Source organism: Cellulophaga baltica (assembly GCF_900102165.1).
Taxonomy (GTDB): domain Bacteria; phylum Bacteroidota; class Bacteroidia; order Flavobacteriales; family Flavobacteriaceae; genus Cellulophaga; species Cellulophaga baltica.
In genome coordinates this window covers 57672-115342 of the sequence record NZ_FNBD01000010.1, presented here as the reverse complement: position 1 = coordinate 115342, position 57671 = coordinate 57672, and the positions used below count along the sequence as shown (strand labels likewise).

General features: G+C 34.5%; 56 protein-coding genes (2 of these 56 cut by a window edge). 21 read left to right on the top strand and 35 right to left on the bottom strand.

Annotated features, from left to right (window positions below; genetic code table 11):
* Nucleotides 1-1165, bottom strand: partial view of an IMP dehydrogenase gene (guaB, locus tag BLQ19_RS16370; RefSeq protein ID WP_024479654.1) — the 5' portion only. Its footprint begins 308 nt before the window's first position; 1165 of the gene's 1473 nt are visible here — the first part of the coding sequence; it begins with the start codon at nt 1163-1165; its stop codon lies beyond the left edge, outside the window.
* A gap of 315 nt (nt 1166-1480) precedes the next feature.
* On the opposite strand from guaB, the gene BLQ19_RS16365 reads away from it, so the two are divergent.
* From BLQ19_RS16365 to BLQ19_RS16355, 3 genes are all read left to right on the top strand, one after another.
* Complete coding sequence (locus tag BLQ19_RS16365) at nt 1481-2686, top strand: imelysin family protein (protein WP_025614277.1); 1206 nt, start codon at nt 1481-1483, stop codon at nt 2684-2686.
* 92 nt (nt 2687-2778) lie between these two features.
* Entirely contained in the window at nt 2779-4179 is a 1401-nt protein-coding gene (locus tag BLQ19_RS16360) for a di-heme oxidoreductase family protein (RefSeq protein ID WP_074539052.1), read from the top strand.
* Nucleotides 4180-4182: 3 nt separating this feature from the next.
* On the top strand, nt 4183-5268 hold the full coding sequence (locus tag BLQ19_RS16355) for an imelysin family protein (protein WP_074539051.1): 1086 nt from the start codon (nt 4183-4185) through the stop codon (nt 5266-5268).
* On the opposite strand, the gene BLQ19_RS16350 is transcribed toward BLQ19_RS16355, so the two are convergent.
* The 6 genes from BLQ19_RS16350 to BLQ19_RS16325 all read right to left on the bottom strand — a co-directional run bounded on the left by BLQ19_RS16350 (nt 5265) and on the right by BLQ19_RS16325 (nt 13127).
* Nucleotides 5265-7709, bottom strand: coding sequence for a TonB-dependent receptor domain-containing protein (locus BLQ19_RS16350; RefSeq protein ID WP_074539050.1), 2445 nt, complete (start codon nt 7707-7709; stop codon nt 5265-5267). The two genes, BLQ19_RS16355 and BLQ19_RS16350, sit on opposite strands and share 4 nt — an antisense overlap.
* The gene (locus BLQ19_RS16345) at nt 7690-9042 is read right to left on the bottom strand and encodes an HTTM domain-containing protein (protein ID WP_074539049.1); all 1353 of its coding nucleotides are present in this window, start codon (nt 9040-9042) and stop codon (nt 7690-7692) included. Before BLQ19_RS16345 ends, BLQ19_RS16350 begins: the two co-directional genes overlap by 20 nt.
* The gene (locus tag BLQ19_RS16340; protein ID WP_074539048.1) at nt 9042-10172 is read right to left on the bottom strand and encodes an imelysin family protein; all 1131 of its coding nucleotides are present in this window, start codon (nt 10170-10172) and stop codon (nt 9042-9044) included. The genes BLQ19_RS16345 and BLQ19_RS16340 overlap by 1 nt, the downstream gene beginning before the upstream one ends.
* Before the next feature lie 73 nt (nt 10173-10245).
* On the bottom strand, nt 10246-11472 hold the full coding sequence (locus tag BLQ19_RS16335) for a DUF4856 domain-containing protein (protein ID WP_034667588.1): 1227 nt from the start codon (nt 11470-11472) through the stop codon (nt 10246-10248).
* Between the two features lie 130 nt (nt 11473-11602).
* On the bottom strand, nt 11603-12469 hold the full coding sequence (locus BLQ19_RS16330) for a hydroxymethylglutaryl-CoA lyase (protein ID WP_074539047.1): 867 nt from the start codon (nt 12467-12469) through the stop codon (nt 11603-11605).
* 31 nt (nt 12470-12500) lie between these two features.
* Complete coding sequence (locus BLQ19_RS16325) at nt 12501-13127, bottom strand: LysE family translocator (protein ID WP_074539046.1); 627 nt, start codon at nt 13125-13127, stop codon at nt 12501-12503.
* Between the two features lie 85 nt (nt 13128-13212).
* Here BLQ19_RS16325 and BLQ19_RS16320 point away from each other — a divergent pair, with 85 nt between their 5' ends.
* Nucleotides 13213-13626, top strand: a complete 414-nt coding sequence (locus tag BLQ19_RS16320) for a Dabb family protein (RefSeq protein WP_024479644.1) — start codon at nt 13213-13215, stop codon at nt 13624-13626.
* Here the strand turns inward: BLQ19_RS16320 and BLQ19_RS16315 are convergent.
* Nucleotides 13623-14660 carry a quinone-dependent dihydroorotate dehydrogenase gene (locus BLQ19_RS16315; RefSeq protein WP_074539045.1) on the bottom strand — a complete coding sequence of 346 codons (1038 nt, stop codon included), beginning with the start codon at nt 14658-14660 and terminating at the stop codon, nt 13623-13625. The genes BLQ19_RS16320 and BLQ19_RS16315 overlap by 4 nt on opposite strands.
* 84 nt (nt 14661-14744) lie before the next feature.
* A complete protein-coding gene (locus tag BLQ19_RS16310; protein WP_074539044.1) occupies nt 14745-15158 on the bottom strand; it encodes a hypothetical protein in 414 nt (137 codons plus the stop codon).
* A 129-nt stretch (nt 15159-15287) separates the two neighbouring features.
* Here BLQ19_RS16310 and pepT point away from each other — a divergent pair, with 129 nt between their 5' ends.
* The gene (pepT, locus tag BLQ19_RS16305; protein WP_074539043.1) at nt 15288-16520 is read left to right on the top strand and encodes a peptidase T; all 1233 of its coding nucleotides are present in this window, start codon (nt 15288-15290) and stop codon (nt 16518-16520) included.
* An 80-nt stretch (nt 16521-16600) separates the two neighbouring features.
* Here pepT and yajC read toward each other — a convergent pair whose 3' ends face one another.
* Genes yajC through nusB form a run of 3 tightly spaced genes read right to left on the bottom strand, consistent with a single transcriptional unit; the run spans nt 16601 to nt 18368 of the window.
* Nucleotides 16601-16897: a preprotein translocase subunit YajC gene (gene yajC / locus BLQ19_RS16300; RefSeq protein WP_025614267.1), complete on the bottom strand. Its 297-nt coding sequence runs from the start codon at nt 16895-16897 to the stop codon at nt 16601-16603.
* A gap of 4 nt (nt 16898-16901) precedes the next feature.
* Nucleotides 16902-17378, bottom strand: a complete 477-nt coding sequence (locus BLQ19_RS16295; RefSeq protein ID WP_074539042.1) for a DUF1573 domain-containing protein — start codon at nt 17376-17378, stop codon at nt 16902-16904.
* A gap of 42 nt (nt 17379-17420) precedes the next feature.
* Nucleotides 17421-18368 (bottom strand): transcription antitermination factor NusB, encoded by a 948-nt coding sequence (nusB, locus tag BLQ19_RS16290; protein ID WP_025614265.1) that lies wholly within the window; start codon nt 18366-18368, stop codon nt 17421-17423.
* A gap of 174 nt (nt 18369-18542) precedes the next feature.
* Between nusB and BLQ19_RS16285 the strand changes: the two genes are divergently transcribed.
* The 3 genes from BLQ19_RS16285 (at nt 18543) to BLQ19_RS16275 (ending at nt 23357) form a co-directional block, all read left to right on the top strand.
* Entirely contained in the window at nt 18543-20297 is a 1755-nt protein-coding gene (locus tag BLQ19_RS16285; protein ID WP_074539041.1) for an ABC transporter ATP-binding protein, read from the top strand.
* A 74-nt stretch (nt 20298-20371) separates the two neighbouring features.
* Nucleotides 20372-20752, top strand: a complete 381-nt coding sequence (locus BLQ19_RS16280) for a PUR family DNA/RNA-binding protein (RefSeq protein WP_074539040.1) — start codon at nt 20372-20374, stop codon at nt 20750-20752.
* 85 nt (nt 20753-20837) lie between these two features.
* Complete coding sequence (locus BLQ19_RS16275; protein WP_074539039.1) at nt 20838-23357, top strand: M14 family metallopeptidase; 2520 nt, start codon at nt 20838-20840, stop codon at nt 23355-23357.
* Between the two features lie 40 nt (nt 23358-23397).
* On the opposite strand, the gene BLQ19_RS16270 is transcribed toward BLQ19_RS16275, so the two are convergent.
* The 5 genes from BLQ19_RS16270 to BLQ19_RS16255 form a co-directional block, all read right to left on the bottom strand.
* Entirely contained in the window at nt 23398-24444 is a 1047-nt protein-coding gene (locus BLQ19_RS16270; RefSeq protein ID WP_024479634.1) for a lysophospholipid acyltransferase family protein, read from the bottom strand.
* Between the two features lies 1 nt (nt 24445).
* A complete protein-coding gene (locus BLQ19_RS21815) occupies nt 24446-24910 on the bottom strand; it encodes a bile acid:sodium symporter family protein (protein ID WP_367888702.1) in 465 nt (154 codons plus the stop codon).
* Nucleotides 24911-24936: 26 nt separating this feature from the next.
* Nucleotides 24937-25362, bottom strand: coding sequence for a bile acid:sodium symporter family protein (locus tag BLQ19_RS21810; RefSeq protein WP_367888701.1), 426 nt, complete (start codon nt 25360-25362; stop codon nt 24937-24939).
* Nucleotides 25363-25367: 5 nt separating this feature from the next.
* Entirely contained in the window at nt 25368-25703 is a 336-nt protein-coding gene (locus tag BLQ19_RS16260) for a tRNA-binding protein (RefSeq protein ID WP_025614260.1), read from the bottom strand.
* Between the two features lie 82 nt (nt 25704-25785).
* A complete protein-coding gene (locus BLQ19_RS16255) occupies nt 25786-26328 on the bottom strand; it encodes a YfiT family bacillithiol transferase (protein ID WP_024479631.1) in 543 nt (180 codons plus the stop codon).
* Between the two features lie 108 nt (nt 26329-26436).
* Between BLQ19_RS16255 and BLQ19_RS16250 the strand changes: the two genes are divergently transcribed.
* Nucleotides 26437-27075, top strand: a complete 639-nt coding sequence (locus tag BLQ19_RS16250; RefSeq protein ID WP_024479630.1) for a peroxiredoxin — start codon at nt 26437-26439, stop codon at nt 27073-27075.
* A gap of 118 nt (nt 27076-27193) precedes the next feature.
* Nucleotides 27194-27385, top strand: coding sequence for a cold-shock protein (locus tag BLQ19_RS16245; RefSeq protein WP_013549199.1), 192 nt, complete (start codon nt 27194-27196; stop codon nt 27383-27385).
* Nucleotides 27386-27908: 523 nt separating this feature from the next.
* On the opposite strand, the gene BLQ19_RS16240 is transcribed toward BLQ19_RS16245, so the two are convergent.
* The 4 genes from BLQ19_RS16240 to BLQ19_RS16225 form a co-directional block, all read right to left on the bottom strand.
* Nucleotides 27909-28841 carry a peptidylprolyl isomerase gene (locus tag BLQ19_RS16240; RefSeq protein ID WP_024479629.1) on the bottom strand — a complete coding sequence of 311 codons (933 nt, stop codon included), beginning with the start codon at nt 28839-28841 and terminating at the stop codon, nt 27909-27911.
* Nucleotides 28842-28981: 140 nt separating this feature from the next.
* A complete protein-coding gene (locus tag BLQ19_RS16235) occupies nt 28982-31033 on the bottom strand; it encodes a M13 family metallopeptidase (protein ID WP_029664884.1) in 2052 nt (683 codons plus the stop codon).
* A 119-nt stretch (nt 31034-31152) separates the two neighbouring features.
* Entirely contained in the window at nt 31153-32538 is a 1386-nt protein-coding gene (locus tag BLQ19_RS16230; protein WP_025614257.1) for a M28 family peptidase, read from the bottom strand.
* A 2-nt stretch (nt 32539-32540) separates the two neighbouring features.
* A complete protein-coding gene (locus BLQ19_RS16225; RefSeq protein WP_074539038.1) occupies nt 32541-33419 on the bottom strand; it encodes a PPK2 family polyphosphate kinase in 879 nt (292 codons plus the stop codon).
* Nucleotides 33420-33604: 185 nt separating this feature from the next.
* Between BLQ19_RS16225 and BLQ19_RS16220 the strand changes: the two genes are divergently transcribed.
* Nucleotides 33605-34291 (top strand): hypothetical protein, encoded by a 687-nt coding sequence (locus tag BLQ19_RS16220; protein ID WP_029448240.1) that lies wholly within the window; start codon nt 33605-33607, stop codon nt 34289-34291.
* 2 nt (nt 34292-34293) lie between these two features.
* Here the strand turns inward: BLQ19_RS16220 and BLQ19_RS16215 are convergent, their stop codons facing one another.
* From BLQ19_RS16215 to BLQ19_RS16175, 9 genes are all read right to left on the bottom strand, one after another.
* Entirely contained in the window at nt 34294-35457 is a 1164-nt protein-coding gene (locus tag BLQ19_RS16215) for a sigma-54-dependent transcriptional regulator (RefSeq protein WP_024479624.1), read from the bottom strand.
* A gap of 38 nt (nt 35458-35495) precedes the next feature.
* A complete protein-coding gene (locus BLQ19_RS16210) occupies nt 35496-36380 on the bottom strand; it encodes a mechanosensitive ion channel family protein (RefSeq protein ID WP_024479623.1) in 885 nt (294 codons plus the stop codon).
* 3 nt (nt 36381-36383) lie between these two features.
* Complete coding sequence (locus BLQ19_RS16205) at nt 36384-37718, bottom strand: ABC transporter permease (RefSeq protein ID WP_074539037.1); 1335 nt, start codon at nt 37716-37718, stop codon at nt 36384-36386.
* On the bottom strand, nt 37711-38646 hold the full coding sequence (locus BLQ19_RS16200) for an ABC transporter ATP-binding protein (protein ID WP_024479621.1): 936 nt from the start codon (nt 38644-38646) through the stop codon (nt 37711-37713). The genes BLQ19_RS16205 and BLQ19_RS16200 overlap by 8 nt, the downstream gene beginning before the upstream one ends.
* Nucleotides 38647-38907: 261 nt before the next feature.
* Nucleotides 38908-40032, bottom strand: a complete 1125-nt coding sequence (gene dnaJ / locus BLQ19_RS16195) for a molecular chaperone DnaJ (RefSeq protein WP_025614254.1) — start codon at nt 40030-40032, stop codon at nt 38908-38910.
* Nucleotides 40033-40041: 9 nt separating this feature from the next.
* Entirely contained in the window at nt 40042-40599 is a 558-nt protein-coding gene (locus BLQ19_RS16190; protein WP_074539036.1) for a nucleotide exchange factor GrpE, read from the bottom strand.
* 167 nt (nt 40600-40766) lie between these two features.
* Nucleotides 40767-41681, bottom strand: coding sequence for a TIGR01777 family oxidoreductase (locus tag BLQ19_RS16185; protein ID WP_029445569.1), 915 nt, complete (start codon nt 41679-41681; stop codon nt 40767-40769).
* 92 nt (nt 41682-41773) lie between these two features.
* Nucleotides 41774-42436 (bottom strand): tRNA (5-methylaminomethyl-2-thiouridine)(34)-methyltransferase MnmC2, encoded by a 663-nt coding sequence (gene mnmC2, locus BLQ19_RS16180; protein ID WP_029445568.1) that lies wholly within the window; start codon nt 42434-42436, stop codon nt 41774-41776.
* A 1-nt stretch (nt 42437) separates the two neighbouring features.
* Nucleotides 42438-42941, bottom strand: a complete 504-nt coding sequence (locus BLQ19_RS16175; RefSeq protein ID WP_074539035.1) for a DUF4920 domain-containing protein — start codon at nt 42939-42941, stop codon at nt 42438-42440.
* A gap of 106 nt (nt 42942-43047) precedes the next feature.
* Between BLQ19_RS16175 and BLQ19_RS16170 the strand changes: the two genes are divergently transcribed.
* Nucleotides 43048-44115, top strand: coding sequence for a branched-chain amino acid aminotransferase (locus BLQ19_RS16170; protein WP_024479615.1), 1068 nt, complete (start codon nt 43048-43050; stop codon nt 44113-44115).
* A 44-nt stretch (nt 44116-44159) separates the two neighbouring features.
* Here the strand turns inward: BLQ19_RS16170 and BLQ19_RS16165 are convergent, their stop codons facing one another.
* The gene (locus BLQ19_RS16165; protein ID WP_024479614.1) at nt 44160-44546 is read right to left on the bottom strand and encodes a pyrophosphohydrolase domain-containing protein; all 387 of its coding nucleotides are present in this window, start codon (nt 44544-44546) and stop codon (nt 44160-44162) included.
* A gap of 335 nt (nt 44547-44881) precedes the next feature.
* Between BLQ19_RS16165 and BLQ19_RS16155 the strand changes: the two genes are divergently transcribed.
* The 7 genes from BLQ19_RS16155 (at nt 44882) to BLQ19_RS16125 (ending at nt 50499) form a co-directional block, all read left to right on the top strand.
* Nucleotides 44882-45061 (top strand): hypothetical protein, encoded by a 180-nt coding sequence (locus BLQ19_RS16155; protein ID WP_024479612.1) that lies wholly within the window; start codon nt 44882-44884, stop codon nt 45059-45061.
* Between the two features lie 17 nt (nt 45062-45078).
* The gene (crcB, locus tag BLQ19_RS16150; protein ID WP_025614249.1) at nt 45079-45450 is read left to right on the top strand and encodes a fluoride efflux transporter CrcB; all 372 of its coding nucleotides are present in this window, start codon (nt 45079-45081) and stop codon (nt 45448-45450) included.
* Between the two features lie 331 nt (nt 45451-45781).
* Nucleotides 45782-46120 (top strand): P-II family nitrogen regulator, encoded by a 339-nt coding sequence (locus BLQ19_RS16145; protein WP_024479610.1) that lies wholly within the window; start codon nt 45782-45784, stop codon nt 46118-46120.
* A 26-nt stretch (nt 46121-46146) separates the two neighbouring features.
* Nucleotides 46147-47463 carry an ammonium transporter gene (locus BLQ19_RS16140; protein WP_025614248.1) on the top strand — a complete coding sequence of 439 codons (1317 nt, stop codon included), beginning with the start codon at nt 46147-46149 and terminating at the stop codon, nt 47461-47463.
* A 117-nt stretch (nt 47464-47580) separates the two neighbouring features.
* Nucleotides 47581-48615, top strand: coding sequence for an outer membrane beta-barrel protein (locus tag BLQ19_RS16135; protein ID WP_025614247.1), 1035 nt, complete (start codon nt 47581-47583; stop codon nt 48613-48615).
* Nucleotides 48616-48876: 261 nt separating this feature from the next.
* Nucleotides 48877-49215 (top strand): P-II family nitrogen regulator, encoded by a 339-nt coding sequence (locus BLQ19_RS16130; protein ID WP_024479607.1) that lies wholly within the window; start codon nt 48877-48879, stop codon nt 49213-49215.
* Nucleotides 49216-49224: 9 nt separating this feature from the next.
* Nucleotides 49225-50499: an ammonium transporter gene (locus BLQ19_RS16125; protein ID WP_074539034.1), complete on the top strand. Its 1275-nt coding sequence runs from the start codon at nt 49225-49227 to the stop codon at nt 50497-50499.
* Between the two features lie 61 nt (nt 50500-50560).
* Here BLQ19_RS16125 and BLQ19_RS16120 read toward each other — a convergent pair whose 3' ends face one another.
* Nucleotides 50561-51205: a DUF1684 domain-containing protein gene (locus tag BLQ19_RS16120; protein ID WP_024479605.1), complete on the bottom strand. Its 645-nt coding sequence runs from the start codon at nt 51203-51205 to the stop codon at nt 50561-50563.
* 168 nt (nt 51206-51373) lie between these two features.
* Here BLQ19_RS16120 and BLQ19_RS16115 point away from each other — a divergent pair, with 168 nt between their 5' ends.
* The gene (locus tag BLQ19_RS16115; protein WP_074539033.1) at nt 51374-52099 is read left to right on the top strand and encodes a DJ-1/PfpI family protein; all 726 of its coding nucleotides are present in this window, start codon (nt 51374-51376) and stop codon (nt 52097-52099) included.
* On the opposite strand, the gene BLQ19_RS16110 is transcribed toward BLQ19_RS16115, so the two are convergent.
* The gene (locus tag BLQ19_RS16110) at nt 52086-53504 is read right to left on the bottom strand and encodes a hypothetical protein (protein ID WP_074539065.1); all 1419 of its coding nucleotides are present in this window, start codon (nt 53502-53504) and stop codon (nt 52086-52088) included. The two genes, BLQ19_RS16115 and BLQ19_RS16110, sit on opposite strands and share 14 nt — an antisense overlap.
* A 94-nt stretch (nt 53505-53598) precedes the next feature.
* Nucleotides 53599-54054 carry an Lrp/AsnC family transcriptional regulator gene (locus tag BLQ19_RS16105; protein ID WP_024479602.1) on the bottom strand — a complete coding sequence of 152 codons (456 nt, stop codon included), beginning with the start codon at nt 54052-54054 and terminating at the stop codon, nt 53599-53601.
* Nucleotides 54055-54165: 111 nt separating this feature from the next.
* Between BLQ19_RS16105 and BLQ19_RS16100 the strand changes: the two genes are divergently transcribed.
* Nucleotides 54166-54552 carry a hypothetical protein gene (locus BLQ19_RS16100; RefSeq protein WP_024479601.1) on the top strand — a complete coding sequence of 129 codons (387 nt, stop codon included), beginning with the start codon at nt 54166-54168 and terminating at the stop codon, nt 54550-54552.
* A gap of 31 nt (nt 54553-54583) precedes the next feature.
* On the opposite strand, the gene BLQ19_RS16095 is transcribed toward BLQ19_RS16100, so the two are convergent.
* Nucleotides 54584-57671 carry the 3' portion of a methylmalonyl-CoA mutase family protein gene (locus tag BLQ19_RS16095; protein WP_074539032.1) on the bottom strand. It continues 368 nt past the right edge of the window, so the window shows 3088 of its 3456 coding nt (coding positions 369-3456); its start codon lies off the right edge, out of view; the stop codon is at nt 54584-54586.

Genomic DNA, 57671 nt, shown 5'->3' with positions numbered 1-57671 from the left:
GGTATGATTTGAATTTTCTTCCTTCGTAAATGATAGTTTCTCCAGGAGACTCTTTAGTTCCCGCCAATAGCGATCCTAACATTACCGTATCTGCCCCTGCTGCAATTGCTTTTGGAATATCACCTGTATACCGAATACCACCATCGGCAATTACTGGAACACCACTACCTTTAATAGCCGCAGCCACTTCTAATACTGCAGAAAATTGAGGAAAACCAACCCCCGCAACAACACGTGTTGTACAGATAGATCCTGGACCAATACCTACTTTAACAGCATCTGCACCAGCATCTACTAAATATTTAGCAGCAGCTCCCGTAGCTATATTACCAACGATAACCTCTAAATCTGGGAATCTTGCTTTTACCTGCTTTAATACTTCAACTACTCCTTTGGTATGACCATGAGCAGTATCAATTACTACAGCATCTACACCTGCGTTTACCAATGCTTCTGCCCTATCTACAGCATCTGCAGTAACTCCTAAAGCAGCAGCTACTCGTAAACGACCATACTGATCTTTATTCGCAATAGGCTTCTGCGTAAGCTTGGTAATATCTCTAAAAGTTATTAGACCCACTAATTTATAGTCTTTATCTACAACTGGAAGTTTTTCAATTTTGTTTTCCTGTAAAATATCCTCCGCCTGTTCTAATGAAGTACCTTCTGCTACGGTAACTAAATTTTTAGTTGTCATAACTTCAGAAATAGGACGATCATTATTTTTTTCAAAACGCAAATCACGGTTGGTAACTATACCAATTAATTTACCTTCCCCATCTACAATCGGGATACCGCCAATACCGTATTCTTTCATGTTTGCTTTCGCATCACGTACAAAAGAATTTAAAGGCAAAGTAACAGGATCGATAATCATACCGCTTTCTGCTCTTTTCACTTTGCGAACCTTCATGGCTTGCTGTTCGATAGTCATGTTCTTGTGCAAAACACCAATACCACCTTCTTGAGCCATAGCAATTGCCATTTTAGACTCCGTAACCGTGTCCATAGCCGCTGAAACGATAGGAACATTGATGGTAATGTTTCGGGTAAATTTTGTTTGAATATTTACTTCTCTTGGAAGTACTTCAGAATAAGCTGGGACTAAGAGTACGTCATCGTAAGTAAGACCTTCTCCAACTATTTTATCAAGATGTGCTTGCATGGCAATTAAAGATTAATTGCGTGCAAATATACGATTAATATTAATTAAAGGCGCAAACGGATTATAATCTTTACAGTAGGCATTGTTTTTATAAGAAAATTAACAAACCACCTAGCAAACAAATTCACGAATCAAATCGACATGTAAACAATAATACATCATATACCCTAAATAAATTTATAAGAGACTAGCCTCACCCCCATTATAACAAGTAGTTTAAATAATTTAACAATGTTATTTAAATTTAATCTAAATAAACTTAGGATATAATTATTCCTTGTAATATTTTTGGGATTTAATTAACGAAAAGATTCCATGAAAAAATTTTTAGTATTACTTCCCATCTCTTTCTTCGTATTTGCATGCTCAAATGACGATGACAACAATGCATCTAGCAACGATGCTATTACGGCTGCTTCTGTGGTTGAAAATTACGCGAACTTAGTGTACGAATCATATTCAGACAGCTATGATTCTGCTGTATTAATGCAGACCGCTATTACCACATTTACAGAAACACCTACAGAAGATAATTTTACCGCAGCCAAAGATGCATGGTTAAGTGCTAGAGAATATTATGGGCAAACAGAAGCCTATAGAGAAACTAACGGACCTATTGATACTGAAGGAGAATCTTGGTCTATTGGTAATGAAGGACAAATGAATGCATGGCCAATTGATGAAAGTTATATTGATTATGTTTTAACTGGAACAGAATCTTACGCCGGTGATTACAATAGTATTATTGGCGATGAAACGTATACCATTACAGAAGAAGCCTTGGCAGGCTCAAATGAAGGTGTTGATGATAAATCTATAAGTACTGGATGGCATGCTATTGAGTTTTTACTTTGGGGCCAAGATAACACTGCCCCTGCTGAAGATTTGCCAGGACAACGTTCTTATACAGATTATACTACCGCGGAAAATGCTGATCGCAGAGCTCAATATTTAACTGTTGTCACAAACCTCTTAGTAAACGACTTAAATGATTTAGTTAGCACTTGGAGTGAAGGTGGCACCTATAGAACTGTATTTGAAGCTTTAGATACTGAAACAGCCTTACAACAAGCTATTAACGGTGCATTTTTTATTGCTGGAGATGAATTAAGCTCCGAGCGTATGATTGCTCCTGTTGATTCTACAGATGGTATTGATGCCTCAGGCCAAGAAGACGAGCATTCTTGTTTTTCTGATAATACACAACGTGATGTTTACGCAAACGCACAGGGTGTACTAAATGTAATTTATGGCTCTTACGGCACTATAAACGGCGCTTCATTTATTGATTTAGTAAAACAAACTGATCCAGCGCAAGCAGCTACACTTGAAGCTGCCGCAAGTCTGGTGGCTACGAGAGCCGCTCTTATAGGTGATAATGCACAACCATTTGATTACTTAATCACTCAAGAAACATCAGATAATACCGATGGACCTGTAATGCAATGTGTTGTTGCTTTATTTGATTTAGCTAATGAAATTAGTGCTTCGGCATCGGTATTGGGAATAAATCTTAACTAAATATAATTTAGGATTTTCCTAAGGTATTAAAAAGTCCCGGAATTTTTATTTCGGGACTTTTACCATCGTATTTTTTACTAAAAACCATCAATTTGAAAAAACATATTGCATCTATTCTCCTTATAACCTTGAGCTTTTTCTCCTGTACTACAGAAGATGATAACTATATAACCTTCGAGGAGTTATATGAAGAGGGAGAAGAATTTTTAACCGGTGAATTAGGTGTCAATAGCACCAGTGCCAATGCGTTTGGATTTGAAGTAGACGGTCTCTCTTTTACGGAAATTGGAGCCTTTTCTACGGGAAATTCATTATTCAATCAAAACTGGGTATCTGCACCCGCATCAACAACAGCCAGAGACGGATTAGGACCAACATTTAATGCGCGTTCCTGCGCTGGGTGCCACTTTAAAGATGGAAGAGGAAGCCCATTAGTTAATGGAGAAGATTCTAGTGGTTTTTTAATGCGAATAAGCCTTCCCGGTCAAGATTTATTTGGAAATGCGAATCCTGTAGCGGGTTACAACACGCAAATTCAAGATAGAGCTAATAACGGCGTGGACTATGAAGCTAAGGTGAATGTCACTTATGAAATATTAAATGGAGCATATCCTGATGGGAATACTTATGAGTTGCAAAAACCAATATATTCATTTTCTGATGAGAAATTTGGTAGCTTGGAGGGCATACTAACCTCCCCACGAGTAGCACAACAAACCATAGGACTTGGTTTTGTAAATGCCTTACCCGACGATCAAATATTACAATTTGTAGATGAATTTGATGCTGATGGGGATGGAATTTCAGGAAAAGCAAATTATGTTTGGAACGTCGAAGAAAACACAACCACACTTGGCAAATATGGATGGAAAGCTAATGCCCCAAGCTTGAAACAACAAATAGCTGGTGCTTTTCATGGAGATATGGGTCTTACCAGCTCCCTATTCACCGAGCAAGAATGTCCTTCCCCGCAACAAGATTGCGCTGATGCTGTAAATGGAGGCGAACCCGAAATAACAGATTCGCAATTAGAAAAAGTAGTATTTTACCAAGCAACTTTAGCAGTGCCCAATAGAAGAAACTACGAGGATTTATCGGTCTTAAAAGGAAAAGCAAATTTTACAGAAATAAACTGTATTAATTGTCACCGCATCAATCAAACTACTGGAATTTCTGAAATAACCGCTGTTTTAAATAATATTACCATAAAACCGTATTCTGACTTTCTACTGCATGATATGGGAGTGGATTTAGCAGATAATAGACCAGATTTTTTAGCTACTGGTAGGGAATGGCGCACGCAACCCCTATGGGGTATTGGTTTAATTTCTACTGTAAATAACCATACCTTTTTTTTACATGACGGTCGTGCAAGAACTATTGAAGAAGCTATTCTGTGGCATGGTGGCGAAGCAGAAGCCAGTAAAAATGCTTTCAAACAATTATCGCAAGAAGAAAGACAACAAGTTATAGATTTTGTAAACTCACTTTAATTCATGAAAAAAATAATCTTAAGCCTTACAACTCTTATTATTACCTTGAACTTAGGTTGTGATAATGATGATACTAATAGCGCGTCTGATTTTGACGTTAACCTTATGTTTAGCGATTTAACACACAACAATATTATACCAACTATTGCTAATTTCGTAACCGAAGCCAATGCCTTACAAACAGCAGCTAGTAATTACACTAGCACTACGACAATAGCTAATTTAGAGATTTTAAGACAGCAATGGAAGCTTACTGCGCTTTTTTACGAGAAAACGTACACCTACAATATTGGTAGCGCTAAAGATCAGTTTGTTCATAACTCTATTTACAACTGGCCTACCGTACCAAGATCTGTGGAATATTTTATAACAGAAAATAATACTATTGACGAGGCATTAATGTTAACCATAAGTCCACAAGTAAAATCTTTAGCCGCCTTAGAATATTTATTATTTGCAGACGATTTAGCAAGCACTAACGCTGCTTTTTTAGCTTCGGAAAAACGTAGAGATTATTTAAGATTATCAAGCACCTATGTAACTTCTCGCGCAAATTTATTATTTAGTATTTGGGATAGTAGCGGAGAAAATTATGCGAGCACATTTCTTGCAAACAGTGGTAGCGGTATTTCTAGCTCTTTAAACTTATATTATAATGGCCTTTACAATACTATTGATGTTACCAAAACCACTAAAGTTGGAAAACCTGCTGGCTTAGAAAAATCAGACGTAGTAAACCCTGAACTAGCACAAGCATTTTACAGCAATACCTCTTTAGCCATTATTGAAGCGAATATAAAAACTGTGGAATTGGCCTACTTTGGATCTACCAACACTTTAGGGCTAGATGACTATGTGCAATCTATCAGTAAAAATGCCACTTTAAATACTACCATTCAAGCTAAATTTACCGAAATATACGCCGCAATTGATGCTATTCCTGTTCCGTTAGACGAGGCCGTAACTAGCAACCACACCGAAGTTGAAATCCTACATACAAAATTGAATGAACTGCAGGTTTTATTTGCCGTAGATGTACAAAGTATTTTATCTATAATTATTACTACAACAGATACTGATGGGGACTAAAATTTAAATTGCAAGGTTGTATAAAATGTTCTTGGCTGAGCTGGTAAAATACCAGGCCCCGGATATCCTGTAGCTCTACGGGTAAAATAGCTATTATCTAAAAGGTTGTTTACCCCTGTCTCTAATTTGAAATATTTATAAGAATACGACAATGAAAAATCTAAAATATCGTATTCGGGTATCTCCCCTATGATACCACTTTGACTATCAAAATCTCTTGGAGAATTGGTGGCGTCTGTAAATTGACTTCCTAAATAGGTATACTGCAAACTTCCCAACAGGTCTTTATACCCAAAACTTAACCCCGTTTTTAGATTAACATCTGGTATAAACTCTACTTTATTCCCTTCTATATTGTTTTCCTGAGAAGAAATATATTCACTATCGGTTAGCGCCAAGTTTACAAATAAGTTAAGCTTTCCGTTATCATTATCTGATATTGTCTTCCAAAGATTAAAATCTAAGAAACTTTCAAAACCATAGGTTATGGCGTCTCCAATATTTCCTCTAAACTGTTCTTGCTGTATATCACTAACAGCTCTTAAAACAACCCCTAATCGATTGTCATAACGCAATAAAAAGGCACCCACATCATAAGACAAGACATTAGAGACTCTACCTCTTGCTCCTAAATCAAACGTATAACCACTTTCATCAGAAATATCAGGATCTATCACTAAAGACGGATTATTAATACGGATATCATTGAACGTAACCGATCTATAATTTTGGCTAAAATTACCATATAATTCTACGGCATTAAATGGTTTGTAACTAACACCCACTCCTAGTAACACAAACTGACGTGAAAAATCTCTATTATCTGGCACCTCAATATTTAAAATTGGGTTACCGGCATTATCCAAGTTTATTTGCTTGTATGCCCCCTGACTCTCTGTTTTTATATATTCAAAACGAGCACCTGGCGTAATGGATAAATTATCCTTTACATTAAATATATTTTCAGCAAAGAGCGCTAAATTCAAGTTTGGAAATTCAAAATCGCTCTGTCTGGAGTAATCTGGATATTCTGTATCTGCAAAACTAAAATCTGCATCTGCTCCATTCGTTCCGGGGCCCTGGCGTTCGGAGTTTTTAGACTGATAATATTTAGAACCCACCAAAAACACGTGGTCTCCATCCAGTAAATTGTAACGAGTTAAGACCCTTGCTTCCGCTCCCCAGTTATTAAAATTACCAACGATAAGCTCTCTTGGCGCTGTTAAATCATCTTCTTGAGAAACTCTATTTTCCCTAAAACCTACCGATTTTCTAAAAGCATCTAAGGCAAATAAGTTAAGGCTGAAATCTGTTTTATTTGAAAAGGAATGATCCAACCTCACGGAATATAATTTCCAATCTACATTAAACCAATTTCTTGTTCTATTACTAAAAGATGGATCATCTTCAAATTGTTGATCTGTAAGCCCTCCTGGTTGATGCGCTAAATAATTTAAATAACTAAACTCAAAGGTCAGTTTAGTTTTATCTGAAAAATCATGATTTACATGCAAATAACCATTATAGGAATCAAATTCTGAATTTGGACGAAAGCCATCTCCTGTTTTAAAATTATAAAAAGCATAATATTGCGTTTTACCCACCGTGCCTCCAAGACTATTAAAGCTGGTGAATAAATTATTAGAGCCCAATGTTTGTCTAGAAATCCACTCTATTTCTTTATCTGGATTTGGTTGCTTCATCTTAAAATTAATAAGACCTCCAAATTGAGTACCGTATTGTAATGATGCCGCTCCTCTAATCACTTCTATTTTATCTAAGCCTTCTGCTGGTGGAGTATAGTAACTCTCAGGATAGCCAAGAACATCTGCAGAAATATCATACCCATTTTGTCTGGTATTAAAACTTGCCGTCCTGTTTGGATCTAAGCCTCTACCACCAATATTAAGCTGTAAACCCGCATCATTATTTTCATAAATATTTAATCCAGCCACTTGCGCATATAATTGCCTAGCGGTACCGCTGGCAAGATTTGCTGTTAGATTATCTATAAGTACTACCTCACTTTTTTTGCCTTCATAAATGGCAGTACCTTCTACTGCTTTTAATTTATTTAAAGCAAAAATCTTTTCTTTTCTAGCTACCAAAACTACTTCTGATAATTGCTCTCCAAGTGTTTCTAAGGCGATGGACAAAGACGTATTATCCACAATTTCAATAGTTTGTTCTGATATGCTGTATTCAAATGAAAAAACAACAATTTTATAGGATCCTGGCTTCACATCACTAAATAGGAAAGTTCCATCAGATGCACTAACAACTTTCTTTGACAACTCATAGATGTATACTTCTGCATCTACTACAGGTGCATTAGTTTCTGCGCTAGTGATTGTTCCTGAAATGGTAAATTGCGCCTGCGCTGCAGCTGTAAATAGTAAAAAAATTACCCCTGCAATTATTTTAAAGTCCTTTAATATCATCATTAAAATTAAGTATCCAATTTTTTGGAGCAAAAGAATCTTTTTCCTTTGCTAAATCAACTTTTGGGTCTACATATGGCTGACTCAATCTTCCGTTTATAGCCACATAACTCTCTACATATACTTCTATATTCTTAGCACCATTCTCTGAAAAATGATCGGCTAAATAATGTGCATATTGCAAAATAAAATCAGGCTGCGTACTCATTTGCTTTTCCTGAAACGAGGTTAAAAAATCATTGTTATCAATTAAGAATGATTTACCACTAGTACTATCAACAACTTTGAATTGAGCATAGCCTGCCTTTTCCATCAACATAACTCGCCAGGAAAAACGATACCCTTCCTCTGTCCAGAAAAGCTCATTTTGATAAAGCAAATAACGCCACGGCAAAAGTAATTGTATTAAAAGAAATAGGCCTATTATTAGTAGTGGAATTTTACGGGGAGAACGTTGCCCTACGACCGAATTATTTAACGGTTTTAATTTCAATAGCTTCGAAGCTTTATGGATTAATTTTTCATGAAAATCACTATCAAAAAAAATTAAAGCACTAACGATCATCACAAAAGGAAATACACCTATAGGAAATAAGATTCTTGTGAGCACATGAAAAACTACCACCATAAAGAAACCAAACCAACGGGTGGGTTTGTATAGTAATAGAAAAGGAATCATCAAATCATAAAGGGCTCCTCCCCAACTAAACGCATAGTGTACCCATTCTTTTTGCAATAAACTCCCTAAGATCGGAAGATCATAATTAGAAGGTAACCATATTTTAAGCGGCATAGCATCTAACAGCCAATCACTATTTAATTTAGCCAAACCTGCATAAAAATACACGATAAACAACATCACCTTAATACAATCTACATTCCATTTTGGAATATATTCTTGGTTTAAGGAGTTATCAAGATAAGCATCTAAAGAAAATCTTCTATTGGCAGGTAAAAATAATAAAAGAAAACTAAGGCAGCTCACAAAATAATAATGGTTAAGATATGTGGTCTTATCCATCAATTCAATATACGTAAAGCATAAAAAAAAGACAATAATACTATACCTATACTTATACCCTATTATGATAAGAAACGAACTTATCAGACAAACTATGAATAAGGCATACGTATATACACCTAAAGGCTTTATCCATTCAAAACCATAATAAGAAAAGAAAAACTTCGGTTGAATATACAATTTATCTACCCAACCGTAACTTAGAAACCGGAGGGTACTGAAAAACATCATTATTCCAAAAAAAACACGAAAGACCGCTAAATTAGCGGTCTTAGTTTCTTTACTGAAATAGGTATTAAAATACGTCTCCATTAATCTCCGTCTGCATCGACAAAATCGACATTAATACTTAAGGCTTGAAGCATATCAACTTTAAGTAATATTACATTACGTTGTAATTCATCATAAGTCTCTGTCATTTTAGAATTATCAGTTGTCACTTGAAGTGCTAAATCGTTCCCTAACTCTGCCGCTTTGGTTTTAGAAATATCAAACTGATTATTAATAAGTGTACTTAAATCATCTCCGTTCTTAATGGTATTTAAAAAATCTAAATATGATTTTAAGCTTTCACCTTCTGAAGCTGATGTAAAGCTTTTTCCATTAAAAAAGTTCTGAGATGCTGTAATTGCAGCTAACAACAATTCTTTACCAATTTCTTTACTATATAATGCTTCCACTTTTTCTGGTAGTGGATCTACAGAAAATACACCTGCAGGAATTCCTATCTTACCTGCTCTTAACGATTTTTCGTAGTAGTAAAGAAAATCATTGACCAACTTATCTACTGAACCTGTTGCGGATGAACTTGTACCCGCCACAAAAGTACTTCTGTAACTACCTTCCCAGTCATTCAAAACGGTAGTAGACAATTCTAAAACAGTATTTGTAAGTTCATTTAAATAACCGTTATACCCAGTAGCAGTAGATTCTGAATTATAAAAAGCCACTATCTCCGCATCAGTACCTGCCAAACCGTTAATCAAATAATCAATTGCAGGAAAACCTTGTATGGCTATATTGGAAGGCAGTGAAAAATTGTACGTATTATTGCTTACATTTTCTTCAATACTTGTTACATCCGTTGGATATACATTTAGACGATTTCTAAAGTTTAACTCCTCTGCTTTTCCTATCTCAAACATAGAAACACTTTGAAAAGATACATAAGCATCTTTCCATGCATTACGTAAATTTTGAAGATTTGCTTCAGACGGCGTTTCCGTAAATACAGAAGAAGCCTGTACCATTACAGCAACATCTGCATTAAAAGCGGTATATGCCGGAATAATAATATTGTCGGCCCAATTTATAAGCATTGCACTGCGGTTGAAATTATCATCAGTCTCTTCCGAAGTACCCCCTCCATCATCACTTGTTGAACAAGCAAAAACAATTAAACTCAAAAGGATAATAAACCCCCAAACTTTTGTTCTTTTCATACTAACTTTTTTCAACAACCAAGCCTTATTGTATTAAATAAGGCTTGGTAATTTATATATTTTTCAATAAAATTTATTCAACACTTGCAGCCTGTGCCACAGTAAAATCAAACTCTGCAGCAATAGCTTCTGAAATACTTTCTATGGTATCTGCTTCCAAATCCCAAAGACCATTCTCACCATCTCCAGTTAACTGCGAAAGTAATCCATCTACTTCTTCCTTACTAAAGTAAGCATCATTTGTTCCTGGCTTTCTTGTAAATCTAAGGCTATAAATAAATCCATAAGCTTCAGATAATGCATGGAAAGATCCAGTAACTTCTCCATTTTCAATTTTAATTTTTGCCTGTTGTAGGTAATAAATTCCTCTAACTGCAATTACTTTAGAAATATTCTCACGAATTATTTCTGCTTGCTCATCACGTACATCGTAATCTTTAGCTACAATAGCCGCTCTTCCTAATTTGAAAGCTTCAAAAATATCTGCTGCAATGGTAGAGAAATCTGTATCATCATTAACACGACCTGTATACTCATTTAAGAACTTATCATCCTCACCAATCGTTAAATTAGGATTTTCCGGGTTTTCAGAAGTACCATAAATGTAGCCATACGCTTCATCCCACTTATGCTCCATAGACGTATACGATTTTCCTTCTTCTACAACATCATTATCGTTATTAACTCTATTGCTTTCTGCATCTAAAACAGCGGTACTTAAATAATTATTTAAAATTTGATCTACCATCAAAGCTCCTAATAATGATTTTGCGAACATCTGATTGTATTCCAATCCTTGAGCATTAACATATCTTGTAGAAGTACCATCTGCTATTTGACCTGCAACACCTGCAGCTGCAAGAACATTTTCATTAGGAAATACTTCATTGATTTGACCTTCAATATATCCTGCAAATTCTCCTTTAATAATAGCAGCTTCGGTAGTATTTGCGGCAAAGAAGTCTGAAGAAGCAGCCACTTTACTCTCAATACTTTTATCTGAGCTATTTAAATCATCATCTGAAAAATCAACAGCACCTTCAACGTGAGCAAACATAGCTTTTATTGAAGCTTCCGTTGCGGTCTCAAAGGCCTTAAAGGCATCCGTAGTTTCTCCCGCCATTAAAATCCTTGTTGTTTGTCCACCAAAACTTACGGTAGAAACACCATCTCTTTCAAAAGTATATAAGGTAGGGGTTACAATATCTGATCCATTATCTCCAGAATCATTGTCATCATCTTTGTTACAAGAAACGAATAACATAGTTGCACAAAGTGGTAATAAAAGCAATTTTTTCATAGTCAATGTTTATTAAGATTTATTATAAATAAACTTTCGGCTGCAAATCTAACATCAAAAAAGAAGTCACGCAAAATTATTTGTATTAAATCTAAATAAATATACTATTTGTTATAAATGTAGAAGAAATTTAATGGTATTTAGAAAATAATTCGGTGGCTTTATTGTAAGCCGCTTCAAAAACCATCCAATTTACATTATTATCAGCTTTAGCCGATGTAAAATAGGAAAGCATCTTTTCTGTAGGCATATTTCCCGTTAACTCATCTTTAGCCATCGGACAACCACCAAACCCTTGTATGGCCCCATCAAATCTACGGCAACCTGCATCGTAAGCTGCATCAATCTTTTCATGCCACTTAGTAGGTGTGGTATGCAAATGTGCTCCAAATTCTATATGCGGATATTTTGGAATCAAATTAGAAAATAAATAGGTAATTTGGTCTGGAGTAGAGGTACCCACAGTATCTGAGAGTGATAGAATCTTAACTCCCATTTCTGATAATTTCTCTGTCCACTCCCCCACAATCTCAACATTCCATGGATCCCCGTAAGGGTTTCCAAAACCCATAGAAATATAGGTTACCACTTCTTTATTAGCGTTATTAGCCACTTCAAGAATCTTTTGTAAAATTGCTACCGATTCTTCAATTGTTTTATGCGTGTTCCGCATTTGAAAATTTTCTGAAATCGAAAAAGGGTATCCTAAATAATCTATGCATGCTTCTTTTGCAGCGTCCTCTGCCCCTCTAACGTTGGCAACAATAGACAACAATTTACTTTTAGTTTTAGACAAATCTAATGAGGATAACATCTCTGAAGTATCGATCATTTGAGGAATCGCTTTAGGAGACACAAAACTACCCACATCAATCGTATCAAAACCACAGCCTAACAAAGATTGAATATACTTCACCTTTTCTTCTGTAGGAATAAAAGTCTTTATTCCCTGCATTGCGTCACGAGGACATTCAATTATTTTTACTTTGTTAGTCATAAACCAATTGTAATCTATTTCAAAATTACTACTAATTATTTGAAAATAACAGATAGACACCGATACCTATAAAAACAATAATTTGCATCCACTTTAGAATAAAGCCTATTTTTTTATTCGCTTTCAGATATTTAGATACCATTCCTGATAAAATAGCAGTAAGTACAAAAACGCAGAAAGAGATTAGTATAAAAATAAAACCTAAAATATAAAACTGAAGTACGGGACTCATTTCTTCGCTAAATAAAAAACCAGGAAAAAATGCTAAGAAGAAAATAGTGACTTTCGGATTCAAAACATTCATTATAAATCCTTGTTTAAAAAGTGCAAAAGCACTCTTTTTTGGAATAGTAGCTACATTTAATGTAATCTCACTTGCGCTTTTAAATACGTTAAAAGCTAAATAAAATAAATACAAAGCTCCAAATACCTTAATGCCTATTAGAATAAGGTGGTTTTCTTTGATTAATGCCGAAACTCCAAAAGCTAATAAACTGGTATGAATTATACAGCCACTTACCAACCCAAAAGCAGTTGCTATGCCATCTTTTTTACCATTGATAACACTTTGCATCAGGACATATATAATATCTGGCCCTGGCGTAATAGCAAGAGCAGCAGTAGTAATTACAAAGGTGTATATAAGCTCGTAATTCAAGGGAGAAAAGTATTGTTATGCTAAATATAACTAGAAAAATGAAACTAATAAATAGGATTATTATATCTTACCTGAAAGATTTCTCATGAAAACAATAAGTTTAGCCCTTTCCCTGTTAGCCTTCATAACAATTAGCGCACAAGAAAAAACCGCAACAAAAGAAAAAATGACCCACACTACAAGCCTGAACAGCACAAAACTATTGCGACACGTAGTGTTATTCAAATTTAAAGAAGAAACTTCTAATGACGATATAACAAAAATAGAAGCCGCTTTTCAAGAACTACCAAAAAAAATAAAAGAAATATTTGGTTACGAGTGGGGCTTAAATAATAGTCCAGAAAATCTAAACAAAGGATTTACCCATTGTTTTTTTCTGACTTTTAAAAGTGAAGCCGACCGTGAGAAATACCTACCACATCCTGATCACAAAGCTTTTGGAGCGTTATTAACTCCACACTTAGAAGATGTTCTTGTGGTTGATTATTGGACGAATTAACTTCTATTTAAAATAGCCTTGTTAATTTTCTTTACCAAGGCAGGACCTTCATAAATAAAACCTGTCCATAATTGAATCAAATCTGCTCCAGCATCTAATTTCTCTAATGCTTCTTCAGGAGAGGTAATTCCGCCAACTCCAATAATTGGAAAAGCTTTATTACTTTTCTCTGACAAAAACCGAATAACTTCCGTACTTCGTTGTGCTAAGGGTTTCCCACTTAAACCACCAGCCTCTTCTAAAAGTAACTGATGAGACTTTAAGCCCTGTCTATTAATTGTTGTATTGGTGGCTATAATACCGTCTATCTTGGTAGCAGCTACAATATCTATAATATCTAGTAGCTGGCTATCTGTCAAATCTGGAGCGATTTTAAGTAAAATAGGTTTTTCTTTAACCGTTTTAGTGGTGGCTATTTTAGTGTTTTCTGATTTTAATTGATTCAACAACTTAGTCAAAGGTTCCTTATCCTGTAACTCTCTTAAGCCCGGAGTATTTGGGGAACTTACGTTTACAACAAAATAGTCTACATGATCAAATAGTGCATTAAAACAGATCAGGTAATCTAGCGTAGCTTTTTCATTCGGTGTTACTTTATTTTTTCCAATATTCCCCCCAACAATAACTCTATGGTTTTTCTTGAGCTCTTCTACAGCTTCTAAAACGCCCAAATTATTAAATCCCATTCGGTTAATAATAGCTTGATCATCTTTTAATCTAAAAAGTCTTTTTTTAGGGTTGCCATCTTGAGGCTTGGGAGTAAGCGTTCCTATTTCTATAAAACCGAATCCAAAATCTGATAATTCGTTATATAATTTAGCATTTTTATCAAAACCAGCACCTAATCCTACCGGATTTTTGAAGGTAAGTCCAAATAATTTGCGCTCTAGTCTCTGGTCTTCAATAACGTAAATGGATCTGAAAATTTTAGAAAAACCAATTTTACCCAAAAGTTTAATCATAAAGAAAGAGAAATGATGAATTTTCTCTGGATCAAACAAAAAGAATAGTGGTCGTAAAATAAGTTTGTACATGAAAAGCTAAATTTTCACAAAAATACAAACATCAACAACTAAGTTTACGCGTTGTTTTTAATTTTATTAACACAACAATGAACCTTATTCTACTAGTTTTTCTATGGGTGTTCTATTTGCTGATTCACAAAGCAATTGATACCGCTCATATTGTTTTTCATTAAACACGGAGATAAGCTTTTGATCATAACGCACTGTAGTTTCTAGCATTTTATCTTCTAAGTTCTTATGCTTTTCTGCTAAAATTAAAAGTTCTGCTGGCGTACTTTGTGGATGGTTTTCATATAGCTTCTTTACTTCGAGCTCCTGATCCTCGCGCTCTGCCTTTAAATCTTTTCTTAAGACTTCTAAAGCCGTAGTTTGCTCTTCATTTAATTGAAAAATGGTTTTAATCGTATCTGCATTTTTACTACCTATATCTAAAATACATGCCTGCGCATTAGTTGCGATAACGCTAAAAAAAAGAACTATAACAGAAAATAAAAGTTTAAAATTCATTTGTTTGGATTGAATGACTGAAAAGAAATATAGAAACCCAAACGTAATCCTTGACAAAAAAGTATAATAGTTTAAATAATTACAATTCAAATTTCCTAATTCGTATTTTTATAAAAAATTCTAAAATAAATGAACCCTATTCTTAATAGATTTTTGAGTTATGTTACTGTTGACACGCAAAGCGACCCACACTCGGCATCTACACCTAGTACTGAAAAACAATGGATCCTTGCAAATAAACTGGTTGAAGAACTAAAAGAGATTGGACTAAGTGATGTTGAAATTGATGAGAATGCTTACATCATGGCTACCTTACCGAGTAATAGTCCTAATTCGAATATTCCCGTGATTGGCTTTATAGCACATTTTGATACTTCGCCAGATTTTTCCGGCACCAATGTAAGTCCACAAATCATTGAAAATTATGACGGTAAAGACATTGTTTTAAATAAAGAGCAACATATTATCCTATCTCCAGATTATTTTGATGACTTACTTCAATACAAAGGGCAAACTATAATTACCACAGATGGCACTACGCTTCTTGGTGCTGATGACAAAGCAGGAATTACTGAAATAGTATCGGCTATGGAGTACCTTATTAATCATCCTGAAATACAACACGGGACTATAAAAATTGGCTTTACTCCTGACGAAGAAATTGGTCGCGGCGCTCATAAGTTTGATGTAGAAAAATTTGGAGCGGACTGGGCCTATACCATGGACGGTAGTCAGGTTGGCGAATTAGAATATGAAAATTTCAATGCGGCTTCTGCAAAGATTTCTATTTCCGGTAAAAGTGTACACCCTGGGTATGCAAAAGGAAAAATGATTAACGCCATTAGTATTGCTAATGAGTTTATGTCATTACTCCCAGAAGATGAAGTCCCTCAAAAAACAACAGGTCGTGAAGGGTTTTTCCATGTTCATCATATCTCTGGTGAAATAGAAAAGGCGACTATTGAACTGATCATCCGCGATCACGATAAAGAATTATTTGAAGAACGAAAGAAGCTAATTTCTACGATTAAGAATCAATTGACATTTACGCATGGTGAATGCATAAATATTGAAGTAAAAGATCAATATTTTAATATGAAAGAAAAGGTAACTCCTGTCTACCATATTGTAGAAACCGCTAAAGAAGCGATGGAGTCCTTAAACATTACACCTATTATAAAACCTATCAGAGGAGGCACTGATGGTTCACAGTTAAGTTTTATGGGATTACCCTGTCCTAATATTTTTGCTGGAGGTCACAATTTTCATGGAAAATATGAATATGTTCCTTTAGAAAGTATAGAAAGTGCGATACAGGTAATTGTGAAAATTTGCGAATTGACGGCTAAAAAATCTAAGTAATAGGTTACTACAGAAACTCATACAATACAAAAAAGCACCTTTTTCAAGGTGCTTTTTTAAACGTATTATACTACGTTAACTTACTTTTTCTCTATTACCGCAGGAGCGTTAAGTTTAGAACTCATCTCTAAAGAAAGAGCAGAACGTTCAAACTTTATTTTACCAGCTAAAGTTTCTATAACACAGGTATTGTCTTTGTCATTTAACTCAACAACCTTTCCGTGCATTCCACTTTTAGTAACAACCTTATCTCCTTTTTTTAATTCTTCTGAGAATTTCTTTTCTTGCTTTTGCTTCTTTCTTTGAGGCGCAATCATAAAGAAATAAAATACTACGAAGATTGCAATAAGCGGAATAAATGGATATTTTTCTAACATGTAATTATGACTGTTTTAATGGCCCTACTGAAGCACCATCTTTAGGGGTTACAAATGCTTTTATTCTCAATTGCTCTGATCCTTTCTCTGTATTCGCAGATACCGTAACAACTTTAGTAACTAAGTTGCTTCCTGAACCATTAAAATTTACTACCAATTCTCCAGATTCTCCTGGGGCAATTGCTCCCTTAGGATATTGTGGAACTGTACAACCACAAGTACTCTTTGCATCTGTAATGATCAAAGGAGCATCTCCTGTATTTGTAAATTTAAAAACAGTTTCTTGCGGTGTATTTTGAACTATTGATCCAAAATCATGCTCAACATTTTCAAAAGACATTACAGGTAGCATTTTTGCTGCTGCATCTCTCTGACCTGCTGCTTCTAGATTTGAATTATTAATTTTACTTGTTGCATCTTCCTTACAGGACATTAAAACAACTACCATCAATACATTTAATGCGATAACTATTTTTCTCATAACCGTCTAAATATTTATAATTTTAATCAAAAATAAACAATATTATAATAAACCTCTACCAATTTTGTTTAGTTTTCCGTCCTGCTCGTATTCCTTTATTAGCTTATCTAAAATACCATTGATAAACGTACTACTCTTAGGCGTACTGTACTCTTTGGCAAGTTCTAAATATTCATTAATAGTAACACGTTCTGGTATGGAAGGAAAATTTAACAATTCTGCAATTGCCATTTTTAATAAAATTGCATCTATATCTGCAATTCTATCTTTATCCCAATTAGGAGTTTTACCCTCTATCTCTTTGACCAACTTCTCATTTTGAAGTAAGGTTTTAGACAGAAGTTTTTTAGAAAATTCAATATCTTCTTGATCCTTAACTAAAGGAGGTAAAAAATAAGATTCTACAGCATCTGGCTTTGCCTTTTTCAAAAGTTTTAAAATAAATGTATTCACTAAAGGAATATCATCTACCCAAGTAAGTTTATCGTCCTCAAAATAATCGTAGATTTTTTCATTAGGAGCAATGATATTCTTAAACAAATCTACAATTAACTGCTTATCATCTTCAAAACTAGAAGCGGTTGCATGCATGTATTTATTGTAGTAATTACTTGCTATGATTTCTTTGTAAAGTAGCTTTACATACTCATCATTTAAATACCAATTCTGAAGTTTTCTTATTTCTAGCTCTTCTTCAAGAACCTTGTTTTCAGAAATCATTTTTATAAACCTATTGTTTACAAATTTCTTCTTGTCATCAAAAGTATTGGATGAACTTGATAAATATGTATTTGCAGAAAGCTCTACTTGCTGTTTTGCCAAATCGTGGATTTCCTTCATCAAACTCATCATCAATAAATACAACGAATATGTATTTTCAATACTGAATTTCAAAAACTTTTGTTGTTTTTCTAAAGAATCGTCATTGGAACGTGTTAATGCATAAATACATTGCATTACTTTTACTCGCACATGCCTTCTTGTAAGCATTTTTAAAGAACTTAAATGGGTTAAACTTCAAGCGGCAAAAATAGAACTATATTTTTAATACTAGGTTATGGTTTGGTTATATCTTATCAGTTTTATAACATTTCATTTTACTTTAATCACATATCTTTGTCACTTCGATTAGAAAATTCAACACTTTACAGCAACTAAGGCTTCATGAAGGAATTAAAATACATCAATAAATATTTAAAAAAATATAGCACTCAACTGCTTTTAGGGTTGTTCATCACCATAATAGCAAGGGTATTCTCTTTGGTTACTCCTTCTTATGTAAAAAAGTCGATTAAAGTTGTTGAAAACTACGGGAATAATATCATTGATAAGTCTGAAGCCAAAGAATTGCTGCTAGAAAATATTTTAATTATTCTAGGAACTGCATTGTTAGCTGCGCTATTTACTTTTTTAATGAGGCAGACTATTATCAAAGTATCTAGATATATCGAATACGATTTAAAGAACGAAGTATTTGATCATTATCAATTGCTAAACCTCAATTTTTACAAAAAAAATAGGACTGGTGATTTAATGAATAGGATTAGTGAAGATGTGGGTGAAGTAAGAAATTATGCCGGACCAGCATTGATGTATGGCATCAACACCATCACACTTTTTGCTTGCATCATTCCCTTAATGTTCATGACGGCTCCTAAATTGGCAGTATATACCCTGATACCGCTTCCTATATTATCTGTATTGATTTATAACATTAGCAAAGTTATTCACAAACGAAGCACTATTGTACAACAATACCTTTCTAAGTTATCTACATTTACGCAAGAATCTTTCTCTGGAATTTCTGTTATCAAGGCCTACGGTTTAGAAAATGATATTAATAAAGAACTTACAGAACTGGCTATAGAAGGAAAGAACAAGAGTATGAACCTAGCTAAGGTAAATGCATGGTTCTTCCCCTTAATGGTATTATTAATAGGAATCAGTACTATTTTTGTGATTTATATTAGTGGCCAACAATATATTAATGGTGAAATAGATTCGGTTGGTGTTATTGCGGAGTTCGTAATCTATGTAAATATGCTTACTTGGCCTGTAGCGGTTATTGGTTGGCTTACCTCTATTGTTCAGCGTGCGGAGGCATCACAAAAACGTATCAATGAGTTTTTACAAATAACCCCATCTATTAAAAATGAAGTTTTAACTCCTACCCCTTTATCTGGGAAAATTGAATTTAAGAATGTAACCTTCACATATGAAGACACAGAAATTACAGCGCTTAATGATATTTCATTCACCATTGAACCAGGACAGACAGTAGCTATTATTGGCAAAACAGGCTCTGGAAAATCTACAATTCTAGATCTTATCGCGCGTCTTTATGACGTGAGCTCAGGAGAAATATTATTAGATGATACCCCTATTAAGAATCTTAATTTGAATTCTATTCGTCAAGAAGTTGGCGCAGTACCCCAAGATGCTTTTCTTTTCTCTGACTCCATCAAAAATAATATCAAGTTTGGAAAGCAAAATGCCACCGATGAAGAAATTATAGCTGTTGCCAAAAAAGCTGTAGTGCATAAAAATATCATGGATTTTACAAAAAAATATGACACGATATTAGGAGAGAGAGGTATTACATTAAGTGGCGGACAAAAACAACGTGTTTCTATCGCAAGAGCCTTATTGAAAGACCCGAAAATATATTTATTTGATGATTGTTTATCTGCCGTAGATACAGAAACGGAAGAAGAGATTCTTAAGAATTTGAAGAATGTTTCTAAAAGCAAAACAACTTTATTGGTAAGCCATAGAGTATCCTCAGCAAAAAACGCTGATAAAATCATTATTTTAAAAGAAGGAAAAATATTACAGGAAGGTACGCATGACTCTCTAATTGAGACAGATGGGTATTACAAGGAACTTTACCACACACAATTGATTGATAAAGAAAGCTAAAAAAAGTTGTTAGATTAGCAATTTTTTGCCATTTTTGAAGGTACACTAATAATTAACTATAGATTTTTTTAGCAATGGAGGAAAAAGAATTGATGGATCAGGAGGAAATTTACTCCAAAGTCCTAAGAGCAGGTAGAAGAACTTATTTTTTTGATGTAAGAAGCACAAAAGCTGGTGATTATTATCTAACGATTACGGAGAGTAAAAAATTTACTCATGACGACGGATCATTTCACTACAAGAAACACAAAATTTACCTTTACAAAGAGGACTTTTCAGCATTTAAAGAAAATCTAGATGAGATGATGAATTACATCATAGAAGAAAAAGGTACCGAAGTAATTTCTGAGCGTCATCAAAAAGATTTTAAAAGAGAAGAAGATGTCTTGGTTGAAAATTCTGCAGAAAAAACATCGACGGAAAGCTTTACAGATGTTAGCTTTGACGACATATAAAATTTAATTTTCACAAATTAATGGTAACGACTCTTCTTTTAAGAGTCGTTTTTTTATTTTTATAGGGACTAATTCAAACTACTCTATGAAAAAACTTATCTTTCTCTCATTATTTCTAGTATCACTTACCCTTACCTCTCAAGAAAAAGCAACCCTAGATTACTACCTCCCTTCAAATACCAATTACAACAAAAATATTCCTACGCCAGAATCTATTATTGGCCATGAAGTTGGAGAATGGCATATTACTCATGACAAACTGGTCTATTACATGCAAGCACTAGCAGCTTCATCTGATCGTATTAGTATTGAAAATCGTGGTGAAACTTTTGAAGGCAGGCCTTTATTATTACTTACGATTACCGCTCCAAAAAATCATGGTAAGATAGAACAGATTCAAAAAGATCATCTTTCAATTACCAAAGAAACAGGTGCCACTCAAGATGTATCAAACCTACCTGTTGTTGTTTATCAAGGTTTTTCTATCCATGGCAATGAGCCTAGCGGAAGCAATGCCGCACTAGCTTACGCTTATTACTTAGCTGCCGCCGAAGGAGATGCTATTGAGAAGCTGCTAGAAAACACGGTTATTCTATTAGATCCATCATTCAATCCAGATGGACTACAACGCTTTGCTTATTGGGCAAACACCAATAAAAGTTCAAATTTAAATCCTGATAATAATGACCGTGAATATCATGAAGTTTGGCCTGGAGGAAGAACCAACCACTATTGGTTTGATATGAATCGCGATTGGCTACCTGTACAATTACCAGAAAGTAGAGCTAGAATAGCTACCTTTCATAAATGGATGCCTAACATCTTAACAGATCACCATGAAATGGGAACCAACGCTACTTTCTTTTTTCAACCGGGAGAGCCAGACAGAGTACACCCACTAACTCCAAAAATAAATCAAGAGCTTACTACAGAAATTGCTACGTACCACTCTAAGGCACTAGATAACATTGGTTCTTTATATTTTTCTGAAGAAAACTATGACGACTATTATTATGGTAAAGGATCTACTTTTCCGGATGTAAATGGTGGTATTGGTATTTTGTTTGAGCAAGCTAGCTCTCGAGGCCATATTCAAGAAAGTGAAAATGGAATTCTCACCTTCCCTTTTACAATAAAAAACCAATTTACAACGGCACTCTCTACTATTGAAGCTGCCGAGAATATGCGTGTAAAATTACTACTATACCAACAACAGTTTTACAAAGACGCCTTAACAGAAAACTCTAAAAATAAAACAAAGACTATTATTTTTGGGGATGCTAAGGACGCTGCTAAATCCTGGCATTTAGCTGAAATTTTACAACGTCAAAAAATAAAATTACATCACTTAAAAAGTGACGCCAAAATTAATGGCAAAGCATTTCATAAAGAGAATAGTTATGTAGTTCCTATGAACCAAAGGAATAGTAGATTAATAAAGGCTATGTTCGAAAAGCGCACCACCTTTACAGACAGCCTTTTTTATGATATTTCTGCCTGGACATTTCCACTAGCTTTCAACCTAGACTATACCGAAGTAAATTCTACTGCAAATTTAGGGGAGGAAATAACAGCCTTACCAACTTTATCTAGTAGTGTGGGTAACTTATCTAATTATGCGTACGTATTTGAATGGAATGAGTACTACACTCCTAAAGCATTAAATAAAATATTAAACAAAGGAATACGAGCTAAAGTAGGAGAAAAACCATTTTCTGTTGAAGGCAATACCTATGACTATGGATCTATTCTCATTCCTGTACAAAACCAAAAACTAAATCCAGAAGAATTACACACCTTTTTAAAAGAAGTAGCTCAAGAAAGTTATATTGATATTATTTCTGTAGGCACAGGGCACACCTTAGGTATTGATTTAGGCAGCGGATCTTTTCAAGCCTTAGAAAAACAGGAAGTTGCTATTATCGTTGGTAATGGAATTACTTCTTATGACGCTGGAGAAATATGGCATTTATTTGATCAACGTTATAATATCAACCTTACTAAATTAGATACGGATTATTTCAGCAGAACCGATTTAAGTCGGTATACCGCCATAATAATGCCTAATTCCTACCGAGGAATTGATAAAGCAGCATCTGAAAAGTTAAAAATGTGGGTAAAAAACGGAGGCACTCTTATAGGCTATAGAAACACAACGAAATGGTTAGTAAAAAATGAATTTATTAATTTAAAATTTAAGAATGATACGCTAGTGGCAAAAGACATTACCTATGAGCAAAAACAAAGCTTCTTTGGTGCCCAAGTTACTGGAGGTGCAATTTTTGAAGCAAAACTAGACCGCTCACATCCTATAAATTTCGGATACAAAAATGATGTACTGCCCTTATTTAGAAATACAAATATTTATATTGAACCTAACAAGAGTAGTTACAACAACCCCATTCAATATACTAGCAATCCGCTTTTAAGTGGATATATTTCTGAGGAAAAATTAAAGTTACTGAGTAACAGCGTTCCTTTTCAAGCTCAAAGCTTGGGCCGTGGAAAAGTTATTGTGTTTACAGACAACACTAATTTTAGAGCTTTTTGGTACGGAACAAATAAATTATTAATGAACGCTATTTTCTTTAGCGATATGTTATAAGATATAAAAGCATCCTCAACAACTAATTGAGGATGCTTTTTTACATGGTCTTAGTGTAAAACAAATTATATACAAAAACTGTCATCGTAACCAATAATCCCGAAATGATGTCTTGTGTAAATAGATAAGTCCCTAAAGCTAAGAAGATATAATAAATAGGAAAGATGACTACTGCATATGCAAACCTAAATGTACTTAAAAAGGCTAGATCCTTTATTTTGGGTTTTATCGTTAAATTCCATGCTAGAATGACAGGAAAATTAATTATCATAAAAATCCATTTTTTTAATAGATCAAAGCTATTAGCTTCTGTAATAGTTTCCGGTATTTTAGATATAGAAGACAAATAAAGTAATTTCTCATTAACTTCTTTCGGCTTGGTATAATCTACCCCAAAAGCCTCTAATTTCTGAATTGTAAAAGCATACTTTGCATCATCTTCTATGTGTGTTGTAAGATTTTTTAAAGCCTTGAATACATGATTTTTTAGAGCTTGCTCTGAGTTATTTATGCTGCTTTGCTCTAAAAATTCTTTGACTGAAATTGCAGAACCATAATATAAGGCTGCACTATCAGGAAAATTCTTTGCCGCTTGATAGTTTACCCCTACGGGAACCAAGTGTATATTCAATTCCGGGTTGGCCTCTAAAGCATTTAAAATAATACGTATAAATCCTTTACTTAGAGGTCTTACCTTTCGTTTTAAATTATGATCGCCCTCAGGAAACACCACTAGAGCTTCATTTTTGTTAAGTAAACTTGAACAAAAGTCAAACGTATATTGATTCTTCTGTAAAGTTGCAAAGCCATCTCTAATTCTGTAAATCGGAATCATTTTAAAAAAAGAAAATATGCCCTTCAAAACAGTGTTTTTAAAAACATCAGATCGCGTTAAAAAATAAGGTTTTCTCTTGCAATTTGTAGCAATTAAAATAGTGTCTAAAAATGCATTCTGGTGGTTTGATAAAAAAATAACAGGTGTATCTTTCGGAATATTCTCCAAGCCATGGTGTGCTGTTTTTTTAAAATAAAACCATAAAAGTGTGCCCACAAACATTTGAACAACAGCGTACCCTATTTTCTTCAAGCTATATTTCTTTAGTTATTATTTCTCGAGAACTCCAAAAACTAGCAAGGAGTAATCCGGAGACTAAATGCCAAATTCCCCAAAAAGCAGCCAATAATGCCATACCTCCTAAACCGTCAAAAAAAGTAACTATCAAAAGTAAGCCTAAACCTGAGTTTTGTATTCCCGTTTCTATTGTAATTGTTCTTGTATTTGCGGTATTTAACCCTACTAACTTCGCTAAAGAAAATCCAGATATAAAAGCAATTAAATTATGGATCACTACAAGCCAAAACACGTACCATATGTAATCTACTAATATAATTCTATTTGCATACAATGCTATACATATAAGTACCACAAAAAATAATAAAGAAACAATTTTAAGGACTCTCGCAATACTTTTTGCTAGTCTTGGCTTCCAATAATTCACCCACATTCCTAGAAATAACGGAACTCCTAACAGCATGAAAACTAATTGCACCATGGCCATGGGCTCAATAGCTACCTCTTTTAAAATCTGCGCAGTAGGTGCATAAAAAGATCCCAGAATTCTAAATTTATAGGGGTCATAAATATTGCCAATAATGTTGCAATAGCGGTTAAACATACCGATAGCGCAGAATTCCCCTTTGCAATATGGGTAATAAAATTAGAAATGTTACCGCCTGGGCAAGCTGCCACCATAAACATACCTAAGGCAATACTTGGATAAGGTTTTATCAATATTACTAAAATAAAGGTAACCAGAGGCAGAAGAAAAAACTGACTGAGTACACCAACAAAAATAGCTTTAGGCTTTTTAAACAACGCTTTAAAATCTCCTATAGAAATTTCTAAAGAGATTCCAAACATCACGAGTGCCAATGCTAAATTTAATATCCAGAGTGATTCTTCGTTAAAATTAATTGGGATACTATCAATACTGTTTTGAAGCAAGAAAATCAAGATATCTTAAGTCCGTTTTCAACCTTCAATCCAGGATGGAGCAAAGTAACATCTTTATTATTCACGGCTCCTAAAACCAAACATTCACTCATGAAATTGGCAATCTGCTTTTTGGGAAAATTAACTACTGCAACAATCTGTTTCCCAATAAGATCTTCTTTCTTGTAAACCGTCGTTATTTGTGCTGATGTTTTCTTTATCCCTATTTCAGGCCCAAAGTCAATCTCCAATTTGTAAGCAGGGTTTCTCACTTCAGGAAAGTCGTTTACAGAAACTATAGTCCCTACACGCATATCTACTTTAGAAAAATCAGACCAATTGATAGTTTCCATAATGAGTAAAAAATTTATAAGTTAGCCTACCAAATTAACCATATCTGCCATACAATGCAATAAAATATACAAAATAGCTACGTTACCAATCCATACGCGTAACCAAACCCCGTATCTGTGCCAAATGATGATTTCCATGCCAAGCATATTTTCCTATATTTTCGGCTACAGAAACACGCACATTGCCTTCAGGATGCACATACACCTTCTTAAGATCAGTGGCTGACAAACCTTTGAGCAAATAAACTAATTTAGCATGCAAAGCCACTAGATAATTAAGTGATAAAATTATTGGGGCCGTTCTTGCATCAAAAAGACTACTCCATTCTTTTTCTTCGTAAGCTTTAATTAAAGGTTCATCTTCCGATAAGGCCCATTTAAAACGCGTGTAACTATGGTGGTGACTATCGGCAATATGATGAATTAACTGCCTTAAGCTCCAACCTTCGGGCCTGTAAGGAGTCTCTAATTGCTCTGAAGTAAGAGATGTAACTAAGGCTTGAATACGTTCAGGTAGCAGTTGTAAATCCAAAATCCACTTATCTATCTGCGCTTCGGTGATCAGTTCTGGACATTCAAATTTACCAATAGGGTACTTCAGTTGTTCTAATTCTTGCTCTGTCATCCTTTAAAAGTAATAATTTTAAGGGATTTTTAACCTCAATTTCTACTTTTTAACCTATCAATCCACTAATTTTATAGGATAATAATACACCATCTAAAAAAAAATAAAATGGCAACAATACGATTAGGAGATGTAGCTCCAGATTTTACAGTAGATAGTTCAATGGGAATGATTAATCTATATGATTATTTAGGGGATTCATGGGGAATCCTATTTTCTCATCCAGCAGATTTCACACCTGTTTGTACCACAGAATTAGGTACTGCAGCTAAATTTAAAGATGAATTTGATAAGCGTAATGTAAAAATGTTAGCTCTTAGTGTTGATGGTGCTGCTTCTCATAAAGAATGGATTAAAGATATCAATGAGGTTCAGAATACAGAAGTTAATTTCCCAATCTTAGCGGATGAAGACCGTAAGGTATCGGACTTGTATGATATGATACACCCAAATGCTAATAATACTTTAACAGTACGTTCTGTATTTATTATAGCTCCAGACAAAACGGTAAAACTTATATTAACGTATCCAGCCTCTACAGGCCGTAATTTCTATGAGCTTGTGCGTGTAATAGATTCATTGCAGTTAACTGCCTACCATAAAGTTGCGACTCCTGCAAACTGGAAAAATGGCGATGACGTTGTTGTTAGTCCAGCCATTGCAACGGAGGATGCCAAGAAAATCTTTTCGAAAGGCGTAGAGGAAATTAAGCCTTATTTGAGAATGACGCCACAGCCAAACCTCTAATAATTAGAAAATTATTGTAAAATTAGAGTTATTAAATAAATATAAGTGTCGAAAAATCACTACGTTAAATTTTTATGTATTACATTTGTAGCATAATTAATTTTTTTAATATTTTATAATGAATAAAGGAACAGTAAAATTTTTCAATGATTCTAAAGGTTTTGGATTTATCACTGAAGAAGGCTCAAGCGAAGACCATTTTGTACACATCTCTGGTTTAGTAGATGAAATTCGCGAAGGTGATGTTGTAGAATTTGAATTACAACAAGGAAAAAAAGGATTGAACGCAGTAAACGTAAGAGTACTATAATACATACGTAAATTTTTTTTTATTAGAAGCCCGACCTTTTGGTTGGGCTTTTTTATTGACCAAAATTAAATAGATGGCTGTATCTGAAGGTGTATTCGTGAAAATTTATTTTTTTTGAAATTATTTACTAAGTAGACGCAACTATTTCAAAGATTAAGTATCTAGCAGTTATAGAAGAGTTCTCCCAAAACAATTTTATCTTAAAAAAACTGACCATATGAATACATTTTTTGGAATTTTATCACTCTTAATACTCGTTAATATTGTTTTGCTTCTTCTTAGCGTCAACAATTCGGTAACAAAAAATAAAATATTAGTAGGGTTTAAACGTTTGAAGGTGTTATACAGATATACAAACACACTTAAACAATAAGCTATGAGTACTTTCTTTAGTATCCTGATGATTTTAGTAATAATTAATACACTGTTGCTAATAATTAGTGTAAATAGAAAATCTAACAAAATATAAAAAGGGCTCCATAATGGAGCCCTTTTATTTTATATGTAAATATGATGTTTAGTATTAGCTAACTTTCATCAATTCTACATCAAATATCAATGTAGCATTTGGTGGAATTACGCCTCCTGCTCCTGCACTTCCGTATCCTAAATCTGAAGGAATTACAAATCTAGCTTTATCACCAACTTGTAATAAACAAATTCCTTCATCCCAACCTTTGATAACTTGGCCTACACCTACTTGGAAATCTATTGGTTCTTTTCTCTTATAAGAAGAATCAAAAACAGTCCCGCTAATTAGAGATCCTTCATAATGAACAGAAACCTGCATTCCTGCTTCTGCTTTCTTTCCATTACCTTTTTGAATGATCTTGTAACGTAGTCCGCTTGCTGTCTCTTCGAAACCAGCTGAAATCTCATCCAATTCAGCAGCTTTTTTTGCTCTTTCTTCCGCTATTCTTTTTTCTCTTGAACCTTCAAATGTTCTAAACGCCTCAACTGCATTGAATGCTTCTGCTTCCGCTCCTACCCTAACAATCTCTAAAGACTCTATTTTATCACCTTGTTGTATGGCATCAACAATATCCTGACCTTCAACAACATTACCAAAAACGGTATGCTTGTTATCTAACCAAGGTGTTGCAATATGCGTAATAAAAAACTGGCTTCCGTTAGTCCCAGGACCAGCATTTGCCATAGATAAGACTCCTGGACCATCATGTTTTAGATCTACATGAAATTCATCATCAAACTTATATCCAGCATCACCCGTTCCTGTTCCTTGAGGACATCCTCCTTGAATCATGAAATCTGGAATTACTCTATGAAATTTAATTCCATCATAATAAGGCGTTCCTTGAGGCTTTACTTTATTTTCTAAATTACCTTCTGCTAAGGCTACAAAATTACCAACTGTTCCCGGTGTTTTGTCGTGAGTTAGTTTTACTAAAATCTCTCCTTTTGAAGTATTGAATTTTGCGTAGATTCCGTCTTTCATTTTACTTTTTTTTATGAGCAACAAAGGTACTATTTTGTTTTGGCTAAAAAAACTCTTTACATTTTTTAAGATTTACTTAGCCTACAAAAAAAGGAGCCTAAAAGGCTCCTTTAAAAATTTCTTGTTTTAAGATTATTTGTCTACCAAATTCTAACTCTCTTTTCTGGAACTAAATACATGGGATCTCCTTCTTGGATATCAAAGGCCTCATAAAAAGAATCTATATTTAACAATGGTTGCGTAGCTCTATATTTACCCGGAGAATGAGGATCTGTTTTAATTTGGGTACGCAAGGCATCTTCCCTAGTTAACGTACGCCAAACCGTAGCCCAAGACATGAAGAAACGCTGCTCTGCCGTGAACCCATCTATTGGATCTGGCTTACCATGTTCCTTAAAATAAGCTTGTAAACCGTCATAAGCTCCTAAAACACCTCCCAAATCTCCAATATTCTCACCTAAAGTAAATTTGCCATTAATATTTACGCTATCCAAAACTTCTATTTGATCATATTGATCTGCTAATGCCCCACTACGTTCTGTAAACTTAGCTAAATCTTCATCTGTCCACCAATTTACAAGATTTCCATTAGCATCAAAACGAGCACCGCTATCATCAAAAGCATGAGAAATTTCATGACCTATTACCGCCCCAATTCCTCCATAATTTACAGCATCATCTGCTAAGTAATCATAAAATGGTGGTTGTAATATTGCTGCAGGAAAAACAATCTCATTATTTAAAGGATTAAAATAAGCATTTACCGTTTGTGGAGACATTCCCCACTCTGTGCGATCTACAGGCTCTCCTATTTTGGAAAGGTTTTTTTGCAAGTTCCAATCAGCAATAGCTAATAAGTTATCAAAATAGCTATTTTCCTTAGTTACCTTCATTGTGGAATAATCTTCCCACTTATCAGGATACCCTATTTTTACCGTGAATTTATCTAATTTCTCAACAGCTTTAACTTTCGTAGAATCACTCATCCAATCTAGAACCTTGATTCTTGATTGAAAAGCAGCAATAATATTATGTATCATAGTTTCTGCCTTAGCTTTTGCCTCTGGAGGAAACATTTCATCTACATACAATTTACCTAAAGCTTCCCCTACAGAAGAATTAACGGTTGCTAAAGCTCTCTCATCTGCAGGGCGTTGTTTTTTATCACCACTTAAATACTGGCTATAAAACTCCCAATCTACCGTTTCAATTTCTGTTGTTAGTCTTCCGGCTGCACTATTTAAAGTATCCCAAATCACCAATTTCTTAAGATCTTCTAAAGGTGTTTTTTCAAAAAAAGAATTTAACGCTTGAATGTATTTAGGTTGCGTTACAATTAAAGTATCTACCTGCTTTTTCACACCCATGTCCTCCATCATTTTGGTAAGACTGATTGCCGGAATAAGACTCTGAGCAACTGAAACTGTTTTAGGATTATTAAAGTTTCTAGCATCCCTACTTGCCACTTTATCCAATCTAGGAGTTGCTAAGCTTGTCTCCATCGCTAGAATTTTTTTTGCATCTTCTTGAGACTGCGCTGCAGTTACACCAATGTATTGCAGCATCTTAGCGATATGTGCCACATACTTTTCTCTTATTTCTTTAGACTTAGAATCTTGATCTAAATAGTAATCACGATCTGGTAAACCTAAACCATTCTCCCCTAAGTATACTGCATTCATTTTACTATTTCCTAAATTAGCAAAAACACTGATGCTTAAAAAAGGAGAATTAGCTGTTGGGTTGGTCACCAATAAAGTTTGCAACTCTTTAAGGTTTTTCACATTATTGATAGCTTCTATAGTAGGCATTAAAGGTTTAACTCCTAACTCATTTCTTGCTACAGTATCTAATTTTGAATTAAATATAAATAATGCTTTTGCCTGATCTGTAGATGCTGCATATTTGTTACTAGCTTCTGCTTTTTTTATAATTTCAAGAACGTCTGCATCGGTAGATTTTCTGAGTACACTGAAACCTCCCCAGCTAGATCTATCATCTGGAATTTCCGTGTTTTTTAACCAATTACCATTTACAAATTCGTAGAAATTTTCCTTTGGACTCACCGTGGTATCCATATTTGCTAAGATGATACCTCTTGAAGGCGCTTCAGCAATTGGTTCTTTTTTCTCTTCCTTACAAGAAGAAATTAGACAAATACCGAAAAGCGCAATAATAACATTGTTTTTCATTTGATTGATTTTTAAAAATTTAGATCGCCGTTGATTATCTCCAAGTAAAAAACCCATGCCTTCTAAATTATTTTAGGCAATATACTCTATTTAAACCTTTTACGATCTATACTGAAGCATCATTTTGTTCCAACAATTCCGTAGGTATCTACAAGATATACCAAACTTGCCATTGATGCTGCTCCTAACTCCAGTTCTCTTTTATTTACATGTTCAAACGTATCGTTCTCTGCATGGTGATGATCAAAATAGCGTTGAGAATCTGGACGCAAGCCTGCTAAAACCATTTTGTCATTTTTTAAAGGGCCAATATCTGCTCCGCTATGTCCTTTTACAAACATATGAATAAGGTAAGGTTCAAATAATGGTTTCCAGGCTTGTATTTTAGCTAAGTTTTCTTCTGAACAATCAAAAGAGAATCCTCTAGGTGTAAAGCCTCCTGAATCACTTTCTAAAGCAAATACATGTGTTTCTTTCTTTTTCTTTGCCACTGCTGCGTATTCATTTCCTCCACGCAACCCATTCTCTTCATTCATAAATAAAACTACACGAAGAGTTCTTTTTGGTTTGTACCCTGTTTTTTTAAGTAGATGAAGCACTTCCATACTCTGTACGCATCCTGCACCATCATCATGAGAACCATCTCCCAAATCCCAAGAATCTAAATGTCCGCCTACAACCATAATCTCGTCCGGATAAGTACTACCTTTTATCTCTCCAATAACATTATACGATTGTACATCTTCTAATTGTTCGCAATTTTGCTTAAAATAAAAATTAACATCTGGATTTAATCGTAAAGAAATACTCAATAAATCTGCTGCATTTGTACTAATTGCTGCAGCAGGAATACGCTTATCTACAGCTAAATCTCCATAGCTCATAGAACCTGTATGTGGATAATCATCCAAACGCAAATTCATAGATCTTACAATAATACCTACCGCACCATATTTAGCAGCTTCAGCAGCTCCAGAGTAGCGTTGATCTACACAACCAGAGTAGGACTCAAAAGTGCTAATATTTGCAGGATCCATAGGTCTGTTAAAAAAAACAATCCTGCCTTCTAGACGTTGTTTTCCTAAAATAGCTAAATCATCCATGCTTTTTACCTCTACCACATTTGCTTTAATACCTCCGTATGGCGTAGCCACAGAACCCCCTAAAGCACAAATAGGAACATTTGTCGTAATACCTGGATCTGTTTCAAAATATGCAAACTCTGGTAAACCACGATTCCACTTTGGCACCATCACAGGTTGCAACCATACTTTGTCTAATCCTAATTCATCTAATTGTAATTTGGTATAATCTACTGCCTGCTGTGCTTGTACCGAACCAGAAAGTCTACCTCCTACCTGATTAGATAAGTAGTTTAACCAATCGTAAGCTTTACCCTCTGTCAGCGCAGCTGTATAAATACTTTTTAATTGTTCTTCATCTGTTTTCTGTGCGGATACTGCGGTTACGATAAATAAACATAACAAATAGATCGTCTTCTTCATTCTTATTCCTTTTCCAATTGATTTTTATAATCCTCTAAATTAGCTTTAATTTTATCATCTAATTCTGGTTCCTTAATATCTTTGTATTTTTTTAACTCTTGTAGCATGGTTTCTGCTACAATTAACCGCGCAGCCTTTTTATTATCTGCCGGTATTACAAACCAAGGTGCATGTGGTTTAGATGTTTTATTAATAGCATCTTCATAGCACTCTTGGTAGCTATCCCACAATTTTCTTTCTTTTAAATCTCCCGGAGAAAACTTCCAATTCTTACGTTTTAAGTGCAGTCTACGCAACAGTCGTTGGCGCTGTTCCTCTTTAGATAGATGCAAAAAGAATTTAAAGATTATAGTTCCATTATCCGCAATATGCTTTTCAAAATTATTGATTTGCGCAAAACGTTTTTCCCAAAAGGCATCATCCAAATCTTCAACGGTATGAACACCCGGAATGTGCTCTCCCAGAACATATTCCGGATGTACCCTTGTCACTAATACATTCTCATAATGGGTCCTATTAAAAACACCTACTTTACCCTTTGCGGGAAGTGCAATGTAATGGCGCCATAAGTAATCATGTTTCAATTCTAACTCTGTAGGCACTTTAAAACTATGCACCACAACACCTCTTGCATTAAAATCTTTAAAGACCTCACGAATTAGGCTGTCTTTTCCGGAAGTATCCATGCCCTGCAGACACATTAAGACACTATATTTTCCGTGAGCGTATAGTGTATCTTGAAAATCTCCTAACGCTCGTCTAACTTTTTCTAATTTCTTTTTTAGCTTATCATCATCTACACCAAAATTTTCATTTGTTGCAATCTTTTTTAAACTAACGGATTCTTGTACGCGATAAGAAACAATATCAATTTTATTCATTCTATGAATATAAAATATTTTTTTTACACTATCACAGAACCTCTCGGTAAAGCAGTTTAAATAATAATTTTATTCAATTTATAGCCCAAAAAAATGATTTACAACGAATAAATAGCCCCCTTATCATCAGTTAACACTAAATTTGTAGTCACATTCCCAAATGTTGATTATTAAAGTCTTAACCTATGATAAGTAAATACTCTTTACTTTATGTGCTATTAATTATAATAACTTCTTCTTTCAAAACGAATAGAGATTGTGAATATGTAGGTTCAAATATTGAGTATATAACATCACAAACCAAAAAAGCTTTAGCTGAAACCGAATTAAACAAGACCAAGTATCAGATTTATAAAGCTATAAATGCGATAGAAAAAACGAGAACTAAACTTAATGATTGTGGATGCAGCTATGCGTCTAAAAATTTGTTTGACGGGCTAGACAATTTAATTTTAGCAACAAAAACTTCTAGCGTAAGTGGCGCAAAGGTTTTAATCAACAGAGCTTTAAAGAACACCTATTTAAGTTTAGAATCTTTAAAGGAACATCATACCCATCAAAGCAAATATCAAGCAGATGTCTTGACACTTAACGTGAAAAATGCAAAGAAAGATGAGTTTGTCTCTAAGGAAACTCGAGAAAGAGAATTACGACAGGCAATAGATACCTCTTTACAAACCTTTGAAAAAGCCTTGGAAGACGTCATTGTTACAGTAAACTGTGAAGAAGCGCGTAACTTTATCATTGAAATAAGAAACAAATGTGACCTAGCACTCTTGAATGACAAACTATCTGAAGGTAAAAAATATTATAATTTAAGGACAAAAGTAATCGCTACTAATGCCCTTAAAAAATTAGATGATTGTAAGTAAAATTATTTACTAGCAAATAATTTTACATCAGCAGCATCTACTTCTGTATTTCCTAATATGATTAACCGTTCAACAACATTTCTTAATTCACGAATATTACCAGTCCAATCATATTCTTGAAGTAACGCTATTGCTTTATCTGAAAATGTTTTCACTGCAGTTCCGTGCTCTGAAGCTATTTTAGAAGCAAAATGCTTAATCAAAAGCGGAATATCATCTCTTCTGTCATTTAACGCAGGAACCTTAACTAAAATAACCGCCAGTCTATGGTATAAATCTTCTCTGAAGTTCCCGTCTTCTATTTCTTTCTTTAGGTTTTTATTGGTGGCAGCCACTACACGCACATTCACTTTAATATCTTTATCTGAACCTACTCTTGATATTTTACTTTCTTGTAAAGCTCTAAGAACTTTTGCCTGAGCAGAAAGACTCATATCTCCAATCTCATCTAAAAATATTGTTCCATTATTAGCGGCTTCAAATTTACCCGCTCTATCTTTAACAGCAGAGGTAAAAGCCCCTTTAACGTGACCAAATAATTCACTTTCTATAAGTTCTGAAGGTATTGCCGCACAATTTACTTCTATAAATGCAGCACTACTTCTTTGACTCTTTTCGTGAACCCAATGAGCAACCAACTCTTTTCCTGTACCATTAGGTCCCGTAATTAACACACGAGCATCTGTAGGCGCAACTTTTTCTATGATATCTTTAATTACTCCAATAGCATCGCTTTCACCCACCATCTCATAATTTTTAGATACTTTTTTCTTTAGAATTTTATTTTCTACTACAAGTTCTTTTCTATCTAAAGCATTACGAACTGTCGTTAACAATCTATTTAAATCTGGCGGCTTTGAGATATAATCAAAAGCGCCTAAACGCATTGTATTTACAGCCGTATCTAAATCCCCATGACCAGATATCATAATAAACGGAATTTCTGGTTTGATTTTTTTAGCCGCTTCCAGTACTTCTACCCCATCCATTTTAGGCATCTTAATATCACAAAGCACTAAATCATAATCTTCCTTTTTGACTGCTTCGATTCCTTTTAAACCATCTTCTGCCTCTTCTACGGTATACGTATCACTTTCTTCAGATAAAATTTTTACTAAGACCCTTCTGATAGCCGCTTCGTCTTCTATAACTAATATTCTAGACATGTACTCTATATTTTGTATTGGCACAACTGCCAAATTATTTAATTGCTTTTAATATGAACATCGCGTTGAGGAAATGGAATGCTAACTTTATGCTCTCTAAATTTAGCATCTATATTATACCTGATAGCACTTTTTATCCTTGGATCTGAAAAACTATCCCCGATATAAAAATTAACCGCAAACATCAATGCAGAATCTCCAAAATCCTCAAATAAAACAAAAGGTTTTGGATTCTTTAATATACCCTTTTGACCCAAAACAGACTCTTCTAACAATCTAGTTACCAAAGCCACATCACTTCCATAAGCCACCCCTACCTTTACAGTTTCTCTAGTTGTCTTATGATTTTGCGTATAATTATAAATGGTCTCACTTATAAATTTATGATTAGGGATAATAACTACTTTATCGTCTCTAGTGATACAACGAGTTGTTCTTAGTTTAATTTCAAAAACCTTACCAACTTTACCATCGACCTCAACAATATCTCCTACACTTAAAGATTTATCTACAATAATAAAGATACCGCCAATAACATCTTGAAACAATTCTTGCAGAGCTAAACCCAAACCAACAAAGAGCGCGGCAGATGCTGTTAAAAGTATTGTGATATTTATTCCTGCAGCACTCATTGTTAAAACAATGACCACCAGAAAAGCTACGTAACGTATAAACTTAAAGACACTGATAAACTTATTCTTATCATCTACCTCCATTCTTCTCGTAAAGAGGTAGCGCAACCATTTTAAAACAAAACTGGTCGCTATAAAAGCCAATACCAACAAGAGGAGAAGCCCGATAGTGATATGAATTTCTTTATCGCCTTTCCCAAAATGAACTCCAAGATCTAGAAAATTTTTAAGAGCACCCCAAACATCTTCCTCTAGAATCTCTTTTACTTTCTCCGTATGATCTTGAATCATGAATTAATATTTTAACCATTTATACAATTCTTTGTAGCTTGGTTTCTTACCATACATTAAAATTCCGATCCGGTAAATTTTTGCTGCAAACCAAACAATCCCCATAAATGTAATAATTAATAACAAAATAGAAACCACAACCTGCCAAATAGGAACCCCACCTTCTCCCAAACCACTTGACAAACGCATAAGCATCACAATCGGCGATGTTAGTGGAAACAAAGAAAAAGCCACTGCAATGGGCCCGTGAGGATTATTAAACACAGAAAAAAAGCCTACATAAATAGCGAGCATTAATGGCGTAATTACGGGAAGAATAAATTGCTGTGTATCTGTCTCATTGTCAACCGCAGCTCCAATGGCGGCATATATAGAACTATAAATTAAATATCCTAATAAGAAATAAACAAGGAAGAAGCTTATGAGCATGACCCACGGAATTTTAAAAATTTCAACTCCTAATGCCAAAACCTTTTCGTTCATCATCGAAACATCAGGTACTGTAGACATAGCTCCCATGGAAGGATTAGCTCCCGTAAAAGTCGCAGGATCAATATCAAAAATAAAGATAACCACCAACATTAGTAGGGATGCTGAAAAAATCCAAATCGCAAATTGTGTGATTCCCGCCAAGGATGTCCCTATAATTTTCCCCATCATTAACTGAAAAGGTTTTACCGAGGAAATAATGACTTCTATGATTCTACTGGTCTTTTCTTCTATAACACTTCTCATTACAAAGCCGCCATATATTATAATAAACATCATGATTAAATAGCCAAAACCGCCACCTATAAATGCTCTAATTTCATTAAATCCTTTAATGTTTATATCTCCTGAAAAAGTAGACAAATTAATATCATAATTCTTATCTACTTCTAGGAAATCTTGCTTAGACACTCCTAGCTCTTGCAATCTATTTTGCTGAAGTCTTGTTTTAAAAATACCTTCTATTTTATCTAAGGTAGAAGTACTTGGAGCCTCTTTGGTATAGAAGAATGATTTATCCGTAATCTCCTGTAAAGTAGCAGCATCAGGAATATACAAAAGCCCGTAGTACCCTAGGTTAACGGTAGAATCTATAGCTTGCTGTAGACTCATATTTTTAAAATCTATGTAAGATGTGCTTTCCGTGATTACAAATTCATTATGAAAAAAATCGCTTTCGTTCAAAATAGTAATTACTTGTTTTTCACTATCATTTAGCTGGGTTAAAAAAGCAATAAGAATCACCATTGCCACCATAAGTATTGGACTCAAAAAAGTCATGATTACAAATGATTTATTCCTAACTTTTGCTAAGTACTCCCGTTTAATTATAAGCAGTAATTTATTCATTAGAATTTTTACTAGATATGGTTTGTATGAAAATATCGTTTGCTGAAGGAATTTTTTCCACGAAGTGATTTATGGGTGCCTTCGTTGCCAAATAAGTAAGAATTTCTTGTGTAGATTTTCCATTCAATTGCAACTTAAAGTTTAATTGGTTTTCATTGACTTCATAGTAGTCCTCAAAAATAGCAAGCTTCTCTTTTAATTCTTGTATAATTTCAGAGGGATTAAACACTTGCATCCCGACCTCAAAAATATTCTTTTTATAGGCTTTCTTGATATCCGTAAGCTTGCCGTCTAAGATTTTTTCTGATTTATGAATTAATGCGATGTATTCACAAAGCTCTTCTACAGATTCCATTCTATGCGTAGAAAAAATTATAGAAGTTCCATTTTTCTTAAGCTCTAATATTTCATCCTTTATAACATTGGCATTAATAGGATCAAAGCCGCTAAATGGTTCATCAAAAATTAAAAGTTTTGGCTCATGCAAAACAGTTACAATAAACTGTACTTTTTGCGCCATTCCTTTAGAGAGTTCTTGGACTTTTTTATTCCACCAATCGCCAATTTCAAATTTATCAAACCAATACTTGAGCTTTTTCTTAGCTTCCGCCTTACCCATACCCTTAAGCTGCGCTAAATACAAAGCTTGCTCACCAACCTTCATACTTTTATACAAACCTCTTTCCTCAGGAAGATAGCCTATCATAGCAATATGTTTAGGATCTAAAGGCTCACCGTTAAAAAGAACGGTACCCGAATCTGGATAAGTAATTTGATTAATAATTCTAATTAGGGAAGTTTTACCAGCTCCGTTAGGACCCAATAATCCGTAAATGCTATTTTCAGGAATTTCTAAAGAAATATTGTTCAGGGCGGTATATGTCCCATATTTCTTGCTTACTTCTTTAGCTACCAATACATGGTTCATGCAAACAATTTTATCAAAGATATTGAAATGCTTTAAAACACCGTATTTCCTGTAAATAAATAATATCAGAAAAGTAAAAATATACCGAAGCAGGCTATTATAATAACACTAAATAAAGTTAAAAACAGGTCTTAAATACAAAACCCACCCTTAATAAAATCAAGGATGGGAAAAAAATTGCTATGAAAAAGAAAATTAACATTGGAAACCCAATGTTATTTCAAATATACGTTTTTATTTTAAAAATGAATTATAATGCTCTTAAGAAAACATATCTTTCACTTTTTCAAAGAACGATTTATCTGATTTTTCTGGATTTGGAATAAAATTCTCATTATTCTGCATCTTTTCAAAAAACTCTTTTTGCTCTTTGCTAAGTGTTTTTGGAGTCCAAACATTTACATGCACTAACAAATCTCCTGCACCGTACCCATTGAGACTAGAAATACCTTTACCTCTAAGACGTAAAATTTTTCCAGATTGTATTCCTGGTTCTAATTTAATACGCACTTTTCCCGTTACAGCATCAATCTCTTTAGAAGTACCTAACACAGCTTCAGAAATACTTACATAGAGGTCATAATGCAAATTATCACCCTCACGTTTAAGTGTTTCATGCTCTAATGTTTCGATTGCAACAATTAAATCTCCAGGAACACCATTTCCAGGAGCATCATTTCCTTTTCCAGAAACCTTTAACTGCATGCCATCTTCCACACCACCAGGTATTTTAACCGCTACTGTTTCTTCCTTAACGATCATACCTTGAGCATCTGCATCACCTGGCTTATGATCTAGAATTTGACCACTACCTCCACAAGAGCTACAAGTAGCTGCTGTCTGCATTCTTCCTAGAATAGTATTGGTGATTTTAGTCACCTGACCTCTACCACCACAGGTGCCACATGTTTTGTAGGTAACCCCACTAGCCTGAACTTTACGCTTAACTTTTATTTTCTTCTCAACACCATTTGCTACTTCTTCTAGCGTAAGTGCCACTCTAATTTTTAGGCTGCTTCCTTTTACTCTTCGCTGACCACCGCCACCGCCACCGAAACCACTAAAGCCTCCGCCGCCGCCGAAGCCGCCAAAAATATCGCCAAACTGATTGAATATATCATCCATATTCATACCACCTCCGCCGCCACCAAAACCGCCAGAACCATCAAAGGCTGCATGACCGTACTGATCGTAACGCGCTTTTTTATTATCGTCGCTTAGTACTTCATAGGCTTCTGCGGCTTTTTTAAACATCTCTTCTGCCTTTGCATCTCCTGGATTTTTATCTGGGTGATACTGAACGGCTTTTTTCCGATATGCTTTTTTAATTTCTGCTGCGCTTGCTCCTTTGGCTATGCCTAAAATGTCGTAATAATCTTCCTTCATACTTTATGTTTAATTACCAACAACCACTTTTGGATGACGGATAATTTTATCACCTAACTTAAATCCTTTTTCAATTACATCAATAATCTTGCCCTTCATTTTCTTATTAGGAGCAGGTATTTGTGTTATTGCTTCATGTATATCTGCATCAAACACATCACCATTTTTAGCCTCAACTTCTTCTAGGCCTTTAGATTTAAGTACTTGTTCAAATTTGATTTTAATTAATTCAACGCCTTTAAACGTTTCTTTATCATTTGATTTCGCCAATTCTTGCATCGCTCTATCAAAATCGTCAGAAACGGGCAACAAAGCAACAATCACTTCTTGCCCTGCAGTTTTAAATAAATCCATTCGCTCTTTTGAAGTTCTTTTCTTGTAGTTTTCAAACTCTGCAAACAATCTTAAAAATTTATCTTTCTCTTTTGCTAAATCTTCTCTCAATTGTTCTTCCACAGAAAGCTCCTCAACTTCAACTTGCTCAGCCGACTTTTCTTGATGCTCTGCTCCTTCTTGTTGCGCTAAGTTCTCCTCTTGTATATCTTCTGTATTATTTATATCGCTCATTTTTGACTCTATTTTTCATTCTGCACTTTACAGTTGGCAAAAGTACTGCCAATTCTTCAAAAATGTCAAAATGTCATCAAAGTTTATATGGAACATGCCGAAAAGCACCAAAATGGTGATTCCGTTGAAGAATAAAAAAATAAAAACTTAAAATTTGGCAGCTTTAATTACTTATTAGAGTACAGAGAATCTAAGGCAGGGCAGACATTCAGATATTTAAAAATAAAACCTTCTTCTAAGATTTTTTTGTTACTAACACGTTGACTATCTAATAATAAAGCGGACATATCTCCCAAAATTAATTTTAGGACTGCTGCAGGAATTTTTGGCAGTATTAAAGGTCTCCCTAGAACATTAGCAACTTTTGATACTAACTTTTCATTGGTTACAGGGTTTGAAGCCACCCCATTATACACGCCATTTAATTCATTCTTAACAGCAAAAACAAATAATTTTGCCAAATCTTTGATATGTATCCATGATTGCCACTGCTTGCCTGAACCAAAAGCTGACCCTACAAAAAACTTAATAGGCTTCACCATCTCTGGCAAAGCTCCGCCTTTATTAGACATTACTAGACCTATTCTAATTTTGGCCACACTAAAACTGAAGTCCCCAAACGTGTCTATCTCATCTTCCCAAGCCTGTACCACTTCCGACAGAAAACCGTCTGCTTTAAACTGATCCTCTTCTGAATAAAATTTTTGAATAGAATCGGGATAGATGCCAATAGCAGAAGCTGACACAAAAGACGTGATTGCAGATGAATCTACTTTCGCGAGTCCGCTTTTAAGTGTTTTAAGAGAGTTGATTCTACTTGACAAAATCTCCTTTTTATAAGATTCTGTCCATCTTTTAGAAATAGAGGCTCCTGCAAGATTTATAATTGCAGTTACTCCAGTAAAACAGTTTAAGTCTATTTCTCCCTGGTCTGGATTCCAATAGAAACCTGTGTAATTTTCTTTTTCAATGACTTTAGCCTTACTAGTCGTTAAAAAATTTACGGCAATTTTATTTTTATGACATTCGGTTACTATAGCATTGCCAACCAATCCTGTAGCACCTGTTATTAATACCTTCATAGCAATTTTTTTTAAAGGTAATTTTTTTAAAAAGCATAACGATGCTATTTAATTTAGGTTTAACATAAAACCCACTTAACAAGCTTCTTAAGTTACTTTTTCGTAGCTCGTAACATCTCTCTTTTTCCAGGAGGACCATCTAATCGTTCTACTTCAAAACCTACCGCAAGCATAGCTCTTCGCACACTACCTTTTGCTGCATACGTCACTAACACACCATTATTATTTAGCGCAGCATACATAATTTTAAAAATTTCCTCCGTCCATAATTCTGGTTGAACACGTGCTCCAAAAGCATCAAAATAAATTAAATCATAAGCAGCCTTATCGGTAATCTGCATAAAATCTTTTTGTTGCTTTAGCAATGAAAACGTTGAAGATATCGCTATAGACTTCTCCCATTCTGAGGTATGCATTTTATCAAACTCTTCTTGAAACTTCTGAGCCTCTAACTGTGCTATATAATTGAGTTGTTTAATCTCTTCCGGGCTAACAGGATATGCTTCTACCCCCGTGTAATCTATCTTTAAATTAAAGTTTTGCGCTTCTATATACGTAATTAAGGCATTTAAGCCCGTTCCAAAACCTATTTCTAATATAGCTATGGCTCTATCCTTATATAAGGACAGTCCTTTTGTTATAAATACATGATATGCCTCTTGTATTGCGCCGTGTATAGAATGGTACTGCTCGTTCCAATCTACTATCTGAATAGTTGTAGAACCGTCAGATGTTGTTATAATTTTACGTTCCAAATTATTGAGTTATTAAAACGCCGTCTGCTTCAAATCTAAATGTTTTTTTAGGGGCTACAATTGATGCGATTGCCGCTTCCGATTCACCTCCATCTTCCGCATAATGCCTTTGTTCCTCTACAGACATTTGTTCTATAAATGCAAGTCCGTTAACAATCACTTCTTTACCCGCAATATCTTTCGGCATAAAAAAGCCATAATCTTTAAATTTTACCATAGCCTGAGCTCCATTATCTAAAGTAACATTCATCCAACAACCTTTTGCCTGACAAACATCTATTACGGTACCTTTAAACTTTGTTGCTATAGTGTCAGTAACTACCAAATTTTGATATTTCAAAGTCATCTCACTTGCCACTAAGGCATTATCTTCTGAAATTTCTGCACCAAAAGAAGAATAAAGAACAGAATTCTCATTTGACGGCTGCTCGGTAGTCTGTTTATTTTGCCCCATACAACTCACAAAGCATACAATTATCACAAGTAAAATGTTAATTCCTTTCATATCTTTTAGTATTTACCGAATTGTTACAAAGTTGGTTATTTTTAGATGAAAAAAGAAGAACTACTAGTAATTATTCATTAATTTTATTGCATTAAACATATAACAAATGGAAACCACCGCGAATAACTTAGTTACGGTTGAAAAAAGTAAAACTTCTAAAATTGATCAAGTAGATTTTGATAATTTATCATTTGGTAGTATCTACTCTGACCATATGCTGGTCTGCGATTATAAAAATGGCGCTTGGGAAAATCCTAAGGTAGTACCTTACGGACCAGTATCTTTAGACCCTTCTGCAAAAATTTTCCATTACGGGCAATCAATTTTTGAAGGTATGAAAGCCTACAAAGACAGTGAGGAGTCTACTTGGCTATTTAGACCACTAGACAATCATAAACGTCTAAATATTTCCGCAAAAAGATTAGCTATTCCAGAAATTCCTGAAGATTATTTCATGGAAGGTCTTAAGGCTCTCTTAAAAGTAGATGACCAATGGATCCCTAAAAACGAAGGAAGCTCTATGTATATTAGACCTTTTATTTTTGCTTCGGGACAAGGTTTTCACGCATCCCCTGCAAATGAATATAAGTTTATGATATGCCTTGCCCCTTCAGGGTCATACTTCTCTGGAAAAGTAAAGGTATTAATTGAAGAAAAATATTCTAGATCTGCAAATGGCGGTGTAGGTTATGCCAAAGCTGGTGGTAACTATGCAGGACAATTCTACCCTACACAACTAGCTGTTGAAAAAGGATACAATCAAGTTATCTGGACAGACGATAATACACATGAATATATCGAAGAGGCGGGCGCAATGAACATTTTTGTTCGTATTAATGATACTTTAATTACAGGACCTACTAGTGATAGGATACTAGATGGTATTACAAGAAAAAGTATTATTGAAATAGCTAAAGAAGAAAAGATTGCTGTTGAAGTTAGGAAACTAACCGTTGCCGAAGTAGTGGCTGCAGCTAAAGATGGCTCATTAAAAGAAATGTTTGGAGCAGGTACTGCCGCTGTTATTTCTCCTATTTCAGGATTTGGCTTTAAAGAGACAGATTACGATCTTCCTGAATTAGAGGAAAGCTACGCTTCTTTATTAAAGAAAAGAATCACAGATATTCAATATAATAAAGCCGAAGATAAATTTGGATGGCGTTATAAACTATAGAACGAATAATAAAAAAAGAAAAAACCGCCCAATGGCGGTTTTTTTTATTCCTTTAAAATCTTATCGATATTTGGCACAAAGTAATTTGGCCCTTTTAATACCTTACCATCTTCTCTATATATAGGCTTACCATCTGCTCCTAACTTACTCATATTACTCCGCTGAATTTCATTAAATACTTCTTCTATCTTATATTGCATACCATGTTCTAAAATAGTACCACACAATATATATAACATATCACCCAAAGCATCGGCCACTTCTACCAGATCATTATTTTCAGCAGCTTCAAGATATTCTTTATTTTCTTCATCCATTAAATTAAAACGAAGCAAATTTTTACGGGATCCCAAATCAGCTTTCATGGCACTAGCAACTCCCATTCCAAATGTTTCATGAAAAAGTGCTACAGCTTCAAGTTTATTTTTCATCTCTTCTATTATTAGGTTATTTTTGTATAAAAATAAAAAATATGTTCAGTAAAGGACAATTAATATTCGCGGGACTTTTTTTCGTGTCTTTCGTGGTAATTACTTTTTTCGCTTATAAAAGAGATAAAAATCTCCATCTAAAAAATTATAAAGGCGTTAAATGGATTGGATTAACATTCGTAATATTCATAATTTTACTATTCGCAATTAAATATTTACTGAAAAATTAACGCAATAGTTACATACACCACAAAAATTAAGCAGATCACAACAATTTTAAGATTTTTGTAAGAAAAGACGTATTTTTGCGTTGTATTACTATAAAACAAAGTTCTATGGTCACTTTTTTTAGTGTGTTATCTATTTTAGTCGGTTTAAATGCTTTTCTATTACTCTTTAGCGTAAATAGTAACAAGAAAAGAGTGGAAAAAAAAGATACCAACACAGCACAAATTCCTTCAGAAAATATTTATCCTTTAAATATTCTTGAAACTAAGTATAAAAAAGCAGTTTAGTTTTATACTTTTAAAGTATGAAACAAATTCTACTTGTTTTTTTAGGTGGTGGTTTAGGCAGTGTATTAAGATACCTTATTAGCAAACCACTAAATCTCTATTTTACCAATTTTTATCTAGGCACTTTTATTGTCAATATAATAGGATGCCTTCTTATAGGACTTTTACTTGGCCTATCCTTGAAAAATAATTTTCTTAGCGAAAATCAGACTTTACTTTTAGCTACTGGCTTTTGCGGCGGGTTTACTACCTTTTCTACATTTGCTCTAGAAAACAATTCGCTCTTAAAAAATGGAGACCTAATTGCTTTTGCAAGCTACACGATAGTAAGTTTAGTATTAGGCATCATAGCTGTTTCTTTAGGACTCTGGTTCAGCAAAATTTTCTAGACAGCCAATACAACTATCCCTCCCTACCTCTTTGTTATAAATTACACAATAAGTTATCATTTTTTGTATTTTACATGATTTACATCATTTCTTGTTGGTTTTTGAACATATCACAATAAAATCTATAAAAAAATCTACTTCTCCCAACTTTTAGCTGAAATAAGCAAACTGATTAAATCAAATTTTTATTTAATTGAATTAAAAATAACGATACCCATAAATTTTAGGGGTATAAATTACAATTATCAAAAAAATAATAGCATCCCCCCTTCTAAACAAGGGGTGTTAAATATTTTAACATACATTTGCCTCATCAACAAACAAATCACATATGAAAAAAATCGAGGCAATTATTCGAAAATCTAAATTCGATGAAGTAAAGAAAGCACTGCATCAAATTGAAGTTAACTTTTTTAGTTACTGGGATGTAACAGGTGTAGGAAACGAAAAACAAGGTCACGTGTACCGCGGAATATCCTACAGTACGTCAGACATCCAAAGAAGATACCTTACCATTGTAGTATCCGATGAGTTTTTAGAAAAAACAGTAAGTACCATATTAGAAGCTTCTAGTACTGGCAATGTAGGTGATGGAAAAATATTTGTTTCAGAAGTTACCGAAGCATACAGAATAAGAACCAAAGAGAGCGGACAAGCTGGAATTAACTAACTAAGATTTTCAAAAAAACTAATATTATGAGTGAAGTACAACAAGAAGCTGTGAGCAAAGTAGCGGAAGGTGTTAGCCAAGAAGCACTAGACCAAGCTATTCAGAGCATTAACGGCGACATGGGCGCACTATGGATTATAGTTGCAGCCATTTTAGTATTTTTTATGCAAGCAGGGTTTACGCTTGTAGAAGTAGGTTTCACTAGAAGTAAAAATTCTGGTAACATTATTATGAAAAATATTATGGACCTTTGTATTGGTTCATTATTATTTTGGGCTGTAGGTTACGGTATTATGTACGGTAGCGACACTGTCCTAGGAGGCTTTTTTAGATCAAGTCCAACAGAACAAGGATATTTCTTCTTTTCTGCAACAGACTGGTATAATTTACTTTTTCAAACGGTATTCTGTGCTACTGCTGCTACTATTGTATCTGGAGCCATTGCCGAAAGAACAAAATTTTCTACCTATTTAATATTCTCTGCTGTATTAACAACAATCATCTACCCTATTTCAGGTAGTTGGTACTGGCCATTTGATGACAGCGCCTGGTTAAACGTTGCAGGTTTTGTAGATTTTGCAGGATCTTCTGTAGTACATGCTGTTGGTGGGGCTGCTGCTTTAGTAGCTGCCATCTTAGTTGGTCCTAGAATTGGGAAATATAAAGACGGTAAAGTAAACGCAATTCCAGGTCACAATATGACTTATGGTGCCTTAGGGGTTTTAATACTTTGGTTAGGATGGTTCGGTTTTAATGGTGGATCTCAACTTGCATTTGGCGGGGATGATACGATTGCCGTAGGAAGTGTGATCATAAATACCAATATTGCCGCAGCAATGGGAGCCGTAGCTGCCATGGCATTAACTTGGATTAGATACGGGAAACCAGATATTTCAATGACCTTAAACGGAGCATTAGCCGGACTTGTGGGTATTACCGCAGGATGTGGCGCTGTAAACGTATGGGGTGCACTTGCTATTGGTTTAATATGCGGAATTATAGTAGTACTATCTATTGAATTTATTGATAAAAAATTAAAAATTGATGATCCAGTTGGTGCCATCTCTGTACATGGAGTTTGTGGTTTCGTAGGAACAGTACTTGTTGGTGTATTTGCATTAGACGGAGGTTTGCTTTCTGGCGGAGGCGCTGGATTATTATGGGTACAATTTTACGGCTCTTTAGCATACATAGTTTGGGCGGCTGTTGCTTCATTCATTGTATTGTTCATCTTAAAGAAAACATTAGGATTAAGAGTTACTCAAGAAGAAGAAATGGACGGATTAGATATTCACGAACATGATTCTAGTGCTTATCCTGAGTTTACTATCAACGATAAATAAAGCTATACAATGGAACGCTTCTACAAGCGTTCCATTACCATACACATTATTTCAACAAACAACACTTAATCTTAAACACTTCCTTTAAACTGAAAAGGAACATTTAAAACATCATTTATGAAAGCGATTACAAAAACGAATTACGTAAAAAATATATTTTTTGCAGCAGTACTTTTTACAGGAGCTAGTTTAGTTGCCCAAGAAGAAGTTGAAGAAAAAAAAGCAATTTCTATAAGCGGTTCTGTTGATGCATATTACAAAACTAACCTAAGCTCAACAGATAGAGCTATTTTTGGAGAAGATGGCCAATCTTTCCAAAGCCCAGGAACTTCATTTGCCGACGAAACTGGTTTTGCACTTGGTATGGCTAATTTAATAGCAAGCTATGAAGGAACTAAAACAGGTGCGGTGGCAGATGTTACCTTTGGACCAAGAGGCGAATCTGCTACAGGAGGCTTTAATATTAACCAATTATATGCTTACTGGAATGTTTCTGAAGGAACAACATTAACCGCTGGTCGTTTTAATACCTACCTAGGATATGAAGTTATTTCTCCTGTAGGAAACTTTAACTACAGTACTTCATATTTATTTTCTAACGGACCATTCTCTCACGTAGGTTTAAAAGCAGATTTTGCGCTATCAGAAGATTTTAGCTTAATGCTAGCCGTAATGAATGTAACCGATGTAAATAGCAACCTAACTGGAGAATACTCTTTAGGTGCACAATTAGGATACTCTGGACAATTCTTAAATTTCTATTATGATAACAAAGCATTGTTAGGATTTGAAGTTGATTACACCGGTGGTTTTGATTTAACTGAAGACTTATTCTTAGGAATAAATGCAGCATATGCTGATAATGACGGAGCCGGCTTTTCAGGTGCAGCATTATACCCACAGTTAGCTACTTCAGATAGCTTTACATTAGGATTAAGAGGAGAATACTTTACAACTTTTGATGGTGTAGATGGTACTGATGATCCAAGTGTATTTGCCGCTACATTAACAGGGAGCTATACCGTAGAAAACTTAACGATCAAACCAGAATTAAGATTAGATAACGGATCTGAAGAATTCTATTTAGATAATGACTTAGAAGCAACAAAAAGCTTATCATCATTCTTAATTGCTGCGATTTATTCGTTCTAAATTATAATTTGTTTATTGTTTATACTGAAAAGAGCTTGACTTCTAAAAAGTCAGGCTCTTTTTTTTGTGCAAAGGTCAGATTTCTCACAAATTAGATTCCAAATGCTTGATTTTCTAACATCATAAAAATAAACACTTAACTAACTGAATTACAATTATTTAAAAAGAAAAACTATTTTTCGATGTCAAACCGACAGCCTGTTAATGAATTGTTAAAAATAATTTTTAATCTACATTTGCAGCAAATCAAACAAATCATTCATGAAAAAAATCGAGGCAATAATTCGAAAGTCAAAATTCGATGAAGTAAAAAAAGCACTTCATAAGATTGATGTAAACTTTTTTAGCTATTGGGATGTAACAGGTGTCGGTAATGAAAAACAAGGACACGTATATCGCGGCATCTCCTACAGCACCACTGATATACAACGCAGATATTTAAGTATCGTAATTTCTGATGAATTCTTAGAAAAGACAGTCAATACCATTTTAGAAACCGCAAGCACAGGTAATGTTGGTGACGGTAAAATATTTGTATCGGAAATTACAGAGGCTTATAGAATAAGGACAAAAGAAAGTGGAAACGCAGGAATCAACTAAAAAAACATTATGAACGACGGATTATTTACAGCTAATAATGTTTGGATGATGATGTGTACCGCATTAGTATTTTTCATGCATTTAGGCTTTTCATTTTTAGAGATTGGATTAACAAGGCAAAAGAACACCATAAACATTTTATTTAAAAACCTATTCATTATTTGTGCTGGACTTCTACTATACTACCTAGGCGGATTTAACCTTATGTACCCTGGAGATTTTAATGGTTTTTTAGGCTTTGCAGGTTTTGGAATTGAAGCCCCTGCTAATGGTATGACCGCAGATTACGCACCTAGCGGAGGGTATACCTATTGGACTGACTTTTTATTTCAAGGAATGTTCGCTGCGACCGCAGCAACTATAGTTTCTGGCGCCGTTGCGGAGCGTATTAAAATTGGAGGGTTTATGATTTTTACAGTCATCTATGTTGGCTTAATTTATCCAATTGTAGGTTCATGGCAATGGGGAGGCGGATTCTTATCTACTTTAGGTAATGAAGTAAATGCCGCAGGAGAACTTATAAAGGAAGCTGGTTTTCATGATTTTGCGGGTTCTACACTAGTACACTCTGTAGGTGGCTGGGCAGCCTTAGTAGCTGTTTATTTACTAGGGCCAAGGATTGGAAAATTTGACGAAAATGGAGAAACTTTTGCGATTCCAGGACATAATATTCCCCTTGCTACTGCTGGTGTTTTAATTCTTTGGCTGGGATGGTTTGGTTTTAACGGAGGTTCCGTACTATCTGCGGACCCAGAAGGAACATCACTAGTGCTTGTCACTACCTCATTAGCGGCAGCGGCAGGAGGCATAGCTGCTTTTCTTTTTTCTTTCATACTTTACAAAAACCTAGACCTCACCATGTTTCTTAACGGAATACTAGGAGGCTTAGTTGGGATTACCGCTGGTGCAGATTTAATGTCACCTAATGAAGCTATCATCATTGGAGCCTTAGCAGGTATTCTAGTCGTAGGAGCCGTTGCGTTAATTGATAAAATTAAGTTAGACGATCCTGTAGGCGCCATAGCAGTTCACCTAATTTGTGGAGTTTGGGGTACCTTAGCAGTAGGTTTCTTTGGAACTAAAGCTGGTGGTTCACAAATTCTGTATCAATTAGCGGGTATTGTAATTATTGGAATATTTTGCTCTTTAACTTCTTTTCTTATCCTTATTGCATTAAAGAAAACGGTTGGAATAAGAGTTTCTAGAGAGGAAGAATTAGAAGGATTAGACCTCCACGAACACGGGATGGATGCTTATCCAGATTTCAGACTGAATCAGCACTAAACTTCACTATACTACTTAAAAAAAGCAGGTCTAACATTAATGTTAGACCTGCTTTTTTTACTTAGTGTTTTTTAAAGGCTTTGACACCTGCATTAATTTTTATCGGAAGATGATTAACTTTAGGCACAATGGGACAGGAATATTTCTTATTGTAGGCACAGTATGGATTGTATGCTTTATTAAAATCAATTAAAATGCTGTCCCCTTTTGGAATCGATAAATCAATATACCTACCTCCCGTATAACTTGCATATCCATTTGTTTCGTCTGAAAATGGCAAAAACAAATATTCTCTATACTTTTCTTGCGCAGACAATGCAGGGTTTTGATACACCTCTAACTGAAAATCTGCTCCGTTAATTTCAAAATAGGCAACACCGTACAGCACTTCTTCAGATTTTCTATCTGTAGTGGTAGCCATTAAAAACGGTAAAGCATCTGGTGTTCTCACAAATTTAGCTACGACCCTTAAAGTAGTATCTGGCTCAAAAAAATCTAGTGTTTCAAAATTCTTTCTATCCTTGTTATACAAAGGAGATGTTTCAGGATCCTTATACTCTTTATTTAATTCCTGTTGAAATTTTAAAATATCTGCCATGGCATCAGAAACATCTTGTGGAATTGCATTGGCAACTACGTCATGATATTTTTTTTCTTGCTTGCAACTCAAAATTAAAAGTAGTGCTATAAAAAGTAATTTACGCATAGATAACATATTAAAAAATCAAACAAAGTAAGTCTCTTTTTAAGAATTGTAATTCTGCAAACCTTGACAAAATCATTCCTTGACTACAAACTTATAAATAAAATAGTTAGCATTCATCTCTTGCACATCTAGCTTTTGTTTGTAAATTCGGCTTAAAATAAAACATCTATGAAAGCTGCTATAACATTACTCCTTTCAATGGTACTATTCGTTTCGTGTGGCGAAACTGATTATTCTTATAACAATAAAAAAGCTTTAGAAAAAATAAATCCGGATCGCTATAATGTAGCTTTCCTAATAATGGATGGCACGTACAATACCGAATTTACAGCGCCCTACGATATCTTTCAACACACTCAATTTCGGAAAAATATTAAAGCTATGAACGTTTTCACCGTAGCTAATACATTAAAACCCATTACCACTTTTGAAGGTGTACGAATACTTCCTGATTTTGATTACACTAAAAAGAATCTACCAAATATTGATATTCTAGTAATTCCGAGCGCAGAACATCATTTAGATACCGATCTAGACAATGTAGTAATGTTAAGTTTTGTAAAGAAAGTAGATGAAAATGCTCTTTATATGACGAGCCACTGTGACGGCGCTTTTGTGCTTGCAAAAACGGGCCTACTAGACACTGTAGCCTCTACCACTTTTCCGGGTGATTTAGATAAATACCAAGAAAGGTTTCCGCATTTAAATGTAAAGAAGAATTCTTTATTTGTACATGACGGAAAGTACATTACTTCGGCAGGTGGTGCGAAAAGTTTTGAAGCAGCTCTTTACCTATGCGAACTTCTATACGGTAAAGAGGTCACACAGTCATTAGCCCAAGGATTAGTAATTGATTGGGACGTTAACAAAGTGCCTCATTTTATTGTTCCTTAATATCATACCTAGCTTCCTTAAGGTACTTCAACATCAAAGCATTATACTCTGGTGAAATTCTTAAAAGTGCCGTATCAGGAATATCATATAGTTGTTGTTTGTCTTTAAATCCTGTTTTTAGCAATTCCTCTAAATAAAATAATGCGGTATCATAATCTTCTATCTTGGAACTTAATGAAATAACCTCTATATAGGCTTCATGATCTGTAGGCTCTGTAATCGTGTTCAACATATAGAGAAAACTCAAGCCTTCTTCATCTAAGGTTTCTTCCTCTTTTAATTGCCTGATATTTTTATTTACCAGATGATCTACAAAATCCTTTAACCTATTTCCCATCTGATGTTCAAAACGAATAGTACTTGCTTGGAATTTTTTAATTTCCTGCATTTGATATGCCCACCATCCTAAATTATTAAAGTTATACGTAGCCACATCTTCATAAATTGCATAATCATAATCTTCTTGCAATAGCTCCTCTTTAAACTTATAATTAGACGCCAAACGCTTCATTGCCTTATATTCCTTGTCTTTTCTTAGTAGCTTTTGAGAAGCCTTTATTTCCGACACATCTAGATGTACTCTAAAAACTTCCATTATCTCATTTGCAAAATCATAGGCATGCAGCAACTTCTTTTCTTTTATTAAGGCATCAATTACCCGTAAATTTTGGCGGTAAGCAGAATTTACATACTCCATATCTTTTACTACTTCTCCTTTCGCCATAGCGTTCAAGACAAAAATTTGCAAGCCAAAATCTATAAGATACATTGGCAAAGGCTTGGTGTTTTTTTCATACTTAAATAACTGATTGGAGAATCTAAGATTATTTAAAAGCGATTCAGATGCTTCCATCTCAATACTACTATACTCATTGATGTCTGCAATTCCAATAAATTGAAATGGACTATCAGGAGCCAAAACATCAACATTCGCAATACCTCCTCCAACAGAAATAATTCCTTTAATATTCTTACTCACTACAGGCATTACAGAAGCGAAAGTTCCTCCAGTATCCATACCGCCTGTATAAATTCTTCTAGAATCTACAGGCAGACTATTCAATACCTGATTAATCATTCTACTAGCTATCAATACATTTTGAGTAAGAGAAAGGGTATCATTAACGCTGTTAGACGCTGCGAGAATATAATTTTGATGCTCAGCCGCTTGTAGAAAAGGTTGCATTACATGCTTCCCTTTACCCTCCATATTAAAAAGAAAAAGAACTGGCCAACGAGAATCTAGTTCAAATTTCTTCGGCAGATATAATGCAAAGCTTTCCGATATGGTATCATTGACTTGTAAAGAATCTAAAACAACCCCTTTTCGGAGTGTCATCTGTTGTGCTGAAGTGCTTAAGATACCACAACAAGCTAAAGCTAAAAAGAGTATTGTTTTTTTCATATCAATTTGATGCATCAAAAATCTCGCCAAATTATAGTTAAATCTACAAATTAAAATAGTGTTTGTAAAGGATCACTTTAGAAAATTAACGAAACTAGATTTTTGGCTTTCTACCTACAGGCGCATCAGAAACCACTTCAGATAAAATAATATGCGTTCTTGTTTCACCATATTGAATTAACTTATCTATAAATTTTTCTAAATGAAACTGATCTTTAAAAACCACCTCCATGATGATATTCTCATTTCCTGTTATACGGTAACAGTTTACCACCTCTTCAAATGTCTTTACGGCTTCCAAAAAGGGTTTTAATTTCCCCATAAAAGCTCTAAGTGTAATCATCGCTTTTAGCTGATAGCCGGTTGCTGTATGAGAGATAATAGCCTTGTATCCATTAATTATCCCCAGGTCTTCCATTTTCTTAATTCGTTCTGCTACTGCAGGAGGTGTTAAACCCACTTTGCGGCCAATATTCGCAAAAGAATCTCGTGCATTTTTTTGCAAGCTCTGAAGGATCCCCCAATTTAAATCGTCTATCTTTTGATTCAAAAGTATATGTCTTTAAAAAATTAATAATCGATAGCAAAATTAACATTCTGCTATTTAAAGTTAAGTTAAAAATTGTAATCTCGTCGTAATTTTATAAAAAAATTGCTACAAATGCCAAATCGAAATTTAAATACATTACCTGTTTATAGAAAAGCGCTGGATTTGTGCTCTATGAGTAGGGAAATTGTATCCTACATTACCTATAATAAAGATTTGTTACATTTATACAAATCTCAAAGTCATAGGGATATTATTGCAGATTCTTTACTAACGGATGCTATTTTAATTCCGCAGAAAATTGAATTAGCAGAACGCTCTGAATCTCACTTGATTAGAACATCTACCATACATCACATCAACATTATCACAAAAAATATTTTGTCCTATTGTAGAGGTTTAGAAATGGATGGTTTAAAAGAAAAAGAGTATTTAAATCTTCTTAGGGAGGAATTGAAAATATTTAGAAAAACCTACAGAATTTGGAAACGCTCTTTATAAAAAAGAGCGTTTTTTTTATAGCTTCATTAATTTACATATTTCTTCGATATTGACCGCCTACTTTAAACAAAGCATTGGTAATTTGACCTAAAGAACTTACTTTAGAAATATCCATAAGCTTCTCAAAAATATTTTCATTATTCATTGCTGCTTTTTGAATTTCCTCTAATGCAACTTTAGATTTTTCTTGATTCACTTCTTTTAGATGGTCTAAAGTTACAATCTGAGCTTTTTTCTCTTCATCTGTAGCACGAATTACTTCTGCAGGTAATACCGTAGGAGACCCTTTAGAACTCAGAAACGTATTAACTCCTATAATCGGGAATTCTCCATTATGCTTTAATGTTTCATAATACAAGCTTTCTTCTTGTATTTTTGAGCGTTGATACATAGTCTCCATAGCCCCTAAAACTCCACCGCGTTCTGTAATTCTGTCAAATTCTAAGAGTACCGCCTCTTCCACTAAATCTGTAAGTTCTTCTATGATAAAAGATCCTTGTAGCGGGTTTTCATTTTTAGCTAAACCTAATTCCTTATTTATAATTAACTGAATAGCCATTGCTCTACGCACCGATTCTTCGGTTGGTGTAGTTATTGCTTCATCATAGGCATTGGTATGCAAAGAATTGCAGTTATCATAAATAGCATACAAAGCCTGAAGTGTGGTACGAATATCATTAAAATCTATCTCCTGAGCATGTAAACTACGACCAGAAGTTTGAATATGATATTTCAACATTTGAGCTCTTGGTCCTGCCCCGTATTTATGCTTTAAAGCTTTTGCCCAAATTTTTCGGGCAACTCTACCAATCACAGCATATTCTGGGTCTATTCCATTAGAAAAGAAAAAAGACAAATTAGGACCAAATGCATTAATATCCATTCCTCTACTCAAATAATACTCCACATACGTAAAACCATTGGATAAGGTAAATGCCAATTGTGTAATAGGATTAGCACCAGCCTCTGCAATATGATACCCTGAGATAGAAACGGAATAGAAATTGCGCACTTGATTCTTGATAAAATACTCCTGTACATCTCCCATTAACCGCAACGCAAATTCTGTAGAAAAAATACAGGTATTTTGCGCTTGGTCTTCTTTTAAGATATCTGCTTGTACTGTACCTCTTACTTCATGAAGAGTTTTGACTTTTATCGTTTCATACACCTCTAATGGCAATACTTGATCACCAGTAACACCTAATAACATTAATCCTAAACCATTATTCCCTTCTGGTAGTGCTCCGTTGTACTTGGGTTTCTTTTCTTCCTTACCTCTATACAATGCCGCTATTTTAGCGTTCACTTCTTTCTCTAAGCCATTTTCTATAATGTATTTCTCACAATTTTGATCTATAGCCGCATTTAAGAAAAAACCTAACAGCATAGGAGCCGGACCATTAATGGTCATACTCACCGAGGTCATTGCATTAGACAAATCAAATCCTGAATACAATTTTTTGGCATCATCTAAGCAACAAACAGAGACTCCAGCATTTCCAATTTTACCATAAATATCTGGTCTAATGTCAGGATCGTTGCCATACAATGTAACAGAATCAAAAGCTGTAGACAAACGTTTAGCTGGCAAGCCTAAACTTACATAATGAAAACGACGATTGGTACGCTCTGGCCCACCTTCTCCCGCAAACATTCTTGTAGGGTCTTCCCCTGTACGCTTAAAAGGATATAATCCTGCAGTATATGGAAATTCTCCCGGAACATTTTCTTGAATCATCCAACGCAATAAATCTCCCCATGCTTTATACTTAGGAAGTGCCACTTTAGGGATCTGAGTATGTGACAAAGATTCCGTATGCGTTTCTAATTTTAATTCTTTATCTCGTACTTTAAAGGCATAAATTGGATCTTTATATTTCTGAACTTTTTCCTCCCAATTAATAATAGCTTCCCAATGGTAAGGATCTAAATCTAACTTTACCCGATCAAATTCTTTTACCAATAAAGATAAAAATGGTTTATTTTCTTCTGAAACTCCTAACGCTTCAATAGCGTCTTCATTCAGTCCGTTTTTTGAAAGATACGTCTGCTCATACACACCTGGTTTTATATTCAGAATAGATAAGATAGCTTGAAAAACTCCATATAAACGCTGTGCTACTTGCACTTGCCCTATTCCTTTTTCGTCATAGTTTCTATTATTCTCGGCAATTTCGGAAAGATATCTTATTCGTGCAGGTGGAATAACAAATGCATGTTCCTTATCATCTGTGTAAAATTCAAAAGTAGATTGTAAATCGGCCTTCGCCTTTTCTACTAATTTATTCATAACCACGCGATACAACCTGTTTGTTCCTGGATCATTAAACTGACTCGCCATAGTTCCAAAAATTGGCAAATCATCTTGATTCATATCCCATAGGTTATGGTTACGCATGTATTGTTTCTTTACATCACGTAGGGCATCAAGAGAACCTCTTTTGTCAAATTTATTTATAGAGACAACATCAGCAAAATCAAGCATATCTATTTTCTCTAATTGCGTGGCTGCACCAAACTCTGGTGTCATAACATAGAGAGAAACGTCTGAATGTTGAATAATTTCAGTATCCGATTGCCCAATTCCTGAAGTTTCTAGGACGATAAGATCATACTCCGCTGCTTTTAATACCTGAACCGCCTCTTCTACATACTTAGATAAAGCAAGGTTAGATTGTCTAGTAGCCAAAGAACGCATATAGACACGATCATTATTTATGGCATTCATACGAATACGATCACCTAAAAGAGCACCTCCTGTTTTTCGTTTTGAAGGATCTACAGAAATCAATCCGATTCTCTTTTCAGGAAAATCTGCCAAAAACCTTCGCACCAACTCATCTACCAAACTAGACTTTCCTGATCCACCCGTACCCGTTATTCCTAAAACGGGAACACTATCTGGGATAGTAACGCCTGAAAAATGTTTCTGAAATTCATCGGGTCTATTTTCTGCTAAAGAAATTAACCTAGAAATTGTATTAATATCTTTAGCTTTTAAGGCATCCGTAACCGAAACACTCTGTTTTATTTTTAAGTTCGGAACGGGAAAATCACTCTGTTGTACCAGATCATTAATCATTCCCTGTAAGCCCATCTTTCTCCCATCATCTGGA

Bases quoted from the DNA above. Each gene is read 5' to 3' on its own strand.
- BLQ19_RS16130 (WP_024479607.1), top strand. From the start codon at position 48,877: ATGAAAAAAATCGAGGCAATAATTCGAAAGTCAAAATTCGATGAAGTA.
- BLQ19_RS16110 (WP_074539065.1), bottom strand. From the start codon at position 53,504: ATGAAAAAAACAATACTCTTTTTAGCTTTAGCTTGTTGTGGTATCTTA.
- BLQ19_RS16165 (WP_024479614.1), bottom strand. From the start codon at position 44,546: ATGAAAAATAAACTTGAAGCTGTAGCACTTTTTCATGAAACATTTGGA.
- BLQ19_RS16210 (WP_024479623.1), bottom strand. From the start codon at position 36,380: ATGATTCAAGATCATACGGAGAAAGTAAAAGAGATTCTAGAGGAAGAT.
- BLQ19_RS16220 (WP_029448240.1), top strand. From the start codon at position 33,605: ATGATAAGTAAATACTCTTTACTTTATGTGCTATTAATTATAATAACT.
- BLQ19_RS16285 (WP_074539041.1), top strand. From the start codon at position 18,543: ATGAAGGAATTAAAATACATCAATAAATATTTAAAAAAATATAGCACT.
- BLQ19_RS16155 (WP_024479612.1), top strand. From the start codon at position 44,882: ATGGTCACTTTTTTTAGTGTGTTATCTATTTTAGTCGGTTTAAATGCT.
- BLQ19_RS16250 (WP_024479630.1), top strand. From the start codon at position 26,437: ATGGCAACAATACGATTAGGAGATGTAGCTCCAGATTTTACAGTAGAT.
- BLQ19_RS16235 (WP_029664884.1), bottom strand. From the start codon at position 31,033: ATGAAAAACAATGTTATTATTGCGCTTTTCGGTATTTGTCTAATTTCT.
- BLQ19_RS16295 (WP_074539042.1), bottom strand. From the start codon at position 17,378: ATGAGAAAAATAGTTATCGCATTAAATGTATTGATGGTAGTTGTTTTA.
- BLQ19_RS16145 (WP_024479610.1), top strand. From the start codon at position 45,782: ATGAAAAAAATCGAGGCAATTATTCGAAAATCTAAATTCGATGAAGTA.
- BLQ19_RS16355 (WP_074539051.1), top strand. From the start codon at position 4,183: ATGAAAAAAATAATCTTAAGCCTTACAACTCTTATTATTACCTTGAAC.
- BLQ19_RS16330 (WP_074539047.1), bottom strand. From the start codon at position 12,469: ATGACTAACAAAGTAAAAATAATTGAATGTCCTCGTGACGCAATGCAG.
- BLQ19_RS16190 (WP_074539036.1), bottom strand. From the start codon at position 40,599: ATGAGCGATATAAATAATACAGAAGATATACAAGAGGAGAACTTAGCG.
- BLQ19_RS16335 (WP_034667588.1), bottom strand. From the start codon at position 11,472: ATGAAAAAATTGCTTTTATTACCACTTTGTGCAACTATGTTATTCGTT.
- BLQ19_RS16175 (WP_074539035.1), bottom strand. From the start codon at position 42,941: ATGAAAGGAATTAACATTTTACTTGTGATAATTGTATGCTTTGTGAGT.
- BLQ19_RS16230 (WP_025614257.1), bottom strand. From the start codon at position 32,538: ATGAAGAAGACGATCTATTTGTTATGTTTATTTATCGTAACCGCAGTA.
- BLQ19_RS16205 (WP_074539037.1), bottom strand. From the start codon at position 37,718: ATGAATAAATTACTGCTTATAATTAAACGGGAGTACTTAGCAAAAGTT.
- crcB (WP_025614249.1), top strand. From the start codon at position 45,079: ATGAAACAAATTCTACTTGTTTTTTTAGGTGGTGGTTTAGGCAGTGTA.
- BLQ19_RS16225 (WP_074539038.1), bottom strand. From the start codon at position 33,419: ATGAATAAAATTGATATTGTTTCTTATCGCGTACAAGAATCCGTTAGT.
- dnaJ (WP_025614254.1), bottom strand. From the start codon at position 40,032: ATGAAGGAAGATTATTACGACATTTTAGGCATAGCCAAAGGAGCAAGC.
- BLQ19_RS16260 (WP_025614260.1), bottom strand. From the start codon at position 25,703: ATGGAAACTATCAATTGGTCTGATTTTTCTAAAGTAGATATGCGTGTA.
- BLQ19_RS16280 (WP_074539040.1), top strand. From the start codon at position 20,372: ATGGAGGAAAAAGAATTGATGGATCAGGAGGAAATTTACTCCAAAGTC.
- BLQ19_RS16115 (WP_074539033.1), top strand. From the start codon at position 51,374: ATGAAAGCTGCTATAACATTACTCCTTTCAATGGTACTATTCGTTTCG.
- BLQ19_RS21815 (WP_367888702.1), bottom strand. From the start codon at position 24,910: ATGGTGCAATTAGTTTTCATGCTGTTAGGAGTTCCGTTATTTCTAGGA.
- BLQ19_RS16240 (WP_024479629.1), bottom strand. From the start codon at position 28,841: ATGAAAGACGGAATCTACGCAAAATTCAATACTTCAAAAGGAGAGATT.
- BLQ19_RS16310 (WP_074539044.1), bottom strand. From the start codon at position 15,158: ATGAATTTTAAACTTTTATTTTCTGTTATAGTTCTTTTTTTTAGCGTT.
- BLQ19_RS16100 (WP_024479601.1), top strand. From the start codon at position 54,166: ATGCCAAATCGAAATTTAAATACATTACCTGTTTATAGAAAAGCGCTG.
- BLQ19_RS16245 (WP_013549199.1), top strand. From the start codon at position 27,194: ATGAATAAAGGAACAGTAAAATTTTTCAATGATTCTAAAGGTTTTGGA.
- nusB (WP_025614265.1), bottom strand. From the start codon at position 18,368: ATGCTTACAAGAAGGCATGTGCGAGTAAAAGTAATGCAATGTATTTAT.
- BLQ19_RS16185 (WP_029445569.1), bottom strand. From the start codon at position 41,681: ATGAAGGTATTAATAACAGGTGCTACAGGATTGGTTGGCAATGCTATA.
- BLQ19_RS16255 (WP_024479631.1), bottom strand. From the start codon at position 26,328: ATGACAGAGCAAGAATTAGAACAACTGAAGTACCCTATTGGTAAATTT.
- yajC (WP_025614267.1), bottom strand. From the start codon at position 16,897: ATGTTAGAAAAATATCCATTTATTCCGCTTATTGCAATCTTCGTAGTA.
- BLQ19_RS16275 (WP_074539039.1), top strand. From the start codon at position 20,838: ATGAAAAAACTTATCTTTCTCTCATTATTTCTAGTATCACTTACCCTT.
- BLQ19_RS16140 (WP_025614248.1), top strand. From the start codon at position 46,147: ATGAGTGAAGTACAACAAGAAGCTGTGAGCAAAGTAGCGGAAGGTGTT.
- BLQ19_RS16315 (WP_074539045.1), bottom strand. From the start codon at position 14,660: ATGTACAAACTTATTTTACGACCACTATTCTTTTTGTTTGATCCAGAG.
- BLQ19_RS16215 (WP_024479624.1), bottom strand. From the start codon at position 35,457: ATGTCTAGAATATTAGTTATAGAAGACGAAGCGGCTATCAGAAGGGTC.
- BLQ19_RS16345 (WP_074539049.1), bottom strand. From the start codon at position 9,042: ATGGAGACGTATTTTAATACCTATTTCAGTAAAGAAACTAAGACCGCT.
- BLQ19_RS16135 (WP_025614247.1), top strand. From the start codon at position 47,581: ATGAAAGCGATTACAAAAACGAATTACGTAAAAAATATATTTTTTGCA.
- BLQ19_RS16350 (WP_074539050.1), bottom strand. From the start codon at position 7,709: ATGATATTAAAGGACTTTAAAATAATTGCAGGGGTAATTTTTTTACTA.
- BLQ19_RS16120 (WP_024479605.1), bottom strand. From the start codon at position 51,205: ATGCGTAAATTACTTTTTATAGCACTACTTTTAATTTTGAGTTGCAAG.
- BLQ19_RS16170 (WP_024479615.1), top strand. From the start codon at position 43,048: ATGGAAACCACCGCGAATAACTTAGTTACGGTTGAAAAAAGTAAAACT.
- BLQ19_RS16365 (WP_025614277.1), top strand. From the start codon at position 1,481: ATGAAAAAATTTTTAGTATTACTTCCCATCTCTTTCTTCGTATTTGCA.
- BLQ19_RS16340 (WP_074539048.1), bottom strand. From the start codon at position 10,172: ATGAAAAGAACAAAAGTTTGGGGGTTTATTATCCTTTTGAGTTTAATT.
- BLQ19_RS16200 (WP_024479621.1), bottom strand. From the start codon at position 38,646: ATGAACCATGTATTGGTAGCTAAAGAAGTAAGCAAGAAATATGGGACA.
- BLQ19_RS16125 (WP_074539034.1), top strand. From the start codon at position 49,225: ATGAACGACGGATTATTTACAGCTAATAATGTTTGGATGATGATGTGT.
- pepT (WP_074539043.1), top strand. From the start codon at position 15,288: ATGAACCCTATTCTTAATAGATTTTTGAGTTATGTTACTGTTGACACG.
- BLQ19_RS16320 (WP_024479644.1), top strand. From the start codon at position 13,213: ATGAAAACAATAAGTTTAGCCCTTTCCCTGTTAGCCTTCATAACAATT.